The organism is Bacillus sp. z14 (2026) (genome assembly GCF_058313575.1).
The window spans coordinates 173,014-230,684 of record NZ_JBZFQK010000001.1 but is presented as its reverse complement, the minus strand read 5'-3'; the positions used below and the strand labels follow the sequence as shown (position 1 = coordinate 230,684).

The 57,671-nt window shown below is 36.1% G+C and carries 44 protein-coding genes and 1 pseudogene (2 of these 45 only partly in view); 39 read left to right on the top strand and 6 right to left on the bottom strand.

Translation table 11 applies throughout. From position 1 onward, the window contains the following. The 8 genes from uxaC to AC4G3O_RS00995 form a co-directional block, all read left to right on the top strand. Positions 1 to 90: the end of a glucuronate isomerase gene (uxaC, locus tag AC4G3O_RS01030; protein ID WP_491135697.1), read on the top strand. It extends 1,329 nt beyond the left edge of the window; 90 of the gene's 1,419 nt are visible here — the last part of the coding sequence; its start codon lies off the left edge, out of view; it ends in the stop codon at positions 88 to 90. A gap of 20 nt (positions 91 to 110) precedes the next feature. After that, positions 111 to 1,157, top strand: coding sequence for a mannonate dehydratase (uxuA, locus tag AC4G3O_RS01025; protein ID WP_066103670.1), 1,047 nt, complete (start codon positions 111 to 113; stop codon positions 1,155 to 1,157). A gap of 76 nt (positions 1,158 to 1,233) precedes the next feature. Next, positions 1,234 to 2,076, top strand: coding sequence for an HAD family hydrolase (locus AC4G3O_RS01020; protein ID WP_066103672.1), 843 nt, complete (start codon positions 1,234 to 1,236; stop codon positions 2,074 to 2,076). A gap of 18 nt (positions 2,077 to 2,094) precedes the next feature. Beyond that, positions 2,095 to 3,843 carry a glycoside hydrolase family 3 protein gene (locus tag AC4G3O_RS01015; protein WP_225983567.1) on the top strand — a complete coding sequence of 583 codons (1,749 nt, stop codon included), beginning with the start codon at positions 2,095 to 2,097 and terminating at the stop codon, positions 3,841 to 3,843. A 350-nt stretch (positions 3,844 to 4,193) separates the two neighbouring features. Then, entirely contained in the window at positions 4,194 to 4,574 is a 381-nt protein-coding gene (locus tag AC4G3O_RS01010) for a helix-turn-helix domain-containing protein (RefSeq protein ID WP_066103674.1), read from the top strand. Between the two features lie 376 nt (positions 4,575 to 4,950). Further along, on the top strand, positions 4,951 to 5,406 hold the full coding sequence (locus AC4G3O_RS01005; RefSeq protein ID WP_066103676.1) for a HutP family protein: 456 nt from the start codon (positions 4,951 to 4,953) through the stop codon (positions 5,404 to 5,406). Positions 5,407 to 5,943: 537 nt separating this feature from the next. After that, complete coding sequence (locus tag AC4G3O_RS01000; protein WP_491135696.1) at positions 5,944 to 6,921, top strand: NAD(P)H-dependent flavin oxidoreductase; 978 nt, start codon at positions 5,944 to 5,946, stop codon at positions 6,919 to 6,921. A gap of 54 nt (positions 6,922 to 6,975) precedes the next feature. Beyond that, a complete protein-coding gene (locus tag AC4G3O_RS00995; protein WP_066103680.1) occupies positions 6,976 to 8,130 on the top strand; it encodes a thiolase family protein in 1,155 nt (384 codons plus the stop codon). Positions 8,131 to 8,204: 74 nt separating this feature from the next. On the opposite strand, the gene AC4G3O_RS00990 is transcribed toward AC4G3O_RS00995, so the two are convergent. The 3 genes from AC4G3O_RS00990 to AC4G3O_RS00980 all read right to left on the bottom strand — a co-directional run bounded on the left by AC4G3O_RS00990 (position 8,205) and on the right by AC4G3O_RS00980 (position 11,354). Then, positions 8,205 to 9,254, bottom strand: coding sequence for an aldo/keto reductase (locus AC4G3O_RS00990; RefSeq protein WP_066103682.1), 1,050 nt, complete (start codon positions 9,252 to 9,254; stop codon positions 8,205 to 8,207). A 215-nt stretch (positions 9,255 to 9,469) separates the two neighbouring features. Further along, entirely contained in the window at positions 9,470 to 10,375 is a 906-nt protein-coding gene (locus tag AC4G3O_RS00985; protein WP_066103684.1) for a sulfurtransferase, read from the bottom strand. Positions 10,376 to 10,931: 556 nt separating this feature from the next. Then, positions 10,932 to 11,354: a hypothetical protein gene (locus AC4G3O_RS00980; RefSeq protein WP_066103686.1), complete on the bottom strand. Its 423-nt coding sequence runs from the start codon at positions 11,352 to 11,354 to the stop codon at positions 10,932 to 10,934. Between the two features lie 384 nt (positions 11,355 to 11,738). Here AC4G3O_RS00980 and AC4G3O_RS00975 point away from each other — a divergent pair, with 384 nt between their 5' ends. From AC4G3O_RS00975 to AC4G3O_RS00960, 4 genes and pseudogenes are all read left to right on the top strand, one after another. Continuing rightward, positions 11,739 to 12,185, top strand: coding sequence for a DUF6376 family protein (locus AC4G3O_RS00975; protein WP_066103687.1), 447 nt, complete (start codon positions 11,739 to 11,741; stop codon positions 12,183 to 12,185). 207 nt (positions 12,186 to 12,392) lie between these two features. Further along, complete coding sequence (locus AC4G3O_RS00970; RefSeq protein ID WP_066103690.1) at positions 12,393 to 12,812, top strand: hypothetical protein; 420 nt, start codon at positions 12,393 to 12,395, stop codon at positions 12,810 to 12,812. A gap of 311 nt (positions 12,813 to 13,123) precedes the next feature. Beyond that, on the top strand, positions 13,124 to 13,612 hold the full coding sequence (locus AC4G3O_RS00965; protein ID WP_066103692.1) for a prolyl-tRNA synthetase associated domain-containing protein: 489 nt from the start codon (positions 13,124 to 13,126) through the stop codon (positions 13,610 to 13,612). Between the two features lie 401 nt (positions 13,613 to 14,013). Beyond that, positions 14,014 to 14,117 (top strand): annotated as a pseudogene (locus AC4G3O_RS00960) (Arm DNA-binding domain-containing protein); the annotation flags it as partial. A gap of 234 nt (positions 14,118 to 14,351) precedes the next feature. Here the strand turns inward: AC4G3O_RS00960 and AC4G3O_RS00955 are convergent. Both AC4G3O_RS00955 and AC4G3O_RS00950 read right to left on the bottom strand, forming a co-directional pair. Further along, positions 14,352 to 14,600 carry a spore coat protein gene (locus tag AC4G3O_RS00955; protein ID WP_066103694.1) on the bottom strand — a complete coding sequence of 83 codons (249 nt, stop codon included), beginning with the start codon at positions 14,598 to 14,600 and terminating at the stop codon, positions 14,352 to 14,354. A gap of 14 nt (positions 14,601 to 14,614) precedes the next feature. Beyond that, positions 14,615 to 14,797 carry a hypothetical protein gene (locus AC4G3O_RS00950; RefSeq protein ID WP_066103696.1) on the bottom strand — a complete coding sequence of 61 codons (183 nt, stop codon included), beginning with the start codon at positions 14,795 to 14,797 and terminating at the stop codon, positions 14,615 to 14,617. A gap of 255 nt (positions 14,798 to 15,052) precedes the next feature. Here AC4G3O_RS00950 and htpG point away from each other — a divergent pair, with 255 nt between their 5' ends. The 17 genes from htpG (at position 15,053) to AC4G3O_RS00865 (ending at position 48,627) form a co-directional block, all read left to right on the top strand. Beyond that, entirely contained in the window at positions 15,053 to 16,933 is a 1,881-nt protein-coding gene (gene htpG, locus AC4G3O_RS00945; RefSeq protein WP_491135695.1) for a molecular chaperone HtpG, read from the top strand. 526 nt (positions 16,934 to 17,459) lie between these two features. Continuing rightward, a complete protein-coding gene (locus AC4G3O_RS00940; protein ID WP_491135694.1) occupies positions 17,460 to 20,159 on the top strand; it encodes an alpha-mannosidase in 2,700 nt (899 codons plus the stop codon). Between the two features lie 11 nt (positions 20,160 to 20,170). Then, positions 20,171 to 21,487: a glycoside hydrolase family 125 protein gene (locus tag AC4G3O_RS00935; protein ID WP_491135693.1), complete on the top strand. Its 1,317-nt coding sequence runs from the start codon at positions 20,171 to 20,173 to the stop codon at positions 21,485 to 21,487. Positions 21,488 to 21,526: 39 nt separating this feature from the next. Next, on the top strand, positions 21,527 to 22,156 hold the full coding sequence (locus AC4G3O_RS00930) for a YesL family protein (protein WP_139891901.1): 630 nt from the start codon (positions 21,527 to 21,529) through the stop codon (positions 22,154 to 22,156). A 25-nt stretch (positions 22,157 to 22,181) separates the two neighbouring features. Then, entirely contained in the window at positions 22,182 to 24,062 is a 1,881-nt protein-coding gene (locus tag AC4G3O_RS00925; RefSeq protein WP_491089548.1) for a beta-N-acetylhexosaminidase, read from the top strand. A 17-nt stretch (positions 24,063 to 24,079) separates the two neighbouring features. Beyond that, positions 24,080 to 27,187, top strand: a complete 3,108-nt coding sequence (locus AC4G3O_RS00920; protein ID WP_491135692.1) for an alpha-mannosidase — start codon at positions 24,080 to 24,082, stop codon at positions 27,185 to 27,187. Positions 27,188 to 27,633: 446 nt separating this feature from the next. Next, the gene (locus AC4G3O_RS00915; RefSeq protein ID WP_491135691.1) at positions 27,634 to 28,563 is read left to right on the top strand and encodes an ABC transporter permease; all 930 of its coding nucleotides are present in this window, start codon (positions 27,634 to 27,636) and stop codon (positions 28,561 to 28,563) included. Between the two features lie 96 nt (positions 28,564 to 28,659). After that, positions 28,660 to 29,592 (top strand): carbohydrate ABC transporter permease, encoded by a 933-nt coding sequence (locus tag AC4G3O_RS00910; RefSeq protein ID WP_491135931.1) that lies wholly within the window; start codon positions 28,660 to 28,662, stop codon positions 29,590 to 29,592. A gap of 20 nt (positions 29,593 to 29,612) precedes the next feature. Next, positions 29,613 to 31,064, top strand: a complete 1,452-nt coding sequence (locus AC4G3O_RS00905; protein WP_066103711.1) for an ABC transporter substrate-binding protein — start codon at positions 29,613 to 29,615, stop codon at positions 31,062 to 31,064. Between the two features lie 134 nt (positions 31,065 to 31,198). Next, on the top strand, positions 31,199 to 32,989 hold the full coding sequence (locus AC4G3O_RS00900) for a sensor histidine kinase (protein ID WP_140461483.1): 1,791 nt from the start codon (positions 31,199 to 31,201) through the stop codon (positions 32,987 to 32,989). Then, complete coding sequence (locus tag AC4G3O_RS00895) at positions 32,982 to 34,487, top strand: response regulator transcription factor (RefSeq protein WP_139891905.1); 1,506 nt, start codon at positions 32,982 to 32,984, stop codon at positions 34,485 to 34,487. The genes AC4G3O_RS00900 and AC4G3O_RS00895 overlap by 8 nt, the downstream gene beginning before the upstream one ends. Before the next feature lie 488 nt (positions 34,488 to 34,975). After that, positions 34,976 to 38,095, top strand: a complete 3,120-nt coding sequence (locus AC4G3O_RS00890) for an alpha-mannosidase (protein WP_139891906.1) — start codon at positions 34,976 to 34,978, stop codon at positions 38,093 to 38,095. Positions 38,096 to 38,189: 94 nt separating this feature from the next. Next, the gene (locus AC4G3O_RS00885; RefSeq protein ID WP_491135690.1) at positions 38,190 to 40,481 is read left to right on the top strand and encodes a glycoside hydrolase family 3 N-terminal domain-containing protein; all 2,292 of its coding nucleotides are present in this window, start codon (positions 38,190 to 38,192) and stop codon (positions 40,479 to 40,481) included. Positions 40,482 to 40,865: 384 nt separating this feature from the next. After that, positions 40,866 to 41,939 carry a Wadjet anti-phage system protein JetD domain-containing protein gene (locus AC4G3O_RS00880; RefSeq protein ID WP_140461481.1) on the top strand — a complete coding sequence of 358 codons (1,074 nt, stop codon included), beginning with the start codon at positions 40,866 to 40,868 and terminating at the stop codon, positions 41,937 to 41,939. Next, the gene (locus AC4G3O_RS00875) at positions 41,930 to 43,450 is read left to right on the top strand and encodes a hypothetical protein (RefSeq protein ID WP_225983723.1); all 1,521 of its coding nucleotides are present in this window, start codon (positions 41,930 to 41,932) and stop codon (positions 43,448 to 43,450) included. The genes AC4G3O_RS00880 and AC4G3O_RS00875 overlap by 10 nt, the downstream gene beginning before the upstream one ends. After that, positions 43,443 to 44,189 (top strand): DUF6063 family protein, encoded by a 747-nt coding sequence (locus AC4G3O_RS00870; RefSeq protein WP_139891910.1) that lies wholly within the window; start codon positions 43,443 to 43,445, stop codon positions 44,187 to 44,189. The genes AC4G3O_RS00875 and AC4G3O_RS00870 overlap by 8 nt, the downstream gene beginning before the upstream one ends. Then, complete coding sequence (locus tag AC4G3O_RS00865; protein ID WP_491135689.1) at positions 44,167 to 48,627, top strand: coiled-coil domain-containing protein; 4,461 nt, start codon at positions 44,167 to 44,169, stop codon at positions 48,625 to 48,627. The genes AC4G3O_RS00870 and AC4G3O_RS00865 overlap by 23 nt, the downstream gene beginning before the upstream one ends. 56 nt (positions 48,628 to 48,683) lie before the next feature. Here the strand turns inward: AC4G3O_RS00865 and AC4G3O_RS00860 are convergent, their stop codons facing one another. After that, entirely contained in the window at positions 48,684 to 48,983 is a 300-nt protein-coding gene (locus AC4G3O_RS00860; RefSeq protein ID WP_491135688.1) for a TIGR04104 family putative zinc finger protein, read from the bottom strand. Positions 48,984 to 49,229: 246 nt separating this feature from the next. Here AC4G3O_RS00860 and AC4G3O_RS00855 point away from each other — a divergent pair, with 246 nt between their 5' ends. The 10 genes from AC4G3O_RS00855 to nagB form a co-directional block, all read left to right on the top strand. Next, positions 49,230 to 49,607 carry a PH domain-containing protein gene (locus AC4G3O_RS00855; protein WP_139891913.1) on the top strand — a complete coding sequence of 126 codons (378 nt, stop codon included), beginning with the start codon at positions 49,230 to 49,232 and terminating at the stop codon, positions 49,605 to 49,607. A gap of 483 nt (positions 49,608 to 50,090) precedes the next feature. Continuing rightward, complete coding sequence (locus tag AC4G3O_RS00850; RefSeq protein WP_491135687.1) at positions 50,091 to 51,002, top strand: dihydrodipicolinate synthase family protein; 912 nt, start codon at positions 50,091 to 50,093, stop codon at positions 51,000 to 51,002. Positions 51,003 to 51,006: 4 nt separating this feature from the next. Beyond that, positions 51,007 to 51,651, top strand: coding sequence for a GDSL-type esterase/lipase family protein (locus tag AC4G3O_RS00845; protein ID WP_491135686.1), 645 nt, complete (start codon positions 51,007 to 51,009; stop codon positions 51,649 to 51,651). A gap of 24 nt (positions 51,652 to 51,675) precedes the next feature. After that, complete coding sequence (locus AC4G3O_RS00840) at positions 51,676 to 53,070, top strand: ABC transporter substrate-binding protein (RefSeq protein WP_491135685.1); 1,395 nt, start codon at positions 51,676 to 51,678, stop codon at positions 53,068 to 53,070. A 190-nt stretch (positions 53,071 to 53,260) separates the two neighbouring features. Further along, positions 53,261 to 54,022, top strand: coding sequence for a carbohydrate ABC transporter permease (locus tag AC4G3O_RS00835; protein ID WP_491135684.1), 762 nt, complete (start codon positions 53,261 to 53,263; stop codon positions 54,020 to 54,022). A gap of 11 nt (positions 54,023 to 54,033) precedes the next feature. Beyond that, positions 54,034 to 54,879: a carbohydrate ABC transporter permease gene (locus AC4G3O_RS00830; RefSeq protein ID WP_491135683.1), complete on the top strand. Its 846-nt coding sequence runs from the start codon at positions 54,034 to 54,036 to the stop codon at positions 54,877 to 54,879. A 27-nt stretch (positions 54,880 to 54,906) separates the two neighbouring features. Continuing rightward, positions 54,907 to 55,596, top strand: a complete 690-nt coding sequence (locus AC4G3O_RS00825; protein ID WP_491135682.1) for an N-acetylmannosamine-6-phosphate 2-epimerase — start codon at positions 54,907 to 54,909, stop codon at positions 55,594 to 55,596. An 83-nt stretch (positions 55,597 to 55,679) separates the two neighbouring features. Next, the gene (locus tag AC4G3O_RS00820; protein ID WP_491135681.1) at positions 55,680 to 56,567 is read left to right on the top strand and encodes an ROK family protein; all 888 of its coding nucleotides are present in this window, start codon (positions 55,680 to 55,682) and stop codon (positions 56,565 to 56,567) included. Between the two features lie 19 nt (positions 56,568 to 56,586). After that, positions 56,587 to 57,441 (top strand): MurR/RpiR family transcriptional regulator, encoded by an 855-nt coding sequence (locus tag AC4G3O_RS00815; protein WP_491135680.1) that lies wholly within the window; start codon positions 56,587 to 56,589, stop codon positions 57,439 to 57,441. 123 nt (positions 57,442 to 57,564) lie between these two features. Beyond that, on the top strand, positions 57,565 to 57,671 hold the beginning of the coding sequence (gene nagB, locus AC4G3O_RS00810) for a glucosamine-6-phosphate deaminase (protein WP_491135679.1). Its footprint extends 616 nt past the window's final position; the window shows 107 of its 723 coding nt (coding positions 1-107); its start codon is at positions 57,565 to 57,567; the stop codon falls past the right edge of the window.

Sequence of the window (57,671 nt, the reverse complement as noted above, 5' to 3'; positions counted from 1 at the left end):
ATTCCAAATGATCCGGCATTGCTGCAAAACTTAATTGAAAACATCTGCTTTAATAACGCTAAGAACTATTTTAATATAGATCTTCAATAATTTTTAGGAGGAAACTTACTATGGAAATGTCATTCCGTTGGTATGGAAAAACTGATAGTATTCCTTTGGAATACATCCGTCAAATTCCAGGTATGAAAGGAATTGTAACAGCTATTTATGATATCCCGGTTGGTGAAGCTTGGCCGATGGATAAAATCGAAGAATTGAAAAAGACTGTAGAAGATGCTGGTATGCACATCTCTGTTATCGAGAGCGTACCGGTTCATGAAGATATCAAAATTGGTTTGCCAACTCGTGACAAATATATCGAGAACTACAAAACGACTTTACGTAACCTTGGTAAAGCTGGTATCCCAGTTGTGTGCTACAACTTCATGCCAATCTTTGACTGGACACGTACAGATTTAGAATACCGTCTTCCAGATGGTTCTACAGCTCTTATCTTCGAAGAAGAAGTAGCTAAGAAAATGGATCCACTAACAGGTGAACTTTCTTTACCAGGTTGGGATTCCAGCTATAAAAAAGAAGACCTGCAACAATTATTTGATCACTACAAAAATGTTGATCATGAAAAACTTTGGGAAAACCTTGAGTATTTCATTAAAGAAATTATTCCAGTTGCAGAAGAAGCTGGCGTAAAAATGGCAATCCACCCAGATGATCCGCCATTTGATATCTTTGGATTACCACGTATCATCACAAACAAAGAAAACCTAGAAAGATTCGTTAACCTATATGACAGCCCATATAACGGTTTAACAATGTGCAGCGGTTCACTTGGTTCTCACCCAAATAACGATTTCCCAGAAATGCTTCGTTACTTTGGTAAGAAAGACCGCGTAAACTTTGTACATGCCCGCAACGTTAAATTAACAGGCGGAATGTCATTCGAAGAAAGTGCTCACCCATCTGAGTATGGTTCTGTTGATATGTATGAAGTGATTAAAGCAATGAAAGACTTCAACTATGAAGGACCAATCCGTCCTGACCACGGTCGTATGATCTGGGGCGAAACTGGTAAGCCTGGTTACGGTTTATATGATCGTGCATTAGGTGCTACTTACCTAATTGGATTATGGGAAGCAGTAAATAAAAATAATCGCTAATGATTAAAATAAGTCGATGCGAATCTTCCAAGTAAGAATTCGTATCGGCTTATTCATATAGAAGGAGAGTATAGAAATGAAGGACAACATCAAAGAATTTGTTAAAACAAAAGACTTTTTAGTATGCGTTGATTCCGATGGTTGCGCAATGGATACGATGGGTGTAAAACACGAAGAAGCATTTGGACCGCGTGCAGTAGATGTATGGGAGCTTCATCACATTAAAGATCGTTTCCTAAAAGTATGGAATGATATCAACCTTTACACAAGAACAAGAGGAATCAACCGCTTTAAAGGGGTTGTCGCTACTTTCGAAGCTTTAGAAAAAGAAGGCATTGAAATGCCTGATATCACTTCTTTCAAAAAATGGGCTGAAACAACGAATGAACTTTCCAATCCATCACTTGAAAGAGCGATTGCTGAAACAAATGATGAGCAATTAAAGAAAGCTTTAGAGTGGAGCCATGCGGTTAATCGTACGATTGAGGAAGAACTGGCTGGAAATGATAAACCTGTTGAAGGTGCTAAAGAAGGCTTAGCAGCTGCTAATAATGTAGCAGATGTAGCGATTGTATCATCAGCAAATGGTGCAGCTGTACTTGATGAATGGACAAGACATGAACTAAACGTACATGTTGATGTCATGCTTGGACAAGAAGCTGGTACTAAAGCTTACTGCATAGAGCAATTGAAAAAATTCGGTTATGAAAACACTCGTGTATTGATGATCGGTGATGCTCCTGGAGATTTATCTGCTGCTGAGGTAAATGACGTTCTTTATTACCCAATTCTTGTTGGTAAAGAGAAATTCTCTTGGGATCGTTTTCAAAACGAAGCTTTGGCTAAATTCTTAGACGGCAGCTTTGCAGGAGAATACCAAGAACAATTGATTAAGGAATTCAACGATAACTTAAAATAAGGTTTGGAGGAAGTCCAGATGATTCAAAAAATTGCTAAAAACATCCCAATGCCAAAGGTTGATCTAAAAGCAAAGCCATATAATCTATCTGATGAAGATATTAAATGGGTTAAAGATACAATCGCTGGAATGACTACAGAAGAGAAGATCGGTCAGTTATTTATTAACCTATTCTTCTTTGGTGATGATAAATTCAGCGGTAATACATTCACAAACAAAGAACTGCTTGAAAAATACCATATCGGCGGGGCTCGTTATATGGGGGCTACATCCGATAAAGTACAAGCACTTATCAACGAACTTCAAAAGGATTCCAAAATTCCATTACTAGTAGCAGCGAACTGTGATGCAGGCGGTAATGGTGCGGTAAACGATGGTACATATGTGGCCTCAGCTGCTATGTGTGAAGCTTCTGGTGATGAACAATTATCCTTTGATGCCGGTTATGTAAGTGGTCGTGAAGCGCATGCGGTTGGTGTTAACTGGAACTTCGACCCATGTGTGGATATCCTAAAAAACTGGAGAAATACAATCGTAAATACTCGTGCTTACGGTACAACTGCTGAACCGGTTATCAAGCACACAAATTCATACATTAAAGGGTTAACAGAAAGTAATGTTGGTGTTTGCATTAAGCACTGGCCTGGTGATGGAACAGAAGAACGCGACCAGCATTTAGTCATGGGCGTAAATGAATTATCTGTAGACGAATGGGAAAAATCCTTCGGTGAAGTATACCGTAATCATATTGAGAACGGTGTACACTCTATTATGGCCGGTCATATTGCTTTGCCAGAATATCAAAAAGCATTAGTACCTGAATTAGAAGACCGTGATATCTTGCCAGCTACGTTAGCGCCAGAATTAATTAATGGTCTCCTAAAAGGCAAATTAGGCTTCAACGGTCTAGTCTTGACTGATGCATCTCATATGCTTGGTATGACAGCAGCGATGAGACGTGAAGAATATGTACCGCAATCCATTGCAGCAGGCTGTGATATGTTCTTGTTCTTCAACGATATTGATGAAGACTACAACTTCATGTTAAATGGTTACAAAAATGGAATCATTACAGAAGAACGACTTCAAGATGCATTAGAAAGAATCCTGGGCTTTAAAGCGACACTAGGCTTGCACAAAGCGCAAAAAGACGGTTCCATCTTCCGCAATGAAGAAGACTTAAAAGTAATTGGCTGTGAAGATCATATCGAGCGTGCTAAACAAGCTGCAGATAAAGGAATTACGCTTGTTAAAAACACATTGGATCAATTGCCAATTCGCCCAGAAACACATAAACGTATTCGTCTGTATTTCTTAGAAGGAGAAAAAGGCGGCATTTATGAAGGCGATGACAAAACTCTTAACTATATTGTGAAAGAGCTTGAAAGCAGAGGCTTTGAAGTAACCGTTAACGAAGGTGACACTCGTGTTAAAGGCCCAACATTAAAATATCGTGAAGAAGTAGATGCAGCTCTTGTATTTGCCAATGTCATCGGTTATGGTGCAGAAAACAACTACCGTATCAGATGGAAAACGGCTATGGCAAACGAGATCCCTTGGTATGTACATGAAGTTCCAACCGTATTCGTATCATTGAACTTCACAACACACTTAACTGATGTGCCAATGGTAAAATGCTATATTAATGCATACAAAGATACTGAAATCACAATTAAAGCGGTTATTGACAAGATCATGGGTGAATCAGAATTCCATGGTACACCAAATGAAAACGTTTGGTGTAATAAGTGGGATACAAGACTATAATATACGGTCATTGATATATTGAAATTATATTCAGTCCACGAAAAACATGCGGATCTACATGCTTTAAGCATGCGGGTCCGCTTTTTTAATGGTTCATTCTAACTTTAAGATAATAAACTTCAATGAATTAACACTAAAAGTATAATAACTCCGGTAACATTTAAAATTACTTTTTATGAGAGAAAATAACATATGTTTTTATTAATAAGAACTAAACAAACTATGTTCCAAATCTTCATAGTTTTTTTCTAAAAACCCAGCCACCAAGAAAAAATCACAAAACCCACCAAGAAAGAAAAAATTTGATAATATAAGATTAAAAGTGATGTCTAATGTAAGAGGTGAGGGGAATGAACAGAGGATTCTTATTAAAACAAAAAGCATTTTTAAAGCTTTATCTACTGGAGATTGCTTCTCATCCAAGGGACTATGGTTCCATGGTGTTAAATGATTTAAGAGAAAAATTTAAACCATTTGGCTATTCGCCAACCCATACGGAAATTTATAAAACCTATAAAGAATTGTATAAAGCCGGATTCGTAAAAAAAAGAACCGAAATACTCGGCGATCCGCAAGAAAATGTTCAAGAAGTTTTTATTTATTATTTAACGGATAAAGGGAAAGAAGAATTAGAAATTTACCGAAAGTTAATGAAAAAAGAGCTGGAACGTTCAATCGGCATACTGCAGGTTGCTTTAGAGGATCATTTTGGTCCAGTTAAGAAAATATAAGGGTCAGGATTCTAAATAAATAGCAAAATAAAATTAGGTTTCAACAGGCAGACTGATTTGCATAGCAAGTCGGTCTGTTTTGCATGTATAGAATGAATTACACCTTAAGTTTACGTATTTATGATTTAAAGGGATGCAAATGAAAATTTGAAAAAAGATCCCTCCTATTAAAAAAACATAAATAAATCGATTCGAATTAAAATACATATATAGTAATGGGATAAAGATGTTCAATTTAGTTAGCTCCCAAGAATTCGTTTGTTTATAAGTATAAAAAGCACTAATAAACGAAATATTAAGTTGTGATTATTAAAATGGTTTAAGGACAATTTATTCTCACTTGGCAATTGCTTTATTTACTGAGGGGGTGCTAAAGATGATCATACAGGATCACGATTTCACGATGGGCAAGTTAACTTCTTTATTGGTACTCTTACATAACAATGAAGCGGGAGAAATGATAAAGAAGCAGTTAAACATGGAAAATTGCCGGTATACTGTGGGAAGTATAGGATCTATCGACTTGAATAAAGTCATCTCTGTCATTGAAGCAAGTGCAAAAACAAAGGGAATTATAAATTCGGAATCCTACAATGAACGAAATACGTTATATCATACCATTTTAGAGGCAGTACAAGGAGTCGGCAGAGGGACCATTCAAGTAGGTGACTTACTTAAAAAAGTTGATTTAACCTATGGCATAGTAAGAGGTAAAAATAAAAAAATAAGCACGGGCAATGAATGGATTGGTGTTTGCATTTATGGACGGTCTGATTCAGAGGAAAAAGGGATTGAACAGGAAACATTAGGCCTTGGTTTTAATCATTTATAGTCAGCGCTATCTGTCACCCTATTCAGAAGACTTCACCAGGAATAATTTTTCCTAGTGAAGTCTTCTTTTTATATTTTTTATGAATAACATGTTTGATCAAGGCAGGACCATGTGTATGGATGGTTAAAAAAACAGAAACACAATCATTTTATCGGTAATTTAAAGGGAATATCTAACTGTTGTTGAAAAAGTATTATATGCAGTGATTTTAAGTAGCTAATGAATAAAGCTTCTAATTGAAAAAATTACACATTAAGTTAAATGGATGGAGGGGATTTTTACTTATCTAATTTGAAATAGAGTGTATCTTGTTTAGGGAATTGAATCTGGGCTTTTTATGTAATTGATCATAAATTAAGGTGTACTTTCACCATCCTATACACCATCCAAACTAGACCGCCAATATAAAGATTTTAGTAAAACTCTACATAATCTTTTCTCAAAAATCAAATAGACAACAGGATTCTATTTATTCCAAAACAGAAATTTGTAGTTGTAAAATCAAAAAATGATAAAAAAATTGGAGGTGGAGAACAAATGAGAAAAGAAAGTGTCAAAGAATTAGCGGAGCAATCCGTTTTGCCGATTATTGTTTCACCAATGTTTATTATTTCTACTCCTGAAATGGTACTTGCAAGCTGTAATGCCGGGGTTATTGGTACTTTTCCAACTTTAAATGCACGAACTGAGGAACAATTGGAGGCATGGTTTCAAGAAATAAAGGATGGACATGTAAGATTACAGAAAGAACATAGAAACAAAAAAATAGCACCCTGGGGAGTAAACTTAATTGTTCATTCTACTAATCATCGTTATGAAAGTGATTTAGCGTTAATAAAGAAATACCAACCACCTATCGTAATTACGTCACTTGGAAAACCGGTAAATGAAATTAAAATCGTCCATGAATATGGCGGGCTGGTTTTTTCTGATGTTATAAGCATTAAGCATGCAAAAAAAGCAGCTGAGGCCGGAGTAGATGGATTAATTCTTGTTTGCAATGGCGCGGGTGGTCATGGAGGGACGTTGAATCCGTTTGCCTTTATAGCTGAAGTTAAACAATTTTGGAATGGAATTATTATTTTGGCAGGTTGTATATCAAACGGACAAGAAATTCTTGCAGCAAAAGTGCTTGGTGCTGATTTTGTTTATATGGGAACTCGGTTTATCGCTTCTTTGGAAGCGGTTACTAAAGAAGGGTATAAAGAAATGTTAATTGAATCGAATGCCAGCGATATTATTTATACGAATACCTTTAGTGGTGTGAATGCAAATTACCTCACACCAAGTATCAAAAAAGCTGGTTTGGATCCAGCTAACCTACCGGGGAAAAGCGAAATGAATGTGGTTCGTCAACAAAATGAAGCAAAAGCCTGGAAGGATATTTGGTCTGCAGGCCAAGGAGTAGGGTCGATTAAAGATATTCAACCAATAGAGTCTATTATTAAAACTTTGCAGCAGGAATATGAGAAAGCATTAGACATATTACCTTCAACAGCAGCTACTAAGTTATGAATCTAAAAAAAAGTTATTTGATTTTCAAGGTGAATTTTAAAGGAGGAACCTCTAATGAGAGAAGCGGTTATTGTGGAAGCAGTCAGGACTCCAGTCGGGAAAAGAAAGGGAGTATTTAGTTCAGTTCGTCCGGATGATTTACTTGCAGGAGTTTTACGTAAACTTACCGAGAAAGCTGGTATTTCAAGTGGTCTGGTTGAAGATGTTATTATTGGTTGTGTTTCTCAGGTTGAAGAACAAGCCATAAACATTGCAAGATCAGCTGTACTGATGGCCGATTTCCCAATCCATGTACCTGCCACAACGATTGATCGTCAATGCGGCTCAAGTCAACAGGCGGTTCATTTTGCTGCACAGGCTATTTTAAGCGGTGATATGGATATTGTAATTGCAGGTGGAGTTGAAAGTATGACTCGAGTGCCAATGGGGTCAAATAGGTTACATGCAAAACCAAGTGAAGAACTTTCTTCGCGTTATGAATTAATTAACCAGGGGTTATCTGCAGAGAGAATTGCTGAAAAATGGGGATTTAGCCGAAATCAGCTAGATGAATTTTCAATTAGAAGTCATCAAAAGGCTATCCGGGCACAGGAGGAAGGACGTTTTGAACGAGAAATCATGCCAATAGAAGTAGTTAATGATGACGGGACTAAAACTATAGTCACTCAGGATGAGGGACCGCGTCGTGAATCCTCAATGGAGAAACTGGCCAAACTACCAACCGTCTTCAAAGAAAACGGAGTCATTCATGCGGGTAACGCGAGTCAAATGAGTGATGGTGCTGCAGCGCTTCTTATTATGTCAAAAGAGAAAGCGACCCAATTGGGATTAAAGCCGCGCTTTAAAATTATCTCCAGAACAGTAATAGGCTCTGACCCAACCTTAATGCTTACAGGTCCGATTGAGGCTACTAAAATGGTATTAAAAAAGAGCGGTTTAACCATTAATGATATGGATTTATATGAGGTAAATGAAGCATTCGCACCTGTTCCTTTATGCTGGATGGAGGAGTTTGGAGCTGACCCAGAAAAATTAAATGTTAATGGAGGAGCTATTGCACTTGGTCATCCATTAGGAGCTAGTGGCGCTCGCGTCATGATTACATTAATGCATGAATTAGAACGGATAGAGGGTAGGTATGGTTTACAGGCCATTTGTGAGGGAGCAGGAATGGCGAATGCTACTATTATTGAAAGAATAATAGAATAAAACATTGATTATTTGGAACAAAAGAAGGCATAAATCAGATTTATGCCTTCTACTCAATTCACTAATTTTTATTTTTAATGTTTTATCTGTATTAATCTAAGATTGTTAACCACATGGTTCGGATGTTTCATTCCCACCATTACTGAGCTAATGTTTTGCTCTCCCAAAATGGAGAGTAAATAATCGTCTGGAGTACATTCTCTATCAATTAATTTACCTAAGTTAAATGGAGCGCTGGTCACCGTAGTTAACCCAAATTCCTTCGCGGCATCTAAAACAGTATGAAATTTTTGATTTACTTGTTGATTTCGTCTTGTTTTGGCATAGTGAGTGATTTTGTTATAGGGGAATTGTAGAAATTTGAAATGATGATTTACTCCAACAACTTTTACTAAAGTTTGCATAACTTTCTCCAATGATACATACCCTTTCTCTTTAGGATTACATAATAATCCAACCCAGGATGCAAACCCGTAATAACGAATATTTCCCCTGGATACTTGTTCCTCATAAAATAAAAAAAGTGATTCAAGCTGATGATAAAAAGCTTCTTCTCCTAAAACCACCATTGAGAGTTCGGGATTATGTATATAATGGATGTCAATGGTATTTATTCTGAGATGCTTCTTACTTTGTTCGATTGCGAACTGATAATAGGAAGGAGCCAAAACGTGTCGCTGATTTCCTACGATATGTAAATCGGCTTCTTCAACTATTGCTGCATCTAGGAGTATTTTCTGTAAATAATCTTTAGGTACAAGCCCTGCATCATTATCTCCTGGGATAATTCCGGCTTTTGTAGAAATCACTATTTCCTCGCGATTTATTGTTCCATTATCAATTAAACGAGATAAAACTAAGCCGATGTCACGTTCTGATCTCATTCCTCGATAGTTAATTGCTGTATCTACAAAATTGATACCATTTTTCAATCCATATTCAATCGAAGTTCGATAAAGTCTAGAGTCTGTTTCATCCATACTGCCTAAATGTGTGCCAATGGCGATTGGAGAGACTGAAAAACAAGAAAGTTCTCTTTTTATAACTCCATGCCTATCTAAATATGCAGAAGTAGCTTTTGAAGTTGCAGAACCATTATTCATTAGAATCTCATCTTTATTCAACTTCCCAACCCCATCCTCAGAATATCTTTCTGCGTACTTATTTCTTTATCTTTGAGTAAGAATCCTTCCTAACATTTCAATTTAACCGATAATCCAGCTGAATTCTTATATAATTCAGCTGATTCACTCAATAATTCACCGATACTCCCCAACCTTGTAATAAATAATAGAAGACCCCCAAACCGAATGATTTGAGGATCTTCTCTAATTATCAATTAATCTATCATTTTACTTCCAGTGACTAATGGTAGGTCAGGCTTGGAGGCCCATTCATTCATGGAGCCATCATACACCGCGACATTTTGCACACCTAATTTTTCTAGTATTAAAGCATTCCAGGTAGCAGCGATTCCGCCACCGCAATAGGTGATTACTTTTTTATTGGAATCAAATACACCGATATCCGCAAAGTTATCCTTCAATTCTTCATCAGAAAGAACATTTTTTGTTGTTGAATCAGTATGGCATCCGAAGAATACATTGGCACTGCCGGGTATATGGCCTTTTCTCAGATAACTGTTAGTTTCACCGCGAAAATCCTCTGGAGAGAGACTGTTGATTAGAATAACCGAATCATCATCTATAGATTTTAAAACCTCATCCATTGTAACTAATAAATGATCTCTTCTATAGCTTGTAAACGAAGCTTTTGGATAGGATGTCTGATCAGTAGTAACAGGACGACCTTCTTCAATCCATTTTGGCAAACCTCCATCCAAAATAGCAATATTGTCTAAGCCCTCATATTTAAGCTGCCATCTTAAACGAGATGCCCAATATGGAGCAAAAAATGGAGCCCCAACAACCGCTCCTCGGTCATAGATTACAGTGTAAGTATCCTGATCGCCGATTCCTAATTCTGAAACCTTTTCTATGAAATAATCTCTATCAGGAACAGTGAATGGTAAATCAGAAGCGGAATCAGATAGTTCATTTATTAAATCTGCATACACCGCCCCAGGTATATGTTCATGTTCATATGATTCCTTACCTGATGAGAGTGTGATACTGCCATTTTCTAAGGGTTTCATAAGAGTAGTTACGTCTATTAATCTTAATTTAGGGTCATCAAGTCGGCTTGATAACCATTCTGTAGAAACAATAATAGGAATTGTTTGCATGTATATTTCCTCCTATATAAGTTATTCTGTTAAATATATAATAATTTCTATGTAAATACTATGAATTAGCTTTTTATCTAACATCAGTGACAATTTAATTTAGATCCCAATAACTATCAGGAAAGTCTATAATTATTTGACACTGTTTATGAAAAATTGATATTTGATGCCTTTCTAAAACATTGATACGTAACATACTTATCTCAACGGGAGATTGTCTCATAAGCTGTCAAACAGGGAGTCTTTCCTTCATTTATCTTTCGTAAAAGTATCATTAAAGAAATACATATAAAATGCATTACGTTACAAATACTAGTCCGATAAATAGAATTCTGTACCTGAAAGTTTTTAGGTTTGATTAAGTAGTTTGATAATAAGCGATTCTAGGGTTCATTCGTTGTTTGGATAATCTTATATTGCGATGGTATGTATACTTCGAGAGAAAATATCCATCCACCGCAAGTGATTTACTTATAGTATCGGTGGACAGATAGTTGACTTTTTACCGTCATATTAAGAGATTCGTGGTATTTACATATGTCTAGATAATTAATAATTAGCAACTATAAGCTAATATACTAGATGTAGGGAAAGAGGCAAAAGTAAAAGTAGGAAAAATGATTCCTGTAGTATTACCAAACGGACTTGCTGATAGGACCCACATTAATACATAACGACCATTATTTAAAAGCATAATTGTCCAGCGTCTATCACAGCCCACCCCAAAAGTTGTTCCAGTTCCTGAACCAACCCATGTACCTGATGTTAGAACCTCTTGGCCTTTTGACGGGTTTTGTAGAAGATATTGATACATATTAATCGTATTCTGTGAAGGTGGGGGTGTGCCCCCAGTTGGTGAACCACCTGTGCCGGGCATTCCAGTATTGGTATTCGGCCATCCTGTTGATGTTCCAGGCCATCCTGGAATAGGAAACGGAAGATTGGGAAGCCCGGGGATTTGTCGATCATAATATTCCATTAATATACACTCCTAATTCAATTTTTTATAGGCTAACGACAGTATATTATTTGGTTTGATTAAGGGTGTGGGCAATAATTCTTTAACATTAAATATACAATCATGGAATAGATTGTTTTGTTATAGTTGAATGTTTGCTTTTGATTGGATCGAGAATAAATGGAGTAATCGGTTAGTGTGTTAAACTAGAAGATATCAGTAGGTTTGTTATTATTCTTAAAAGAGCTTTTGTTAAAGATAAATGTTGTTTTTACATTGAGTAGAGTGATTCTTCCATAAATTAATAAATTGGATGACTGATAATGGTATGAAATATACTTGGCCAGTATGAGTCGATTAGGATATATATTTTGTTTATACTGAGGAATGGATGGAGGAAAAAGAATGAAAAAATTATTATCAATGCTTATTTTACCAATGACTATTTTTCTGACGAGTTGTTCGACAATAGAGGAAGTGTCAAATTCTTTAAATTATGTTACGGAGGCTACGGATTACATCGATGAAGTAAATCAATTTGCAAATGAATTACCAACTGTAGCAGAAGCAGCAATAAACGATTTAAATTCAAAAATTCAATTAGAAGAGTTATTAACAGAAATGCAAAATGAATTAGAAGAATTCAATATACTTGAAGCACCGGCTATGTTAGAGGATATCCATAATCAAGTGGTAGAGCATAATATGGAACTAGCAAGTGGTATTGAGTTGTATTTAGAAAATATAGAGGCAGGCACATTAAGTTCAGAATTACTTTCGGAAATTGGTTTATTGGAGGAAATCGCTGTTTATAATGATCTGTTAAGCCAAATTAAGAAATTAAGCGAATAAAATAATATTCTACTGAGGCGCTACAGGATTTAAAATCCTGTAGCCAGTTTTTTATTGTACTACTATCAGTCCGTTGATCCAGGAAGGATTTATGTTTTTTTGTTAAACCTCTTATGGAGATAAAGGGGCACGTTAATGAAAAAGGGTATAGATGATGGATTATCGAATATTTATATTAAATACTAATCTTTCTTAGGGGTGCTATGTTTGAGCAAACAAGATAAAATAGGGGAAATATCGATTATTTTAAAGAGGAAAATAGTAACGGCCGTTGTTAGTAGTTTAATATTTTCCCTTATCTTTTCAATACCAGCGGGTTTTGAAGGGGATTTATTTTATAATTTATATTATATGAATTTTATGATTGTTATTACCTACGGGGTTATGACATCCATATTTAGTGACTGGTTTAGCAGGAAGCTTTCAAAAAAAGGGGTAATTCGTGAAATTGCTTCCTTTTTATTTCATGTTGTTTTCGGATCAATGTTACAAGTTTTTGGTCTTATTTCTGCCATCTCATTCTTTATTGTTGACCGTTTATTAATAAGGGTGAAGATCGGGTGGATGTCAGTTTTTATTGCATTATTAATTGTAGTACTAGCTTTTCTATTTCTGATTAATCGGTAGCTAAAATAAGCGAAGCAAACTTAATGGTTATAGATTCTAATTATTTACTAGTAGCGTAGCTTTGATAAAATTAAAGGAACTGCGATCTGTACTGAAACCCTAGTTAGAGTCCAATCTAACTTCTTGGGTTCACATCAGATCGCAGTTTCTTTTGTTATGGTCTATTGGTTAGCTTAGTGATCATTATTTAAAATGATTAATAAGATTTTTCAAGATTGATTTATCGAAGGCAAATACTTCGGGATTTTTATGATAAAATATTTTAATATAATAACAATATTCAGAACTGTAATGATGGAGGCCTATTCTTTATGGAACAATATCAAATTGTATATAATACCTTAACTAAAATGAATATTCCATTTGAAGTAGTTGAACACCCTCCTGCTTGGACAACAGCTGAAGCAGACAAATATATTGATGGGAAAGAAGGGGTGCGCACTAAAACGCTCTTTCTTACCAACAAAAAAAAGAATGCGTTTTATTTAGTTATAATGGATGGAGCAAAGCGTCTTGATATGGATCATCTTGCTACTATTCTCAATGAAAAACGGATAAGCTTTGGTTCTTCCGAACGGTTAATGGAAAAAATGGGGTTATCTCCTGGTTTTGTTTCTATTTTTGGATTGCTAAACAATGATGAACACGACATAAAAGTCTATTTAGATAAAGAGATGCTCTCAGAAAGATTAATAACGTTCCACCCTAATGACAACACTAAAACTCTATTTATGTCTACAGAGGATATGTATAAATTTATAACTACAATCGGGTATGAGTACACGATAGTTGAACTTTAATAAAACCAACCAAATTTAGTGAATGATTAAACTTAAATAATCGAGTGTGTTTTAAATGCAAAAGCACTAAATAAAAAATTAACATAAATTTGGACTAGTAGGTTGAAGTCAAAAATGTAATCATGCGGTTTAGACGGTAGTGATAGTGAAGTTGGATCAATTAGAAGATATCGATTTAGTTTGAACTTGGACAGTACAGTCCATACGCCGATACAATAATATTTAGGCGGAGGAATATATGGAAGCGGTTAGGAAGGGAATGGACAACCCTCAATCCTGCATATGAAGCTATAGAGAAAGATAACTTTCACAGTACAAACTATGCTTCTATTTCATAAATCCATACTAATATCAACCCTACCTCCATCAACAAAAATGGAGGTTTTTTTATTGACAGTTAAAAAGTTGGTAAAGTATGGTCGTTTGGATAGATGCCGGTGCTGATACACTTACTGGCAAGAGGAAACAGATTTATCGAAGTGGTTTTAAAACAAAACGTGAAGCGCTTAATTAAAAAGGCGAAGGTTCCATGCCACTTCATAATCTTAGGCATATTCATGCAAAGATTCTTATTAGGAGGCGAATCGGTTTATGGAATATTAATTTTACTAAAAATAGAAAAAAGGCTCAAACCCTTGATACCATTAGGTTTAAGCCTTCTTGTAAAGTGTGATCCCGACTGGGTTCGAACCAGCGACCCCCACCCTGTCAAGAAGAGGGTTAAATAAAGACCTGTCTGTTATCCCTGCGATAATTCATTCTTGACGGTCATGATTTCATCTTCGGTTGCAGGCTGTGCTGGTTTATAATAGCCTCTTTGCTTAGCCAGTAAATAGACTTGATATTGTCTTTGTTCATCTTGATTTCTCATATCTTGAACCTTTTGTCTTAATTCCTGATTTTCTGTCTGTGCAATAATAGACGCATAACCTGTAAGACTACTGTTTAATCCTGATAAATAATCATTAATCATTTCTTTTTCCTGCATGACAAATCCTCCTTTTATAAAAATTTCATTAGGTCTTCTTTATGATTTCTTGCGTCTTGAGCATCTTTTTGTAGCTGTTGTATGATTTCTGGGTCTGTACATTGCTGTGCATAATAATCAAGCTTAGTGGCTAGGGTGCCATGCGAGCCGATCATATGACGCAGGTTCTGAAGTTCTAATTCATTTAAGTTTGGCATATTATCACTCCTCAATAAAAATACACTCCTACTATCTGCTAAAACCACATAAAATATGCATTTCTAAAAGGTTGTTGATCTTATCAGTGAATCACTTCACTTTACTTTTACACGAACAAGTTATCCTACAAATATTGACACCATATTAAAATTGTGAATAATTAAAAATAGATAGCAATTAGCACTCGATATTCATGAGTGCTAATTGCCGGATATTCTTTCTTTACAGAACACGATGGAGGGGAAAAGACGAAAATGGAAAAACAGCAATTTAAAGCAGAATCCAAACGATTATTGGAAATGATGATTAACTCAATTTATTCTCAGCGCGAGGTGTTTTTGCGTGAACTTATTTCAAATGCCAGTGATGCGATTGATAAACTTTACTACAAGGCATTAACAGATGAGTCCTTAACATTTAATAAAGAAAGTTATTACATAAAAGTAAGTGCAGACAAAGAAAATAGAACCTTATCCATCTTGGATACTGGTATTGGGATGACCAAAGAAGAACTTGAAAATAACCTTGGTACGATAGCTAGAAGTGGATCTTTAGCTTTTAAAAGTGAAAATGAATCAAAAGATGGCCATGATATTATCGGACAATTCGGCGTTGGTTTTTATGCAGCGTTTATGGTAGCTGATAAAGTGACAGTAATCAGTAAAGCGCTTGATTCTGATACCGCGTATAAATGGGAATCAGAAGGTACGGAAGGATATACGATTGTTCCATGCGAAAAGGAAACAATCGGTACTGAAATCATTCTTACGATTAAAGAAAATTCAGAGGAAGAAGATTTCGATCAATATTTAGATGAATATAAATTAAAATCCATTATCAAGAAATATTCCGATTTCATTCGCTATCCAATCAAAATGGATACCGTAGAGAAGCACCTAATTGAGGGCAGCGAAGATGAATATGAAAATATTATTGAGGAACAAATCATCAATAGTATGGTTCCGATTTGGAAAAAGAATAAAAGTGAATTAACGGATGAAGATTATGAAAGCTTCTATCATGAAAAGCATTACGGCTTTGATAAGCCGCTTAAACACTTGCATATCAATGTAGACGGAACAATCCGTTATAATGCAATTCTTTACATCCCTGAGAATATTCCTTTCGATTATTACTCCAAGGAGTTTGAAAAAGGGCTGGAGCTGTATTCAAACGGTGTTCTGATCATGGAGAAATGTGCTGATTTACTTCCTGACCATTTCAGCTTTGTGAAAGGGATGGTCGATTCAGAGGATCTATCACTGAATATTTCAAGGGAAATGCTGCAGCATGACCGACAATTAAAGCTTATTGCAAAAAATATTTCGAAAAAAATTAAGAGTGAGCTTCAATCATTATTAAAAAATAACCGTGAGAAATACGATTCATTCTACAAATCCTTCGGCCGTCAAATTAAATTTGGCGTGTATAGTGATTTTGGAGCAAATAAAGAAGCTTTACAGGATCTGCTAATGTTCTACTCTTCCAAAGAGAAGAAATTGGTGACTCTTGATGAGTATGTGTCGAGAATGCCAGAGGATCAAAAATACATTTATTATGCAACCGGTGATTCCTATGAAAGAATAGAAAAGCTTCCTCAAACAGAGCTTGTTCTAGATGAAGGGTATGAAATCCTGTACTTCACTGAAGATATTGATGAGTTCGCCGTTAAAATGATCATGAACTATAAAGAGAAAGAATTTAAATCTGTCTCCAGCGGAGATCTTGGTATTGATCGCAATTCTTCAGACAAGCAAACAGATGAACAAGAAGAAGAAAATACTGAGATATTCAATTATATGAAGGAATTACTTACAAACAAAGTGAAGGATGTCCGGGCTTCCAAACGTTTAAAAACACACCCTGTTTGTTTATCCGCTGATGGAGAAATCACGATTGAAATGGAAAAAATCTTGAATGCTATGCCTGATAATCAAAATGTGAAGGCAGATAAAGTATTGGAAATCAACACAAATCATGAAGTCTTCCAATCTTTAAAAGCAGCTTATGAACAGGATAAATCGAAGCTGGATTTATATACTGAGCTATTGTATAACCAGGCCTTATTAATAGAAGGACTGCCAATCAATGACCCAGTTGAGTTTACAAATAATATTTGTAAAGTAATGGTTTAATCATAACCTTAAAGCATCAGTCTACCCTAGGAGATGGGTAGACTGATGCTTTTATATATATAGCATCTTTTCCAGCTCTATTATATATAGGATATTAGAATAAATTTTTGTTCGTATAAGCACATTGTAGATGTGATGATACAGAAGGACAAGTAGAGGAAGGAGCGTATACAGCAGTTAAGATAACCATCGTATAAATATTCTCTGTACCATTCATTATAGAAGATTAGGCCTTTGCATTTTGGGTGATTTCCATCATTTTCATAATTGTAATTTTCTTTATACAGGAAGGTATGAATAATGCATTTTAATAATCCAAAGAAATTGTATCTAAAAGATAAAGTTAAACTACATAACAAATTCACTGGACTAATTTAATATCTACTGTAATAACTTTATGACTTTCCTCTATTCTATTGCTAGAAGAACTTGGTTTTTTTTATTGTAGATATTGAAGGAATCTATTTGCAAAAAAATGACAGCGCTTTCTTGTTGAGTGTAAATCACCAAAGGAGGAAAAGTCTTTATGAATAAGACTGCCCATATAATTTCTCATTCTCACTGGGACAGAGAGTGGTATTTACCTTTTGAAAAACATCGTTTTTACTTTATCAAACTCATGAATAGTATCATTGAGCAATTTAAGAAGGATGGTAATACATTTAAATCGTTTCATCTTGACGGCCAGACAATCCTTTTAGAGGACTATTTTGTAGTCCACCCTGAAAATTTTGAAATCGTAAAACAATTGATTGAAGATAAAAAACTTTATATTGGTCCTTGGTACGTGTTGCAGGATGCTTTCTTAACCAGTTCTGAAGCTAATATCAGGAACTTACAGATTGGTTTGTATGATACGGAAGTCTATGGCCATGCTTCAAAAATTGGCTATTTTCCGGATACATTTGGGATTTATGGACAGGCACCTCAAATTCTGAAACAGGCGGGCATTGATACAGCAGCATTTGGGCGTGGTGTTAAGCCTACTGGCTTTAATAATACAGTATCGGATACACCAAACTTTGAATCCCCTTATTCCGAGATTGTTTGGAAATCGCCAGACGGTTCTAGTGTTTTAGGTATTCTTTTTGCGAATTGGTATTCGAATGGGAATGAAATTCCAGTTGATGAGGAAGAAGCAAAGGTATTTTGGGATAAAAAAATCCAGGATGCAGAGAAATATGCCTCGACTAATCAATTATTATTCATGAACGGCTGCGACCATCAGCCATTGCAAAAAACAATACCGCAAGCAATTGAAACAGCCGGTGCTCTATATCCAGATTATACATTTAAACACTCCAGCTTTGCTGAATATATACAAGCATTAAAAGTCTCACTTCCCAATAACCTGCAAATCATTGAAGGTGAGCTTCGCAACCAGCGAACAGATGGCTGGTCTACCCTTGTCAACACGGCATCAAGCCGTATTTATTTAAAGCAATGGAATACGAGGTGTCAAATATTGCTGGAAAAAGTCGTGGAACCACTTGCAGCTATTAACCTTTTGGCCGGAGGGGATTACCCGAGAGAATATATCCGTTTTATGTGGAAAACACTGATGAAGAATCACCCACATGATAGCATTTGTGGCTGCAGTGTAGATGAAGTCCATCGTGAAATGGTCACACGTTTTGAAACAGTTTCGCAGATGGGAGATGTATTTGTTAAGGAACTTGCTGCTGAGCTTGCCAAAAAAATTGATACATCTGAAACACCGGATGGCGGGATCCCACTCCTTGTAATTAATACAACTGGCTGTGAGAAAAATGAAGTCATAATAAAAGAAATCGATCTGGATAGTGTATTTTTTTCTCAAATGGATTTCAAAGAAATACCAAATTATCTTAAGGAAAGAGAATTACCTTATTATAAACTCGTAGATAATCAAGGAAAGGCAATAGATTATTACCTTGAAAAACCTGTTATTGAATTTGGATATGATTTACCAGACGATCAATTTCGACAGCCGTTTTTTGCTAAACGGGCTAAGCTATCATTCTTCGCTGAAGGAATTCCTTCATTTGGCTATAAAACGTTCTACCTTTTACCAGAAAAGGTTCCAGCACATCTAGCTGAAACAAGAGAAACTGAGAATGATAGATTTGAAATGGAAAATGAGTATGTTCATTTACATTTTCATGGAGATGGAAGCTTTGATTTAATGAATAAACTAACGGAAGAAGTATTTCATCATCTTGGTATATATGAAGACACTGGTGATATTGGAAACGAATATATGTTTAAGGAAACAGAGGGGCATGCCTCCATCAATACAAAGGGGATAGCAGCCGAATTTTCATGGTTGGAACAAAGTAAACTCAAAACTGTACTCCAGTATACTCATACGTTATCAATTCCAGCATGTGCGGATGAGCGATTAGCCTTAGAAAGGAACCAATTAGTTTGGCATAAAGAACGGGAGGCAGGTAGATCTGATGAAATGACAACAATTACTTTACGAACTGTTGTCACACTGGCAAAAGGAATGAAAGGTCCGGTTTTTACGCTGACCATTGATAATCAAGCAACAGACCATCGTCTCCGTGTGCTTTTCCCAACTGGTTTAAAGACAGAAACTCACAAAGCAGATAGTATATTTGAAATTGTTACTCGTCCCAATAAACCAGAAAAAGAATGGGATAATCCTAGCTTTTGTCACCATCAGCAGCGATTTAGCAGTATAGCAGATGAGCAAATGGGCTTAACCGTGGCAACCCATGGTCTTCAAGAATATGAAATCCTGCCAGAAGACGGTACGATCGCAATTACTGTTCTCCGTTCGGTAGCTGAGCTCGGAGACTGGGGATATTTTTCGACACCTGAAGCACAATGCTTAGGAATCCAGACAGCAGAGTGGCAAGTACTGTCACATGAAAAAGATGTGATTAAATCACAAGCTTTTGTTGATGCTTACCAATTTAAAGTACCTCTCGTTATTGTTCAACCAACTATACATAAAGGTACAAGGCCACCAATACATCAATTTGTACAATCTGAAGACAAGGGACTAGCATGGTCCTCTATGAAAGTAGCGGAAGATCGTGATGATATCATGATTCGCTGGTTTAATCCTGGTGAAAAGAATGCGATTTTAAAAGCATCTATCAAAGATTATCAATCGTACAAGAGTAATATCTTGGAAGATTCAACAACTTTGACAGAAAATCAATATGAAGCAGGAAATGCAGAAATCATTACACTTGGATTTAAAAGAAAAGGATAGGGTGTGAATTGATGATAACTATTCCTAAATCAATGCAGAGACTTATCAAACATGTAAATGACTTTTTTCCGGAAGACGCAAAATTACAAAGAATGTTTGAGCAATGTTTTGTTAATACGTTTACAACGACTTTAAAAAAACAGGAAGATGGCAAAACCTTCGTAATTACCGGTGATATTCCGGCAATGTGGCTCCGCGATTCAGCTGCACAAGTAAGGCCCTATTTACTGGCAGCAGAAGAAGATGAAGAATTAGCGGATTTAATCGAAGGAGTAATTCGCCAACAGTTTTCTTTTATACTTCATGATCCGTATGCTAATGCTTTTAATGAAAGTGCCAACGGCAAAGGTTATCAAACCGACATAACAACGATGACCCCACATATTTGGGAACGAAAATATGAAATTGATTCTTTGTGCTATCCAATCCAACTGGCTTACCTATTTTGGAAGTCAACAGGACGTACTGCGTTTTTACAAGAATCGTTCCAGGATGTTATGAAAACAATTCTTCATGTATGGAGAACGGAGCAGGATCATGAAAATCATTCACCATACCGGTTTGAACGTGCAGAAGTTCGTCAGTCCGACACATTAATACGTCATGGAAAAGGAGGACATGTTGTACCGACCGGAATGACATGGAGTGCCTTCCGTCCAAGTGATGACGCTTGTACTTACGGGTATTTAGTGCCCTCTAATATGTTTGCAGTGGTAGTACTTGAATATGCAGCTGAAATCAGCAATCAAGTATTGAACCTACCAATATTAAGCAAAGAATGTCTGAAGCTTCGCAATGAAATAAAACAAGGAATCGAAACTTTTGCCAAGTTCTCTCACCCAATTAACGGTGACATGTATGTATATGAAACGGATGGTGAGGGCAGGGTCAATTTAATGGATGATGCGAATGTTCCAAGCCTGCTGGCTGCTCCTTATTTAGGATACATGCCATATGAAGATCAAGTATATGCGAATACACGCCAATTTATATTAAGTAGGGATAATCCATATTATTATGAAGGGAAATTTGCAAATGGAATCGGAAGTCCACATACACCTGATCATTATATCTGGCATATTGCACTTGCAATTCAAGGAATGACGACAACGGTTGAAGGCGAAAAACAAATGATACTAGACTATTTTAAAACAACTGATGGCGGAACGGCGTATATGCATGAGGGCTTTAACGCCGATTGCCCAGAAGAATTTACAAGAGATTGGTTTGCTTGGGCTAACACAATGTTTAGTGAATTTGTATTAAGTTTAACGGGGAAAGCGGTAAAAGGAAGCCCGCTTTATCACCAATTGATTAAAAATCAATAAGTATCTTGAAGGAGAATTTTCATTTGAGGGGATGAAGCAATGAAAAAAGTGCCATGGATCATTGGTGTTTGTGAGTGGATTTGGAGAGTGATTTTAGTCAATTGGTGTTGGTTTGCGTTTACTATCCTTGGATTAGGCATATTCGGATTTTTCCCTGCGTCGGTGGCTTTATTTACGATATTAAGAAAATGGATTAGAAACGAAACGGATGTACCTGTTTTAAAAACATTTAAGCAGATTTATTTTCAAGAATGGAGAAGAAGTAATGTAAATGGCTTGATTTTCTATGGCATCGGACTTTTCCTGTTTATTGATATTCGAATAGTTGACCAAGTGATGACAGGCTTTTTGGCTAGTTTTCTTTCTATCTTCTTATACATTCTTGTATGCGTGTTATTTTTAGCGATTGGGTACTTTTTTGCAATCTATGCTCATTATGAACTACCAAATAGGGATTACATTAAACAGTCATTTCTGTTTGCAGCGACCAGCTTGCCTTCTACTATACTCATTTTGATTGGCCTTATCCTGATTGGCTATATGATTAATGAGTATCCAGGTCTTATTCTATTTGTGTCTGCAGTTGCGCCTGCCTTTTGGATGATGAGAATCTGTCTTAGCCGATTTACAGCTTTAGATAGTCAAGTAAGTAGCAATAAAGGTTACTAAAACAATCTTTAAGGAGGAGTTTATTTTGAAATTGCATATTAAGGGAGAGGTAAATTCAGTACAAAATGGTATAGAGATTCTGTCTAAGCATCTAAATATAGAGCTTTCCACGGAAGGGCATCCCATTCAGGTGAAAAATGAAAGTGGACAGCTTAGGATTGCTAATCAAAACGGTAGCGGAGAAATCAGCTATGACCAGCCAGTACATTTTTTTCGTGCTTTAGGTTTGTGGATTGAGAATTATCAGAAAAACCATGAATTTGATATATCAGAAGACCCGAATTTTGAAATGAGTGGTGTAATGCTTGATGCCTCAAGGAATGCTGTCCCAACTGTTACTGAATTGGAAAAGCTGCTGCAAAAAATGGCAATTATGGGACTTAACACATTGATGCTTTACACAGAGGACACTTATGAAGTTAAGGAGCATCCTTATTTTGGTTATATGCGAGGACGATACACAATTGAAGAGCTAAAATCATGTGATAATTATGCCAATAAACTTGGAATTGAAATGATTCCATGTATCCAAACATTAGGGCATTTACGGGAAGCGCTGAAGTGGAACTATGCATCTGAATTTAGAGATACCGATGATATCCTATTGGTGGATGAGCCGAAGACTTATGAATTTTTGGAGAACTGTATCAAAGCTGTTTCAGAAGCTTTCAATACGAAACGTATTCATATTGGAATGGATGAAACTTTCCAGTTAGGGCTTGGGAGGTATTTAGAAAACCATGGTTATGTGAATCATATCGAAATTATGAACCGCCACATACAAAAGGTTGTGGCAATTACCGAAAAATATGGCTATAAACCAATGATATGGAGTGATATGTATTTCCCTCTATTCTCCAAGGATAGTAAATACCATGATGAAAAAGGTCATATTAGCGAAGAAATTTTAGCTGGAATTCCGGATGTAGACCTTGTCTATTGGAATTATTATCGTAAAGAGCAGGAGGTATATGAAGAATATATCCAACATCATAAAGATCTAGGTCGCCTACCAATTTTCGCTGGCGGTGCATGGACATGGAATGGAATTGCTCCGAATTATGGAAAAGCAATTGCTACTACTGAAGCAGCTATGGCAGCTTGTAAAAAAGAAGGAGTTAAAGAAGTCTTTGTTACACTCTGGGGTGATAACGGGGCAGAGACACCTTTCTCAACAGCATATCCGATTCTTCAATTATTTGCTGAACATACCTATCACCAAGTAGTAACGAATGAACAAGTCGGCGACCGCTTTGCATTTTGCTGTCAAGGACACTTTGAGGATTTTATGATTTTGAAACACTTGGATGAAACGCCAGGAGTCATGGAGAATAATATGAACACATCCATGACTTCGAAGATATTATTATATCAAGATATTTTAATCGGTCTCTATGATGAAAATGTTCGAGATTTAGGGCTTGGCGAACATTATAATAAACTAGCTTCTGAGATTGAAAAGGCTAAACTTCATAATCCTGATTGGGAGCATTTATTCGACTTTTATGGGCAGCTGGCTAGAGTGTTGAGTGTGAAGGCAGAAATAGGCCTTCAGTTAAAGGAGCTTTATGACAAAAAGGATGTTGAACAGATCCGTTCATTCTTGCCTAAACTCGATTGGATTCAAACTAACGTGGACCTGCTCCGTCAAAAACATCGTGATATTTGGTTTACAGCCTATAAACCATTCGGTTGGGAAGTTATTGATATCCGCTATGGGGGTGTTATTACAAGAATTGACACCATAAAATATCGTCTCAATGAGTGGCTTGATGGAAGAATTGATCAAATTAATGAATTAGATGAAAAACGACTGCTTCACGATGGACCTTGGGAGATTGTAGATGGATTAGTAGGTGGGAATATATATCATCGAATTGTCACTGCTGGTAATTTTTCAATCTAAAACATAGGAGTGAAAACATGTTTTTGACCGAAAGAAAGTTTGAAGCACGTATTCATGAACTAGGGGAGTATCGTTACCGTGACTGCTATGATATTCCTCAATTTAACACCTGTAGTGACAATGGTAGGATTGGTGCCTTTCCACCATTGAAATACGATGAACATCATCAAATGAAGTTAGGCGACTATTGGAAGGGACGAGATAATTACATGTGGATACATGCTAATATCGATAGCCACCTCCCATATAATGATAAACAAATTGTCGGACTATTTTCTTTTGGTAAGACAGGCGGAGGAAATAACTCTGGTTTTGAGTCCTTATTATTTATTAATGGAAAGCCCGTACAAGGAGTAGATTCCAATCATGAAGAAGTTCTATTCGACCAAGAAACGTCGCAAGGATCCATACGATTAGATTTTCGATTATGGTCCGGCTTTGAAGGCGGAGGCCCTCCTGTTGAAATTGAATTTAAACTCCAAATCGCGAAGATTGGCTGGCTGGATACTCGTATTGATGATTTATACTATACCCTTTTAGCTGCTTATGAGGTATTAAAAGAAAGCATGGAAGCAGATTCTCATTATTCGTTTTTAAAGAAAATGATTCAGGACGCTTTATTCCGAATTAATTGGACTGAACCAGGAAGCCTTGAATTCTATGAATCATGTTATAAAGCGGAGACCAATATAAAAGAAACTCTTAGATCAGTTGATAAAAATTCAGATATTACGATACATGCAGTCGGCCATACACATATCGACGTTGCCTGGCTTTGGCGGTTACGGAATACGAGGGAGAAAGCAGCCCGATCCTTTTCAACGGTACTAAATCTAATGAATCGGTTTCCAGAATATCACTTCTTGCAAACACAACCGCAGCTCTATGATTATATTAAAGCTGACTATCCTGAAATATACGAGCAAATAAAAGAGAGAATTGCAGAAGGTCATTGGGAAGCAGGAGGAGCGATGTGGCTGGAAGCTGACTGTAATATCCCCAGTGGTGAGTCGCTTGTCCGTCAAATTCTTTATGGGAAGAATTTTTTTAAGGAAGAGTTCGGCATCGATTGTGACTATCTCTGGTTACCGGATGTGTTTGGCTATAGCTGGGCGTTGCCGCAGATATTAAAAAAATCTGGGATCAAAACGATGATGACCACTAAGATTAGTTGGAATCAGTATAACCGTATGCCGCATGATACATTTTTTTGGAAGGGGATTGATGGGTCAGAGATATTAACTCATTTTATCACTACACCTGAACCTTGGAACGAGCCGGACTCGTGGTTCTATACATATAACGGCTACATTACAGCGAAAACAGTAAAAGGGATTTGGGAAGCTTATCGCGATAAGGATTTATCCAAGGATCTTCTACTATCATACGGGTACGGTGACGGTGGGGGTGGCGTTAATCGCCATATGCTTGAAATGCGCCGCAGATTCGATCAGCTGCCGGGAATGCCGAATGTGAAAACATCCGGGGCAGGAGAATTTTTTAGAAAACTGCACGAAAATGTAGAAAAGTCCGATGGTTATATTCATAAATGGGACGGCGAACTATATCTTGAATATCACCGTGGAACCTATACTAGCCAAGCATTTATGAAAAAGATGAATCGTCAACTGGAGCTCTTATACCGAAGGGCAGAATTCCTATCCTCTTGGTTATCTGACAAGGGAGAATGGCTAGGATTTGACCGACTTAAGGATGGTTGGAAGATTATATTAAGAAATCAATTTCATGATATCATCCCTGGTTCCTCGATACATGAAGTATATGAAGATGCGATGGAAGAATACGCTGAAGCACTACAGATTGTTCAACAAGTGGAAGCAAACATTATTAGTAAGAACGTTGAAGAGAAGGGACAGTCTGCGATTTTATTTAATGCTACTCATTGTAAGGATAAAAGGAATGTATTCGTGTCTCAATTCGCACAATTTAACGCTGGGGTTTGGACAGATAGAGAAGGACATGAGTTAAACCATCAAAAGAGTGAGAATGGGTGGTTAATTGAAGTGAAAAACCTACCTTCTTTTGGTGTAGCTGTCTTAAATTTTGAGCCGGATGAAATAATTCCAGCAGCTTCTAATTTTATTTATCATAATAGAAAATTAGAAACGGCATTCTACCAAGTTGAATGGAATGAGTATGGTCAGATGATCAAAATTTACGATAAAGAAACAAATCGTAATATTTTAGCAGATGGTCAAAATGGAAATGTGTTGCAAATCTTTGAAGATAAGCCTCTTGCACACGATGCTTGGGATATTGATCTATTCTATCAAGAAAAAATGGAAGAAATTCGTGATATTAGTACATTTAAAGTGGAGGAAAATGGTGAGCTTTTCTTTAGCCTTCTTGTTACTTGGAAGTATCATCATTCGTCCATTACTCAACGAATCAGATTTTATCATAATGATCGACGGATTGATTTTATAACTGATGTTGATTGGCATGAAAAAAGGAAGTTGCTCAAAGCATCGTTCTCTGTTGATATTCGGGCTACAGAAGCTACTTATGATATTCAATATGGTAATGTAAAGCGTCCTACGCATTGGAATACCAGTTGGGATATGGCAAGGTTTGAAACTGTCGGTCATCAGTGGGCCGACCTATCAGAACCAGATTTTGGAGTCAGTTTGCTAAATGATTCAAAATACGGGTATGACATCAAGGAGAACGTGATGCGCTTAACTTTATTAAAATCGGCAATTCATCCAGATCCTCAAGCTGATCAGGGCCAACATTCCTTTACTTATTCTCTTTATCCGCATATAGGAGATTGGAGAATAGCGAAAACAGTGGAAAAAGCTTGGGATTTAAATGCACCGGTTTTATCTACAGAAGGAAAATGGACGAGAGAGGAGTCTTTCTTAGAAACTGATTCGGACCATATTTGGATAGATGCTATTAAGCCTGCTCACGATGGAAAAGGGATTATCGTTCGGATTCATGAATATGAGGGGCGCAGGGGTACGGTATCATTGAATTTCCACACAGATACCTCATCATGGATTGAGACGAATTTAATGGAAGAACCTATCGGTACAGAATCATCTGCACCGATTAAGATGAAAATTAGACCTTATGAAATAAAAACAATCAGAATAACCTAATCAGAAAAATGAACGGTTTGATCATTCTTTCCGTTCATTTTTTGTATTTATATAGGCAATTCGCTTTTACTATTTCGCTTTAGCATCAGCTTACATAACTTCAAGTTTTAGGTAAACTTACATTGTTTAAAAATTTATTAAATTACGTAAAAGTGTTTAGTAAATACAACAAAGTAAAATAGCATGAAGATTACTATCTTAAAATTATGCCATGTTAACCTAGTTGTAGGTTAAGCTTTAAAAATTGCTGAAAGATGTCGTTTAATGCCGTTTAGTAATTTATCTTTTAATCGATTTTGTTATTCTTTATGAAAAGTCCTAAAAAACATCTTGTTTCTAAGTTTTTTCCAGTTAATCCTAAATTAGTCAACTATAAATTAAGCTCTATTCCCTATAAAATATAGTTATGTAAGTGCTTACATTTTTTTGGAGGGAGGTAAAAACACTTGAAAAGATTTGCACGTGATCTATATAAAAATCGAGTCTGGCTTCTAATGGTCCTGCCTGGAACCATTTGGTTATTGGTATTCTCCTATTTACCTATGTTTGGACAAGTATTAGCTTTTAAGAAATTTCGAATCCATCCAGACGGTTTTTTTGCAAGCGTTATCAATAGTGAATGGGTAGGTTGGGATAACTTTAAATATTTGTTCAGTACAAATGATGCATGGATTATAACAAGAAATACTCTCTTATATAATATTATCTTTATTGTTGTTGGGCTTATTGCTGCTGTGGGAATAGCCATTTTGCTTAATGAGCTAGTGAATAAAAAGCAATCAAAAATTTATCAAACTTCTATCCTTTTCCCACATTTTATTTCCTGGGTTATTGGCAGCTATTTTGTTTTTACTTTCTTAAGTACTGATTATGGCCTAATGAATCATGTACTCAGTTGGTTCAATATTGATCCCATTTCATGGTATAGCGAGTCAAAATATTGGCCATTTATTCTAGTATTTATGAGCTTGTGGAAAGGTATAGGTTACGGCAGTATCGTATATTTAGCATCTATAGTTGGAATTGACCGAACATATTACGAGGCAGCAATGATTGATGGTGCTTCAAAATGGAAGCAAATAAAACATGTTACTTTACCAATGCTTAAGCCATTAATGATTATTTTAACCATTATGAATATCGGAAAGATCTTTAACTCGGACTTCGGATTGTTCTATCAGGTACCAAGAGATTCCGGAGCATTGTATTCGGTTACAAATGTTATTGATACATTCGTATACCGAGGTCTTATGAATCTTGGGGATATCGGTATGAGTACAGCAGCCGGTCTTTATCAGTCCGTTGTAGGTTTTACCCTTGTCATGATTACGAATTACATAGTCAGAAAAATCGATGAGGAAAGTGCATTGTTTTAAAGTTTTTTTCTTCGGAAAGGAGGGAGAGTCGCTCAAGCGGCTAACTTTATGGCTAAACTAGAGCAAGATCCAGCACCGGTTGTCGTTTCACAATCGATGGGAGAGCTAAGAGGGAATAAGACAAGGAAAAAGTATCGAGACCCCCAGCAAATCTCCCCTGTCGTAAACATAATTATCAGTGTGTTTCTGGCAATATTAGCATTCATGTGTGTATTTCCATTTATCTATGTCATCATAATTTCTTTTACAAGCGAAGAAAGTATTGTAAGAAATGGATTTCAACTATTTCCAAAAGAGTGGAGTACTGATGCATATCTTTATTTATGGAGTATGAAGGAACGATTATTCCGTTCTTATGGCGTTACCATTCTTGTTACTATCCTCGGGACCATTATAAGTGTGTTAATGATTACCTTTTATGCTTACGCTATTTCAAGACCGCAATTTAAATATCGGAAATTCTTTACTTTCCTAGCCTTTTTCACAATGCTTTTCAGCGGCGGTCTAGTACCGACTTATATAATTGTTACTCAATTTTTAGGATTGAAAAATACAATTTGGGCATTAATTTTACCGCTTGCATTGAATGCTTTCTATATCATCATAATGAGGACATTTTTCCTGAAATCAGTTTCCGAATCAATATTAGAATCAGCGCGAATTGATGGAGCTAGTGAATGGAGGATTTTTTTCCAAATCATCTTTCCACTGTCATTACCGGGTATTGCCACAATTGCATTGTTTAGCACATTAGGTTATTGGAATGACTGGTTTACGGCTTTGTTGTATATAGATAATCCGAATTTAGTGCCGTTACAAGCATTACTAATGAAAATAGAAGCAAACCTTGAATTTATGAGGCAAAATTTAGATGTTGGCTCAATACAACAAAGTTTATTTGATACGATTCCACAAGAGTCAGCTAAAATGGCAATGGTTGTTATCGCCACGTTACCAATAGCAGTTTCATACCCGTTCTTTCAAAAGTACTTCATCAGCGGACTAACTATTGGCGGCGTTAAAGAATAATATAGAAAGAGGAGAGAGGTATGAAGAAAAAATTTGTGATTCTATTAGCACTAGTTCTATCGATTGGAACAATCCTATCTGCATGCACCAGCAAAGAAAGCTCAAATGAGGAAAACGGCGGAAAAGATGGAGACCCATACGAAATTAAATGGTACACCATCGGAACACCTCAAAAGGATACGGATAAAGTATTCGATGAGGTAAATAAGTACCTAAAGGAGAAAATAAATGCCACTGTGAAAATGACTCAAATTGATTGGGGTGATTGGGCTCAAAAATCGCAAGTTATGATCAATTCAGGTGAACAATTTGACATCATTTTTACAAACGGAACCGATTATGTTCAAAATTCCCAAAAGGGTGCATTTATGGCTCTTGATGATATGTTGAATAATGAAGGAAAAGAGATGAAAGAGGTTATTGATCCTCAGTTTTTAGAAGGTATCAAGATTGATGGTAAAATTTACGGTATTCCTGCTAATAAAGAGGTAGCAAGACAAACGGTTTATACGTTTAATAAACGACTTGTAGACCAATACAACTTCGATATTTCTAAAGTGGGTTCTTTAGAAGATTTAGAGCCAATGCTGAAAACTATTAAGGAAAAAGAATCTGGTGTTACACCAATGGCTACATTTAAAGCATTTTTACGCTATGACTATGTCTTTAATGGTGAAATGCCCTTTGCATTCCCATTTGAAGGGGAAACAGATCAAGTGATTAATCCATTTGATACAGATGAAGCTATGAATATGTTTAAAACGATGCATAAATATTATAAAGCTGGCTATCTAAAAGAAGATGCTGCTACAAGTAAAGACACATGGCCAATGGATGTGGAAAATTGGTTTGTACGTATGGGTGGATCACAGCCATATGCTGATTTACTTTGGTCCCGTTCAGCTAAATACGAGGTTGTGTCTGCACCTGCTGAACCGCCAACCATTGTAAATGACTCTGTTTCTGGTTCAATTCAGGCCATTTCGGCTACATCTAAAAATCCTAAAAAAGCAATGGAATTCCTAAATTTGCTTAATACAGATTCCTATCTTCGTAACCTCGTAGATAAAGGAATTGAGGGCACCCACTATAAGAAAAACGAAGATGGAACAATAGAAGATCTTCCTGCACGTATCGACAGCTATAATATGCCATCCTATTCTTTAGGAAACCATTTCATCCTAGACCTATACAAAGAAGATCCTAAGGATAAATGGGAGAAATTCGAAGAATTTAATGCTTCTGCCGTTAAATCACCAACCCTTGGTTTCAATTTTAATAGTGATCCAGTTCGCTCAGAGCTTGCTTCGATAACGAATATTTCGAAGGAGTTTTATCCGGCGCTTGGAACAGGTTCAGTGGATCCGGAAGAATATCTGCCTAAATTCAATAAAAAATTGAAAGAGGCTGGAATCGATAAAGTATTAAAAGAAATTCAAAAGCAATATGATGAATGGAAAAGCAAACAATAATAAACATAAAAATCAAGCTGGTGCATTCCAGCTTGATTTTATTTACCATACTCTTTTTTAACCTAATAACCTAAATATTGCTATTCGATGTTATAATTAACATATATACAATTTGTATACTAAAGGATTCTAATATGAAATTTAAAGAACGCTTTACGCAAAATGTATTTAATAGACTGTTTTTGATATCCTCTATCACTATTGTTGTAACCGTTATCATTTTATTTGTTACGGTTTCAAATTATTATTCCGATATTATTATTCAAAAGGAAGTTAATATTAATACACGGACATTAGAAAGAGTAGAAGATTATTTTTCATCCAAGGATGCAGATATTAATAGAGCTATAAGAGATCTTTATATAAATGGAGAAATGATCAATGATATAACTTTCGCTCTCAACAATGGTTATGGAAAATACTTGGAGTACCATTTAGATAGATTTTCGAAAAGTAAATCTTTTACTCCTAATAATATTGATATCTATTTTAATGGTTATTTTAGTCAGGATAGTGATTTAAATGCCATTAGTTTACGTTCATATGAGAATCAATCTATTGAATATTTATTAATCAATAATAATGTCCGCTGGAATAAAAGCGTAATTGACCTTGGTACAAATGCAGATCCTTCTCTTTCTCAGGGAATACCTAACTTAAACAGGGATGGTTTGCTAAAAGAACGAAAGTTAAGAAACACAATAACAAAAAGAATCATACTGAATAACCCAGTAACACTGAAAAAAATTGGTGAAATATCATTTTACTACTCAACAGAATGGTTAGACAAAATGTTAAGAAAGCAAGAAGGAGCACCAGTATCTTTCTTTCTTATTGATAGAAATGGAGAAATTGCTTATTCGGTTAATAAAGGTATCCCGATTGATATGATTAGGGAAGTGAAACGAGAAACAAATGAGACGAAAATAGAGTGGAAGCAAGAAAACTATCACATAAACACGATTGCTAATATGGGGGAATTTACTTACATAAGTGTTATTCCCGATAAAGGATGGCAAAAGCTGACGATCATTAGAGGGACTATGTGGGTTGTTATTTGCTTTCTTATTTTAGCTGCTATTTTAATAACTTTTTCTTTTACCAGGAATTATTCCCGTCGAATTCAAAACATCGTAAAGATAGTTCGTAAGGTAGAAAATGGTGATTTGAATGCACGAATTCCGATATCAAAGCAAGAAGATGAATTATCGAAGATATCTATCAATATCAATTCGATGTTAACAGAGCTAAATAAGTATATTGAACAATCCTACCTGTTGAATATGAAGCAGCAGCAAGCCGAATTAAAAGCCCTTCAGGCACAAATAGATCCGCATTTTCTATTTAACACACTTGAGGCCATCCGAATGGTTGCAGTTGTAGAGGGTTCTAAAACATCCAGTAAAATGATTTTTCATTTATCTAAGCTTTTTCGTTATACTTTGGAATCTAAAGATACCGTACCGCTTTACACTGAAATCAGATATGTTAATCAATACTTGAAATTGATGCAATTTAAATATCCAGATAAATTAAGTGTGGATATCAATATTCCAAATGAAGTGGAACAAACAATGGTACAAAAATTAATATTACAGCCAATAATTGAAAATTATTTTGCTCATGGTTTCAAAAAAAATCAATTTAATAATGAATTATTAATCCTTGCCCACCAAGTAGGTGAAAAAATAGATATCATCGTGAAAGATAATGGCAAAGGAATGTCTGAAGATAAACTAGACATCATTGTTCAACATATTAATCATGAAGAAGGTGATGGTGTGAAATCAATCGGATTAAGAAATATTCATCAACGTCTAAAGCTTAAATATGGGGACCAGTTTGGAATTTCCTTGACCAGCATCAAAGATCAAGGTACAACGGTTAAGTTGTCTATTCCTGTGCAGGAGATCAAACATGTATAAGATACTATTAGCAGATGATGAACCGATTATCACAAAAGGACTAAAGGCCATAATAGATTGGGAGGATTATGGATTTGAAATTGCCTATACTGCCGAAAGCGGGGAGGATGCTCTTGCTTATCTAATTAATCATCCAATTGACATTCTTATCACGGACATTTTAATGGGCGAAATGTCTGGCTTGGATTTAGTTGAGGAAGTGAATAAAATAAAGCCTGAGATTAAGAGTATTGTTTTAACAGGTTATCAAGAGTTTGAGTATATAAAACAAGGATTATTGTTAGGCATTGAGAATTATTTGCTAAAACCAGTAGATGAAGAAGAATTATTAACAACTATCCAAAATACAGGCCGAAAGTTAAATTCGATTGTAAACACCAGGCAGCAGCATGATGAGACAACTCTGTTGGATAATACGTTATGGAACTATTTAACTGGTGAAATAGATCAGCACGATTTTCATGAAAGGTTGTTATTATACAGTATTGAGTTTAATGAAAAGCTTTATAATGTTTCTATATTAAATATTGAGAATTACCAAGATGGAGAGATACTAAACAAAGTTCGTAGCTTTATTGAGGAAAATTATTCAGCACTTTGTCTCTTTAGCCCTTTCCAGGAAATCGTAATCATCTATGGAGGTTATGATGAAGAGGATATATTGAGACAAAATCAAAATCTAGTCGAACATTTACATAAAGAACAGTTAGGGACCGGACTATTTTATTTATCTATGGGAAAGGTAGTCAATACGCTTGATGGATTTGAGGACAGTTTTGCGAATGCAAGGGAAAATAGTTTGCTGCAGTTAAATTTCGAACCCAATGTTCTTATTTCCAATAAAAATGCAATGGATCGGCAGGAAGAAATAAAGAGACAAAAAGAAATTAAAGAAAATATCGTGAAAAAACTAATGAATGGGGAAGACGTATTCTTATTGGAGATTGATCATTTCTTTGAAAATTTGACACAGCAGTCAAATTTAATCTCTCCTCAAGTAGTGAAAAAATATACATTTGATTTAATCTGCTATATCCACTATTCCATACAGCACGATGATTTTTCTCAATATACTGCAGCTGTTGAAAGGATTGTCTATAGTACTGAAATCAGTCATATGACAACCATCCTAAAAGAGTACTGTCATGATTTACTCCAAGCCATTCATCAACATACTCATAGTCGAAGTCCGATTGTGCAAAATGTGCTTCAGTATATTCATTCACATTATCATGAAGGTCTGTCATTAAAAACACTTGGACAGCAGTTTCATATAAACGCCATTTATTTAGGCCAATTATTCCAAAAAGAAGTTGGCTTGGTGTTTTCTGAATACCTGAATCGATATCGATTAGAAAAAGCTAAGGAATTATTAAAAACAACTCATTATCGCGCTGGGGAAATCGGCAAAAAAGTAGGATATTCTGATACAACCTACTTTTATAAACAATTTAAGAAAAATATAGGGACAACACCTAGTGAATGGAGAAAGATTTGAATAATCTGGTGGAAGGGAATTGAAGATAAATCGCTAGGCCACTTTCATATCACATGAATTTACCAGTAAAAACGTATCAAATTGATACGTTTTTTTATTGCATCTTCTATTTGAGTATTCTTTATTTTATCCAATGAATCTATATTTTCCCCAATAGGAAGGGGCATTTATTATTGCTAAAATTATGAAAATGATTACATATTTATACCAGTACATCCTATTTAGAAAGATGAAGATTAAGATAATTGTTTGAATAAATGTCCATGAACTCTCATAGCCTGATTCATCGACAGGATAAATCTGGATACACGGTAAGGAGAATTTATTTAGAAGAGTTTCTGATAAAAGATAAAGCACTAGGTTTTTTAGAATGCCTGATTTTTGTAATTTGAGTTGTTGGTGCCTGATGGAAAAGTATGATACTGACCTATCATCTGCCATACAATTTGTCTATTAATTTGTTCAATAGGTACCTGGAGGGATATGTAATGGAAAGAATAGAACGATTCATTCGTTATCTAGCAGATCACCAACTTCTAGAAGCTATACCCATTTCCGATTGGCGTACGAAACGTGCGATATATGAGGAACCTATTAAGTATGTATTAGAATCTGAAAGTTCTCCTTTAGTTAATAATGGTGATTGGTTAATCAATTCAGGTACAACTATGTTTCTTGAAAAAGATGTATACATACCAGAAAAATGGAGAAAGCAACAATTTGGATTAAATTTTCTAGTTGGGGCAAAGGGACGACCAACTCATCATGAGGGTTTGGTTTCGATCGATGGCTTGCCCTATCAAGGGATTGATCGAAACAGAAATTATGTGCCATTTAATGATAAAGCAAGGGGAAAAGAAAAAATTAATATCAAAATAGAATTATTTAATCCTGTTCCTCAGGCAGTAGATGAATTAAATCATCAAAATGAACCTGCGGAATATGACCCGCCTTCTCTTTATCTGATAAATGGGTGCTTGGAATTGCCGAATCCAGCAATAAAAAGTCTTTTAACAACTGTTACATGTTACTTTGAGACTGCAAAATTGCTCCCTGAAGATGATTTAATAAGAGGAAAAATCTTCGAAGCTCTAAATGAAGTTCAGTATCAAGTTCTTTTTGAAAAACCTGAATCTTTACGTGAAAGTTTACGGATAAAAGAAATAGAAGAAAAGCTAATTAAACATCTGGCACATTTACCTGGTAGCATACCGGGACAGATGTTAATGGTCGGTCAATCCCATATTGATTTAGCTTGGTTATGGCCGATGAAGGAGGCTGTCCGAAAGTGCAGTCGTACTTTTTCGACGATGAGTACTTTACTAGATGAGAATCCGAACTTTACCTATGCTCAAAGTCAACCTCAAGCATACGCATTTGTAAAAGAATATTATCCTGACATCTATCAGAGGGTTAAAAAGCATATCTCCGATGGCCGCTGGGAAATTGTCGGTGGTATGTGGGTAGAGCCTGATTTAAATATACCTTCTGGCGAATCATTGGTGCGTCAACTCTTATATGGAATGAAGTTCTATAAAGATGAATTCGGTCAACAGCCAAGAATTGAGTGGCTTCCAGATACATTTGGATATTGCGCCTCTCTACCTCAATTGTTAAAGAAAGCAGGATTAGAGTACTTTATGACAACCAAAATGAACTGGAATGATACTAATCCATTCCCATATGATTTATTTCATTGGGAGGGAATTGATGGAACAAGAATTCTTTCCTATTTAAATCATGGTTTGAATGAATATACCCATCCAAAAGAAATTGATAATCACTGGAGGAGCTATAAACAAAAGCAACTATATCCAAAACAAATGCTTCTCTATGGTCACGGGGATGGAGGTGGAGGTGTTACACAAGAAATGATTGATTATATAAACCGCTCTACCTCCCTTCCCGGACTTCCAGCAGTGGTGAATAGTACAGCACACGAATTCTTTGATGGTATTCAACAAGAAGATCCCAATTTGCCGACATGGGTTGGAGATATGTATTTAGAGCTTCACCGAGGGACATACACAACACATGCCCGGAATAAGAAATGGAATCGTAAGGCTGAGGTTCTTTTTCGAGAAGCAGAATTTTGGAGTACTATGGCAGCTTACTTTGCAAACGTTGGTACTGCTCCGTCATTGGAAAAAGGGTGGAAATCACTTCTTCTTAACCAATTTCACGATATTATTCCGGGTTCATCAATTCCTGAGGTGTATGAAAAGTCAGAAGCTGATTACAAGGAAATTTTTACTGCCGGTGAGCATGTTAAAAATAATGCTCTTGTAGTATTAGAAAAGCAAATAAATACGCTGGGTGAAGGAACCCCATTCCTTCTATTTAACAGTTTGTCATGGGCGAGGTCAGAAACGGTAAGAATTATCGGGGGATTTGAATTGGCAGGTAAGAAAGCGCTTAATAAGGATGGTGACTTTTTGCCGTCAGACATCCGCCAGCTGAAAAATGGCCAACTGGAATTATCTATTTATGTATCTGACATTCCTCAACTTGGCTACAAGACTATCTGGTTAAAGGATTATGATAATCCAAGTATAAAAGTGAATGAGGAAGTAGGTAGCCGATGGGAAACTGAATATTATTTAGTGGAATGGAATGAAAAAGGGGAAATGCTCCGCTTGTATGACAAAAAGGCACAACGTGAGGTTTTAGCACCTTGTGCACTAGCCAACCAATTTCAGTTGTTTCATGACCGGCCAATCGTGTGGGATGCCTGGGATATTGATCCAAAATTTAATGACCAGCCTGCTGATTCAATAGTTTTGCTAGGTAAAGATATTCAAAAAGGCGAGACACAGGATTCCATTCGTTTTAAATGGCAGTTGTCAAATTCCATTATTGAACAAGAAATGATTCTTTACCATCATAGTAGTCGAATTGATTTTCATACAAAAGTGAACTGGCAGGAGCAACACAAATTATTAAAAGTAGCCTTTCCTGTTGATATCCTTTGTCAAAAAGCCACATATGAAATTCCATTTGGATCAGTGGAGAGAGCAAATCACACGAATACAAGTTGGGAGAGAGCACAGTTTGAAGTGTGCGGTCATCGTTTTGCGGATCTTTCTGAAGCGGGGTATGGTGTCAGCCTGCTCAATGACTGCAAGTATGGATATGACGTAAAACATAATACCCTTCGTCTATCTTTACTTCGAGCTTCTAAATGGCCAGATCCAACAGCTGACTTAGGTAATCACGAATTTACCTACTCGCTGCTTCCACATGAAGGGGATTGGAGAGAAGCGGAAGTAGTTAAGAGAGGTTATGAATTGAATCACCCTATCGTTTGTGTAAACGCCTCCTCTCATAGTGGAAATCTTCCAAACTCACATTCTTTTATCGATTTGAAGAGCAAACACGCTATTCTAGATACATTGAAACCCTCTGAAGATGGTAAGGGGATCATTTTAAGAATGTACGAATCAAGCGGCGGCAGGGAAGAAGTACAAGTAACATTTGTAAAGTCGGTTTTTTCTGCTGATGAAACGAACTTATTGGAGGAAAAACAAGACGCTGTTCCGGTTCAAAAAAATAAATTATCCTCCTATCTTAAGCCGTTTGAAGTAAAAACGATTTTAGTCACATTCTAATCACTTAGATTTTCATCTTGTATCGCCTGCAAAATATCTTAAGCAGTATAGCATATATAAATCCAAGCAATGAGGGTAGAGGAGGTGGTGAAAGATGGATAATGCGATGGATTCAGTAAACGAAACAGAAATGATATCAATATGGGTAGAATCATTACTTTCAAAAATGACACTAAAGGAAAAGGTAGGTCAGGTAAACCAAAAGATGTATGGTTGGGAAGCCTACCGAAAAACAGAATCAGGGTACGAATTAACAGAAAAGTTTATAAACCACGTGCGATTTGGGGATGGAATCGGAGTTATTTACGGTTTGTTTCGATCCGATCCATGGTCAGGCATTCATTATGAAAATGGAATTCCCAAAAGTGAAAGTGCTGAAGTTGCGAATATGATACAGCAATATATTAAAGAAAACACACGGCTAGGTATTCCAGTTCTGCTATCAGAGGAGTGCTCACATGGTCATCAAGGGCTCGACAGTATGATTACTCCTGTTAATTTAGGTGTAGGAGCGACATGGAATCCGGATCTACACGAAGATTTGATGGCGGCTGTAGCAGAGGAAGTTCGGGCAAAAGGGGCTCATATGGCGCTTGTATCAACACTCGATATTTTGCGGGATCCCAGATGGGGACGTTCAGAAGAATGCTTCAGTGAAGATCCGTACTTAGCTTCAAGGTTAACAGAAGCAGTGGTAAAAGGAATGCAGGGAGATAATGGTGAAACTATTCAAGCTGGAAAACTTGTGGCGGTATTAAAACACTTTGCAGCTCAGGGCAATGGAACAGGTGGCCATAATGCTGCACCTGCATCTATAGGTGAACGAGAATTAAGGGAGATCCATCTGCCTCCAATGATTGCGGCTATACACTCCGGGGCACTTGCTTGTATGGCCGCATATAATGAAATCGATGGGATTCCATGCCATGCAAATGGCTATCTACTCAATGAAATCTTACGAGAGGAATTTGGCTTTAACGGTGCTGTTATGGCAGATGGCTGCGCTCTAGACAATTTGGTCAACTTGACCCAAAGCAGAGAAAAGGCGGCTGCGCTGGCTCTTGAAAGCGGAATAGATATAAGCCTTTGGGATAATGTATATACCACCTTAGAAAAGGTTATTGAAGATGGTCTTGTTAGTGAAGAACAACTTAATAAAGCCGTTAGAAGAGTTCTTACATTGAAATTTAAAATGGGATTATTCGAAAATCCTTATGTTGTAACCAAGTGGGCTGGAATTACTGCACAAAAAGAGGAAATTAATTTAGAATCAGCAAGGCAGTCGATTGTTTTATTAAAAAATGAGGGAATTCTCCCGCTAAAGAATAACTTAAAAAAAATAGCGGTAATTGGGCCCAATGCCAATTCAATCTACAATCAATTGGGTGATTACACGCCGTTCCAACAAGAAGATCATGTTATTACGGTTCTTAAGGGAATCGAAAAGCTTGCAGGGGGGACAGAAGTTGTATATGAAAAAGGATGTGGCATTCGCTCACGGTCTACGGAAGGAATCGAGAAAGCCGTCAGTCTTGCTGAAAGCTCGGATGTAGCTATTGTGGTACTAGGTGGGTCGAGCGCAAGGGATTTTAAGGCACAGTTCGATTTAAATGGCGCAGTCGTTAATATAACAGGAGAAGAGGAAATGGATTGCGGCGAAAATGTAGACGTAGCTAGTTTAGAGTTAGGCGGTCATCAATTGCAATTATTGCAGCGAATCATGAAGACAGGTACGCCAACCATTACGATTTTGATACAGGGCCGCCCACATGCGATCCCTTGGATTGCTGCAAACGCCCCAGCGATTTTAAGCGCATGGTACCCAGGGCAAATGGGTGGACAGGCAATTGCAGAAATATTGTTTGGACACGTCAATCCAAGCGGTAGATTGCCTGTTTCCATCCCGAGGTCTTCTATGCAGATTCCTGTATTTTATAATCACAAGGATGGGAATTACAAAAAAGATTATTTTGATATGATAGGCAGCAGTCTCTTCCCATTTGGATTTGGGCTATCTTATACGACCTTTACTTATGAAAATCTACAATGCTCGGAACAGGCTATTTCAGTAGATAAACTTTCAGCTGGACAAATATTTAATCTTTCAGTAGATGTTACCAATAGTGGTGGCAGTGATGGATATGATGTTATTCAGTTATATTTAAAGGGAAAAGAATCCAGCATTACAAGAAGAGTACGGGAATTAAAAGGATTTAAAAAGGTTTGGATAAAAGCTGGGGAAACAAAAGAAGTAAATTTTGATATTGGAAAAGAAGAATTGCAAATTTACGGAAATCAAAGGCAGTATACCATAGAGCCGGGAAATTTTGATTTAGAAGTTGGCAATCCTGTTGAATCCCTAAAAGTATCACTTAAAATCGGCTGATGATTTTTAAATTTTTTGGGCAGTTTATTTAGAGATTAAGAGGAAGCCTTTTCTATTAAAACGATTTTAAAGAGGTTAGCACCTATTTTGGTAATGTGTTTATTAGTTCTTCTTTTTGAATAAAGAAATACCTATTTTTATTACAAGTAGATAGAAATGATCGTAAACAAAACAGGAGGTATGCAGCCTTCTGTTTTGTTTTTTGAAATGTAACAGCAATGACTAAAAATACTTTATTACTATCATATTAGCCATCTTTTTTTCCTATTTATAAGCCGAAAAGCAGAAAATCTTGTGTATAATAATACGTATCGACAAAATTCTCCAAGAGAAAATAGGTTATTTTTTGATATAATCCTATAAGTAAGTTGAAGCAAGAAGAAGGTGGCAGTTATTAATAAGGTTGAAGTTAGAGTTAGACAATTTATAGAGGATATACAGCATCCTCAGCAAAAGAAAAAATTAAATGTAAATGTCTTGGAAAGCCAATTAAGAATACATATAGAAGACTATTTTGATATGGATGGGTATACATTGTTTCACGATGTTATCGAAAGACTCGTTGAAGAAAATATTCTTATACCGATACTAAATAAACAAACAAATGGCCGGCATCCAGCCTTGCCATTATTTTATTGGGTTAATATCAAAAAAGAAATCACTAAATGGGATCGTCTTGAGATGCTTAAGCTGAATGATCGATTTGATTTTTCTTATTATGAAAACCATCCGGAATGGCAAACGGAAGATGAATGGTTCAGGGTGAAAAATCTTTATTCGTTTCTAAAATCAAGTCAGGATAGACAAATTGTTTCGCTGGAAGAGCGGAGCCTTGAGCTTTTCGGGCATGAAAAATTTCTGACTGACTCTGATCTATTCCCTGAGGGAAAGGGATTTCTACAAAGAATTGGCGTTTCGATGGAAGAATTAAAAAGTATGAAGTTTGGAGAACCGTTTGTATTTTGGTTAAAGCCGGGTGTTCAGATAGCGGATATTAAACGAGTATTAATAGTAGAAAATCTATCATTCTTCCATACTTGCGTTCAATTGCTGGAAGAAGAAATATTAGATTACGAACCGGAACTGATTATTTATGGTGAAGGTAAAAAGATAGAAAGGAGCTTCTCCTTCTTCTTTAAACTTTTCCCGAAGGATTCCTCCTATTTATTTTATTATGTAGGTGACTTAGATGCAGAGGGCTACAGCATTTGTATGAGATTGATAGATAAATATCAAGAATGCACCATTCAGCCTGCTTTAAAAATCTACCGCAAAATGCTTGACTGCATGGATCAGGCAAATTCGGAGACAGGACAGGTACGTAATGAAATACACAGGGAACGATTCTTTTCCTGGTTCACGGAAGAGGAGCAAAACAGCTTAAATGAATTATGGGCTACCAAAAACCGAATTCCGCAAGAGGTTTTAACGATTGAAACGTGGAGGAGATGGATGTGAACGAATCGTGGGAAGGCTTTTCTCAAAGGATGAAACGATTGAATCCTTTGTTCGAATTGGGAAAAGGAATGGAAATCGGTGAACTCAAGCCCTATATACAGACTATATTAATGCAAGTTCTACTGACCATGTTCTATCGTGAATTAAATGATGATGATGGCCGTAGAAAAACCGACATTTTACATATGGTTGAGGACAGCATTAAACAAATGAAGCTGACGGCTGATGAAAAGCAAATAGAAAGAATTACGAATGGTCTCTTATTTCAGGGGAAGGAAGAATACAGCAAGCCATTTGAATCCTTATATTTTGATGAAACGAGACAGGTATGGGATACTCAAACCTTTCGTTATGTGATGATGGATGAACTGTATACAAACCTGGAGATGGGTGGATCCATCGTTTATAAATTAACTGATGTTGCACAAGAAATGATTTTTATGAGTCGGGAAATGGCGGAAGAGTTCTCCATTACGATTGAACAGCTATACAGTATGCAGCTGATTAAAAATGGTAACTTCAAAAAAGCGACACGGAATTTAGATCACCTCATTTCGAGAGTGAATCGTTTAATGACAAAGGAATATTCCTTTCAGAAAGAGATGATGAACAACCCGAAAATTCTTCTCCTGGAGCAAGAACACCAGAGAGAGGAAAACAGGTGGGAGATTGAAGAACAATTTGAGGAGGAGAAAAATCATTTCCGTACCATCTCGTCTATGATTGAAAAAGCGAAACGTACGGAAGAAAATGGATTGGTTCAAAAAGAATTAATTCTTCTCCATGAAAAAATTGAACATACCAGACAGCTTCATGACCGGTTTGCAAAGCTGGTTATTCAAAATATTTCATATGAGATGAAATTAAAAGCAGAAAATCCTTCTCTATTTTGGGAAAACAGCCTTGTTTCATTCCGGGAGCATATTTATGAAAACTGGTTAATGAAAGAGGGAATTAAGGATTTCGATTTGATTGATCAAATTATTGGACCGTTGTTTTCACCCAAAAATGAATTTATTCTCCCATTGGACTGGATTTGGATGGAACAGGAATCGGCGCATACTCTCCAAATAGAAGATACGAATCAAGATGAGGATGAAGAAGAAGAATTAATCAAGCGAGTAACAGATTGGTCCTCTGTTATTAAAGCATGGAAATATGTATTTGAGTATTTACAGCAATATGGAGAATTTTCATTAGCGGATTTAGCAGATATGCCTATGGAAGTACAGGATCAATGGTTTGAAGAAAGTGAAACGATTGATTTATGGATGTTGTTTGATAAAAAACCTCTCCAAATCATGTCTCCGACAAGGAAATTGGAAACATTGACGGATGAACGTGAAATCCTCCTTCATCGATTAATGAATGAATATCCACAATTTTTATCATTGGAAGGCCGTCATATTTATACGGAGTTTGATCATCGATCAGATCCAATCTATTGGTATGGGACCAAAATGACACCATTTAAAATTTGTTTCCGGGAGGAACTAAGAATAAATGAATAATGAGATTATAAAAAAAGCTTCGCATGTGTACTTTACTTTATTAAAAGAAAAAGTAATTGATGAAACGAGCGAGCATTTTCAAACCTACTATGAGCCGGAAGTCAGACAAACTGTCCTATTACTAGCAGATGAATCCGGAACCTATATTATAGAATCGCCTAAACGTATCCATTTAGTTGTACAGCCGGCAGGGTCAGTCTTTGCGACTAATTTTACCCATATGAAGGATAAGCATAAACAAATAGAAAATAAGAAGTATTTTAATTTAATGAGTGTCATCCTAATGGCTTTTTTGGCTATGGTGGATAAGAATCAGGCAGCCAGAATTCGGACAAAGCGTGAAGGGATAACCTATTATGCATTGGAACGCCAGGTTAATGAACTGATTACAAACTGGAATCGAATGTTAAAGGAGGACCCATCCTTTGGCGAGGAACAAGCCATTGATATGCCGGATATCGTGACTACATGGGTCCATATGGTCATAGAAACGGATGATTTCGGTACAAAGAAAGGGAACAGGCGCACGCGTATCGGACTGATTACGAGCGCTATGAGACTGCTCGAAACTGAAGGGCTGATTGTGATTTTGGACAAAGATGATATACCAAAAGCTGTTCCTAAAATGGAGTTATTTGAACGGATTGAATTCCTTTACCATGATTATGACCGTTATGAACAAATGAAGGAACTTATGAGAACGGAGGAACAGGAGCATGCCGAAAATCCATCGCATTAGAATCGTCGGACTGAAATATGACGGGATGCAAAAGCAATATAAGGACACAACCTTTGATTTTCACAATGAACAAACCTCAACAAACGGATTAATCGCGATGATGAATGGTGGTGGAAAAGGGGTTTTCCTGCAATCCATCTTTCAGGTACTCAAACCGGGTACAGCATGGGGCAAACAAAATAATCGTTTTTACCAACAATTTTTCTTTAATAAAAAGGAACAATTTGCACCGTATACTTTCCACATATTAATCGAATGGGAACTGGATGGTTCTGACGGGCGCCATTTAGTGACTGGTGGTATGTTCTCTGCTGAGCAAAAGAAACTGCTGGATGAGGATCTCAATGAGGAAACGGGTTCAGATGAGCGAGAAGCCAAGATTGTTCCTAATATCACTTTTTATGCCAGAGAATTTGATCGTAAAGAGGATGTAGCATTAGAGCATATTCCTCTATACGAGAATGGGCAAGTTGCTGATCCGGAAGAACTGAAGGATTATTTTAAATGGAATGGATTCGATGTTTATCGAGACATAAAAAAACATTACCGCATTCTTGATACATATGGCATTAATCGAAAAGATTGGGACATTATGAAAGAGATTAATAGGGATGAAGGCGGAGTTGGTAAATATTTCGAAGGGGCGGAGGATGATCATTCCCTTTTTCAAAAGAGAATTATCCCGACGGTCAGCCAGGTATTAAATAAAGCTGAAGCTCAAAAGAATGACCTAATCGAAATCTTTAAAAGCCAGGCCAGTATCGCAAAGGATTTGCCGGTTTTACTTAAAAGAGAACAAGCCCACAAGGAATTTTTAGAGGATATAGTTCCTTTTGAAGATCATGTCAGAATTGGTGTAGAGCATGAAGAAATTGTACAAGCAAGTACGAAGGAAGGCCAGCAGCTCCTCGGTGCTTTGGAGCATGTCATTAAACAAGAAAAAGAAGAATTGATCTCACTAGAAACAGAGATTGAACAATTAACAAAGCAACTGTCTGTCCTACGCTTTGAAAAAGATAATTTGGAGTATGCCAAGGCCCATCAGGATGTACGTAAATGGGAAGAGCAGCTTCAGAAAAACAAAGAGAAACACGAACAGTTGAAGGAAGTTGTCGCTGAAAAACAAGCAATAAGGGACGAATTCACTTTCTCCTTGTTATTAAAGGAATGGAGTGAATTTGAAAATACGATTCTTAATCTGACTGATCAAATGAGTAAACTTGAACAAAACAGTGGATTAGAACAAGTGAATCAACGAATGGAAGAAATTAAAGCCGAGGTTACAGCGGAATGGGAAAAGGCCAATCTAGATATTGCCCAATCCAATAACCAGTACCATGCTTATAAAAAGTATCTGACTAAACATATTAAAGAATCAAGTAGTCATGATAAACAAAAGACGATTGAAATTGCTAAATTAAGTGCGGAAATTCTTTCCATTCAGGATGAGCTTCAATCTTTTGAAGTGAAATCAAAGGATATGTCCACCCAATTTGGTGACCGCATCACATATGATTTATCTGGATTAATCAGTCATTTTAAACAAAATCTAATTCAGCTTCAGGAAGAGTTAAAACAACTGCAGGATAAGGATCAACAAACACAGGAGTTTCAAAATGAACTGTCTGGTTCCTTAGGAACATTACGTGAGTCACTGAAACATCTGAACTCCAAACGAGATAATTGGAAAGAGGCATACCAAAAGCAGGATTTAAAAGAATCCTCTATTTTAGAACGGATGAAATTAGTTTTGGATGATGTCTCACCATCCTTGACCCATGCTCTATTATCCAAATACGCTGCCGGAATTGAAGGTCAATTAACGCAGAATCAGGAAGAGAGTGAACAGGTTAAAAAAGAACTGTGGGAGAGTCAGCTAGACCATTATTTAAACGATGAGAATTTTTGGATTGCTAATCAGGATCTAAAAGAGTTTAAAGAGTGGATTGATGAAAAAACAGGAATAGATGTATTCTATGGGACACAGTACCTGCAATCATTGGATGAAGATGAACGTCTTCATCATCTGGAGTCCTATCCTCTTTTACCGTTTGGGTTAGTCGTAAGCCGGAATCAATGGGAAAAGATCAATCATCATCTTTTACAGGGAAGGCTATTTAAAAGCCCGGTACCTGTATATTTGAGAGAAGAGATGAATGGTACTCCGGTATCTTCTTTTGTTGTTTTGCACGGTGAGGAACATGAACTAATCACAAACCGTAATGAATTTATGAAATGGAAGATAGCAATTTCCAAGAAAATCGAAGAGAAAAAAGATGTTTTAGACGAGCTTGGAAAATCAGAGCGATCTCTTCGCCGTTTATATAACGAATTAAACAGAATGACGGATACAGATCTATGTGTAGATATTGCCAAATTCATTGAACAGGAAGAAAAGGAAATATCCAAGGCTGATACGGAATTAAAACGAACTGTTCAAATCCTCGATAAAGAAAAAGAATTACATGCTCAATTACGTGAACAACTCAATCAAAAGGTAGTGAGAATCGAGGAATGTGGAAAACATGTAGATGCATTGGAAGCATTTATTCTGGAAAAAGAAAAATATGAAGAACATAAACAATTACTTGAAGCTAAAGAAGTGCATAAAGCTACTCTTATTGCACAACAGGCTGAGATTGCCAAGGATTTAGATGAGCTGAACGATAGAAGTGCTCAATGGAATCAAACCTATTTGGAATGGAAATTGGCAATCGACCAGAGTATTAAGGAAATCGTGCAATTTGTTCATTCCGCTTCATTTCCACCTGCGGAAAAAATGGAGGGTAACGATGAAGTACCAAGCTTATCCCTGCATATATTAGATAAGATCATGGGGCAATTGAATGAATTAAAACTCTTGCAGCGCTCCAAGGAAGAACAGGCACAGGAATTACTTACATTAAAAGCTCAGAAAGAAGCCGAAATGTCTCAGAAGTCTAAATTGGAGAAGAAGCTAGCAAAGCAACATGAAGATTGGAGAGAAAGACCTGTACCTGATGAACCTATCAGTATATTAGAGGGTTTGCAGCAAACTGCTCAAAAAGAAGCGAAAGAAGCAGATAAAGAGGAGCGTAAGCAGGATAAGGAAGTAACCGTTGCGGAAACCTCTCTTAATCTGGCAAATGAACAAGCGAAAAAAGCACAGAAAAAGCTAAGCAAGCATGAACAAGAGCCGGAAAAATGGGAAGATCAGGATCTGGATGTTAAAGAGGTAGAAATTAAAGACCGAACTAAATTAACCAAAAAACAATTGGATCAGACTGAGAAGAAGTTGAAAGAGACAAACGAACGTATTAATGGATATGAGGGAGACCAATTAACATTATCCGTAATCCTCAAGGAAAATCCAGTACCTTATACAGATGAGGTCGTGGAGAGAATCAAAAATCAAGGAAAATCGTGTATATTAGCCTGGTGTGAAGCTCACCAAAACTTCCTTGAAGAAAAACAGGTTAAACATGCCAAGCTTGAACAATCGCTTCGTAAGCTAAAGCTGACGATTGAGGATAAAGATTGGGAGATTCGTTTTAAAAATGAAGTTTTGACCTCATTAGATCACATGGATACGCGCCATTACGCTCATATTGAAACCATTATTTCGAATATGAAACGATTTTCAAGAAGCGGTTTGGAGCAATTGGACCGTGATAAAGAACGAGCTGAAAAGGCGCAGGATTTCTGGGCAAGTCGTGCGAGTATGAAGGTTATGAGTATGTCCGATGCTATACGTTCCATGATTGCGAAAATGAAAATCAAAAATGAGCGTGGGACATTCCCGCTGGTCCAATTGAAGGAAGATCTATTGCCTAAAAATGCGGAAGAGGTGGAGCCACTTTTAAAGCAGCATTTCGTTATGGCAATTGATAAAATCACGAAGCAATTCGAGACAATTGATGACCATAATAAAGCGCTAGAGGTTGAAATCAAACAATTAATCAGTGATGAACAAATACTATTTGTTTCTCTTCGCAATCGTTTCCCTGAGTTGCTTGTTTATAATATGCGTACAGATAACGCGTTCATGTATGGACGACCTCAGAAGGAACATTACTCAACCTGGAAAACCATTAACCAAGGTTCTAAGACGAAGTCAGACGGAAGCGGCGGCCAAAAATTATCTGCGCGGATGGTCATGATGATGATGCTCCTATCGGTTAAGAGTGAAGCAGATAACAGCTGGGTATCATTAGTATGTGATAATCCGTTTGGCCAGGCGGCATCAGCGCACGTCCTTGATCCAATTTTTGCGGTGGCAGAAAAACTGAAATTCCAATTAATCGTCGTAACACCGCCTGAATTGGTGAAAACAGAGATTAGCCAGCGCTTTGACTCTTATTATAAACTTGATTTTGTCCGTGAAAATGGTAAAGAGATTGTGACAGATACAGTGGTACCTGCCTATCGAATTTATCAGGAAGAGGAAGTTTTACAATAGAATTGAAAGTTAAATAGAAGAAAAGGAGACTGCTGAAATTCTAGCAGTCTCCTTTTTTACCATAACGGCTCTTCTTTATCAGTCAATTGTAAAAAAAGAGGCAATGATAATAAAACGACAAGCATCAACACTAATTCGATGATTATGACAAAAGTTAAAGATAAATTAAACAGTACCGTAATAGGAATTGTTATCAGCGGAAATAATACTACAATAGATGTGATTTTCCTTGAATACATGCTTTGGTATTGATTAGCTCCACAATCATTACATTTCATATTTTTGCGGAATGATGCTAATTTTTTAAATGAATCATTCCATGACCATTTGCTGCCGCAGTTTTGACAAGTTGGCACTGTAATTCCTCCTTTAATGAATATCCTTAAATCTCTAATAAAAAAATGGAGTGGGGTATGGAAATAAAGATGGAACTATCCACCAAGCCTCCAATTTGTAAATTCATATCTTTCATATAAATACAGAACCTGTATCTTTTTTGTCGAACACTTGTACAAATATATTATAGTATTTAATTCCATTTTATATAAAATCATTAGTAAGGTATAATTTAAGTATTCAGAAATATAAAGGAGGATACATAGATGGGAATTTTGGATGGGTTAATGGGTAATTCTTCAACAGTAAGTAAGGATGAAGTATCCAAATCTTTAAAAGAAGTATTGTTTCCAGGTGAAGAAGTTCAACAAGCTTACAAGTTAATCAGGGATATGATTGTTTTTACGGGCAACAGACTTATTCTTGTAGACATACAAGGAATGACGGGAAAAAAAATCGAGTATCATTCCATTCCTTACAAAAGTATCACTCATTTCAGTACAGAAACAGCGGGAACATTTGATTTGGATGCTGAGCTTAAAATTTGGTTATCTGGAGCAGACATGCCGATAACTAAGACATTCAAAAAAGGCAATAGCATTGAAGATGTTCAAAAATTACTTGCGTATTATGTTTGTGGATAAATTGAACAAATGGATAGTGGGAAGGGGGAGTGTATTACAACACTCCTCTTTTTTATTCTTATCCGTATTTCATGGCTTAATTATGATTTTATTTTCCATATTTCGGGAGATCAGTGGAGTACAGGCTGGTCTCTTATTTATTCTCTGATTTCATTATTCAATAATTCATTTAGTTCCAATGATGATTCACTGTTAAAGATTTAAAAGACTTTATTTTTTGTTCCAAAGATATACTTCTTGATGATAAAAAAATAAAACTAGAATAACAAATTTTTTACAAAAAAAAATTTTCAGATGGATTCGTAATTATAAAGAAAATTTTCTCCAAAAAAATAGTAAATTAAGAAAAATATTTACATATTTTTATAACGATGTTATATTTATCCTTGTAAACGTTACCAAAATAAAAGTAAAGGCGAATAGAATTACCTGGAAAATATAAAAACAAGTTTTATTTAAAGTCTATATAGGTGGTGGTCAGAATTGAAATTAGAAAAGTATAAAGGAATATTTCCAGCTTTCTATGCTTGTTATGATGATTTAGGAGAAATATCTGAGAGCAGAACAAAAGATCTATGTAATTATCTATACAATAAAGGCGTTAAAGGGCTTTACGTTGGTGGAAGTTCAGGAGAATGCATCTACCAGAACCTTGAAGAAAGAAAAGCGACATTAAAATATGTTTCAGACAATGTAAAAGGGAAACTCACTTTAATCGCACATGTCGGTGCACCATCGACTAGGGAAAGTGTGATTTTAGCAAAATATGCGGAGGAATTAGGTTATGATGCCTTATCATCCATTCCCCCAATTTACTTTAACTTTTCCGAAAGTTCAGTATATAAATATTGGACAGAGATTATCGATTCAACCGATCTGCCATTTATTATTTATAACATCCCTCAAACAACTGGATATAATCTTTCAATAAATCTATTTAAGAAATTATTGGAGAATAAGAAGGTTATAGGGGTTAAAAATTCTTCAATGCCAGTTATGGATATTGAAAGATTCAAGACAGCAGCTGGTGAAGATTTTATTGTTTTTAATGGACCTGATGAACAATATGTTTCTGGGAGATTAATTGGAGCAGATAGTGGAATAGGCGGAACGTATGGAGCTATGCCTGAACTTTTTTTATTGGCAGAAGAATTTGTATCAACAGGGAATTTTACTAATGCAAGAAAAATTCAAAGTGATATAAATGACATTGTTATCCAGTTGTGCTCCTTAAATGGCTCTATGTATTCGACTATTAAAGAAGTCTTAAAATTAAGAGGAGTTAACATAGGAAATGTAAGAGGCCCGTTAGAGCCAGTAACAGGTGAGGATTTAAATAAAATCGAAGATATTAAAGTGTTAATCGACAAATCGATATTAAAGTATAGAGGATAATCATATGAAAAGAAGAGTCGTATGCTTTGGGGACTCTAATACTTGGGGATTTAATGCTAAAACTTCGGAAAGGTATCCGGAAGATATTAGATGGACTAGCCTATTAGCGGAACTACTAGGTAGTGAGTTTCAAGTAATTGAAGAAGGATTATCAGGAAGAACGAGTGTCATAGACGATCCATTGTTTGAAGGATTGAATGGGTATACCTATATCCATCCTTGCTTGATGAGTCATATGCCTCTAGAACTTGCCATTATAATGCTTGGAACAAATGATACGAAGGAAAGATTTCATCTAACTTCTTATAATATCGCACAAGGGATTGTAAGACTTTCTCTTAAGGCAAAAAATACTCCCGCAGGTTTAGACGGAACATGTCCAAAAGTACTAGTCATTGTACCTCCTCCTATTGATAAAAAGTATATAAATACTGAAGTCAATAAATCAATGGGAAGAGAATGTGACATGAAATCAGAGGATCTATCAAAGCATTTAATAGAATTATTAGAGCTTCAAGGTACAGAATTTCTAGATACAAAGGGATTAGTGGAAATGAATAAGGTAGATTTTATGCATCTTGATGAGGAAGGTCACAAGCAACTATCACAGCTTGTCTTTCGTAAAATCAAAAGCATTTTACTATTTTAATAAGATGATAAGGAGGGTTTGTTTATGTTAAGAAAGCGTTTTTTGAAAGCCGGAATGGCAATCATGCTCGTAGGTTCAGTACTTGCAGGGTGTATGGGAAAAGAAACTAGTAAATCTAATGGTGATTCTGGTTCAAATGGTGAGGTAGAAATAACAGTTTGGTTAACTCCACAGTGGAAGGGTGTATTAGACGCATCTGAAGAGGGAGCCGACTATGATAGCTTTTTCAAACATGCAGGAGAGAAGTTCGCTGCTGAGTACAAGGAACACAAGGTCAAAGTAAATGTAGAGGTCATTGCCGGGGACCAACGCGATGAGCTTTTAAACGTAAATCTTAATGGTGGGACTCCTCCAGATGTTTTCTTCGAGAGTGTCTTCGCTATGGGTGACTATGCTCATAGAGGTGCTTTAGTACCTTTAAATGATATCGTTGACGATGAATCTAAAAAAGATATACCAGAAAGCCATTGGGAGAATGTGACTTTTGGTGAAGATGTATACTTCTATCCATTTTCACATAACCCAGGTACTTTAGCTTATAATGCTGATATGTTTAAAGCTGCAGGGCTTGAAGAATACATTGGTGGAGAGCATGAAATCAAGACTTGGAATCTGGCTGACTATGAGAAAATTCTTAAAAATCTAAAGGGAAATTTACCTAAAGATAAATATTCAAATGCGTTTCCAATGGGATTATTTGCTCTGAATAACCAGGCAGATACTTGGAATCTTGCGTATTTAAGAATGTTTGGCAATGAATTTTTTGATAAAGATGGTAATTTAATCATTGATGATGCAAAGGGTGCTAAAGCTGCAAATTGGTTAAAGAAAATCTATGATGATGGTTTTACTAATCCTGGTGTAGAATCTGTTTCTTCAAACGATGTTAATGCGATGTTCCAGAATCAACAGCTTGCGATTAGCTTTACTAACTCAATACTATTCAACAATGCAAAGGCTGATATGGAAAGTGGTAAAGCTCCTAAATTTGATATGAGACTGGCTAATATTCCGTCTGAAAGTGGAGATCCTTTAACTTTCACTTATGTGACAGGTGCTGCTGTTTTTGACACGAAAGACGAAACTAGAATTAAAGTTAGTAAGGATTTCGTGAAATTTGTCTCTACTGATTCTGAACTTGTGAAGGCTTCTAAGAATGGAGTGCCTGTTAGAACATCTGTTACTGAGGAGTTTAAGGCAGAAAAGCCTTACTTTGATGCCTATTCTGCTAACGATCAATATATGTTTAATTTCACTGGAAACGTACCAGGTTACAGCCAGCTAAGACAAGTTCTTTATCCAGAATTACAGGCTTTATATACTGGTGAAAAAACCGCAAAAGAAGTTGTAAAGAGCTACCAATCAAGCGGAAATAAAATAATTGAAGATTCAAAAGCAAATTCAGTTATAAATAATTAGCTCTAGAATATACGACTTAACAACATTTAAGCCCCTTCTTTTTGGGGCTTAAATTGTAGAAAGGTAAATGATATTAATGAAAATCAAAAAAGATTTTTTCAAGGAAAATATTACAGGCTACTTGTTTATCGCACCTCAAATGTTACTTTTTTTGATATTTTTAGTTTATCCGATCATTGAAGGAATAAGATTGAGTCTATTTAAAATAACCTATCAAGATGAAGTATTTATTGGGCTTGAAAACTATAAAAGATTATTCAGTGATTCTGTATTTATTCAATCTACTATTAACACGGTTATTTTTGTCCTATTCATTGTGGCATTAACCGTTATTTTTGCAATGTTCGTTTCCGCTGCTATTTTTGATAAAAATGCTAAATATGTGTCTTTCATAAGAGGTGCATACTATATTCCTGTAATGGTTTCCATGGTCGTCATGAGCATGATTTGGAGTTTCTTATTAAACCCTGCCAATGGTTTAATCCCTTTTGTGGCAAGAAAAATGGAACTGTCAACAGTTAATTTCTTAGGTGATACGGACTGGGTACTACCAGTGATTATTTTCGTAACATTTGCTACGAATGTTGGGCAAGCAATCATTCTATATATTGCTTCTATGATTGGGGTGCCAAAGGAACTTTTTGAAGCGGCTGAAGTAGATGGGGCAAGTAGAATGAAAATTATCTTTAAAATTATCATTCCAATGGTTAAACCAACAACTATATACATTATTATTATGAATATTATTGCTGTCCTAAAGATATTTGTTGTAATTCAGCTATTAACTGGTGGAGGACCAAACAATGCATCTACAACTCTTATGTACTACTTATATAATAATGCATTCAAGTATAATCAGCTTGGTCTGGCTTCTGCTGTAGGTGTAATTATGTTCTTAATTACATTAGCTCTATCGATTCCACAGCTAAGAGCTATGTTTAAGAAGAATTAGAGGTGAGAGAAATGTTAAAGAATGAGAATAAGAATAAGAAAAAGAAAGAAAAAATTGATATTGTAACAAACATAATTGTACTATTTTTTGCTATTCTAAGTCTTTTCCCTCTTTACTGGCTTGTGACCAGCTCTTTTAAGAACAGTACCGATGTTGTTAAAATGCCGCCAGATTGGTTTCCAAAGTCCTTTACGTTGAGCAACTATATGGATGTTTTTAATAATCAACCTGCTTTTAAATGGACGTATAATAGTCTATTTGTAGCTTTGGTTTCTACGATAGCCTTAATCATTGTCAGTGCGCTTGCAGCCTATGCGTTTTCAAAGCTTAAATTTAAAGGGAAGAATATTATTTTCATTATTTTCATTTCAAGTCTTATGATTCCAAAAGAAGTCATGATCGTCCCGTTGTTTAGAATTATTCAAGACTTTAATATGGTTAATACCTTAAGTGGTATGATTTTGCCTAACGTTGCAACAGCTTTTGGAGTATTTTTACTAAAGGGATTCTTTGATACAATCCCGGATTCTTTAAGAGAAGCTGCCAAAATGGATGGAGCCAGTGAATTTAAAATCTTTTATAAAATCATGCTACCATTAGTTAAACCAGGTATTGGAGCATTATTTATTCTTAACTTTGTTCAAGTTTGGAATGATTATTTATGGCAGCTCGTAGTCGGTCAAGATGAAGGTTCGAAAACGTTAATGGTAGGTATCGCAACTTTGATGCAAGACTTAAATCCAAACTTTGCATATAAGATGGCTGGTGCTACTGTAGCAGCAATTCCTATGCTACTTATATTTATTTTCTTCCAGAAGTATTTTACAAAAGGAATTACAATTGGAGCAGATAAGTAATATTTTTATACTTGGAGATGTTTGCAAATGAATAAAAAACAGAAGATATTTGATCTTATTAATAGACAACTGATTGTTTCATGCCAGGCACTTCCAGAAGAACCCCTTCATAGCTCTTTTATTATGAGTAAAATGGCTTATGCTGCTATGGTTGGTGGCGCAAAGGGAATCAGAGCGAATAGTGTTGAAGATATTAGAAAAATAAAAGAAACGGTTCAATTACCTATCATTGGAATTATTAAAAAAGTTTATGAAGGATCTGAAGTATTTATCACCCCCACTTCTAAAGAAATTGAGCTTCTTTATCAGGAGGGGGTAGATATTATTGCATTGGATGCAACGAAAAGAATTAGACCTGATGGAAAGACGATAAGTGAAGTATTTCCTAAAATCAGAGAGACATATAAAGAACAAATTTTCATGGCCGACTGTTCTACCTATGAAGAGGCAAAAGAGGCTTATGAATTAGGATTTGATTGCTTAGGTACAACTTTAAGTGGTTATACGGAATATACAAAAGGCAATTCCTTACCCGATATAGAATTGATTGAACGACTGGTTCGGGATTTTCGTATTCCTGTCATTGCTGAAGGTGGAATTTGGACACCGGAGGAATTGAAGCGTGTTTTTGATTTAGGAGTTCATACAGCAGTAGTTGGTACAGCTATTACGAGGCCGATGGAAATTACCAAGAAATTTCTAGAAGCGATTAAATAATTTGTCCAATTAAGAGATAACTTTTTAACTTATCAGTCCATTTTTCAAGGTATTTATAGCACAAAAGATAGATTTAAAGGATGATGGAAGTGAAAATATTAGCAGCCGATATTGGTGGAACATCTATAAAAGTTGGCATCTCTGATAAAGATGGGAAAATAGAAGAATTTAAAGAATATGATACCGAAAGTAAAAGAGGCGGAAAATATCTAGTAGAAAAAATAATTAAAATAATAAGTGAATTCAAAGGCTTTGACGCGATAGGCATAAGCACTGCAGGTCAGGTTGATAGTACAGAGGGTTCCATCATTTATGCCAATGAAAATATCCCGAACTATACAGGTACTAAATTGAAGGATATTCTTGAGGATCAATTTAGGGTTCCTGTTAAAGTTGAAAATGATGTAAATGCAGCTGCTTTAGGGGAAAAGTACTTTGGAGCTGCAAAGGAATTTAGTGATTTTCTTTGTTTAACATATGGTACAGGTATTGGCGGAGCTATTGTAATAGATTCAAAAGTTTATAAGGGACATAATGGATTGGCAGGTGAATTTGGTCACATTATTACCCATCCTTTTGGAAATAGCTGTAACTGTGGCAAAGTAGGCTGTTATGAAATATATGCTTCTACAACGGCTTTAATAAAAAGAACACAGGAAATAAATTCTGACTTTATAAATGGTAGAGTCATTTTTGAAAGAATGAACCTAGGGGATAAAAGTTTAGATATGCTCCTTCAGGAGTGGGTTTCGGAGGTGGCTTTGGGGCTTACTTCCCTTATCCACATTTTTAATCCGCCAGCTATTATAATAGGAGGTGGAGTGATGGAGCAAGACAATCTCGTAAATAAGATATCAGATAAGGTCAAAGAGTTAACGATGGAGAGCTTTTCAGATGTTAAAATTATGAAAGCCTCTCTTGGAAATAAAGCCGGAGTTCTAGGTGCAGTATCACTTCATTTAAAAGGCTAACACTAAAAGGAGTGCCGCAATGACAAATCAAGATATATTTTCTCTCATTCACTCGAGATACAATTCATTTACTAACACGGAAAAAAAAGTTGCTGATTATATTCTTGAAAATATGAAAGATGTCATTTACATGTCGATAACTGATTTGGCTGATGAATGTAACGTAGGTGAATCAAGTGTTTTTCGATTTTGTAAAACGATGGATCTTAAAGGATATCAAGAGTTTAAAATTGTTTTAGCTCATAGCATATCCCTTGATAATGAAACCCCACAGCTTTCCAGCGTGATTACAATGCAAGATACAGTTGAGGAACTGGCGTCAAAGGTATTATCTTCAAACGTACATGCACTTACAGAAACCTATAACTTACTTTCGGAAAGTGATATTTCTCATGCTGTTGATTGTATGATAACCGCGCAAAGAATTCATTTTTTTGGAGTAGGTTCTTCCTTAATGACAGCAATGGAAGCAAAGAATAAGTTTATGAGAATTACCAATAAAACAGAGTGTTCTATAGATTCACATCTCCAAGTTATGTCTGCAGCTTTGATGACAGAGAAAGACGTAGCCATTCTTATATCTTATTCAGGTTCAACGAAAGATACGATTGAAGTAGCAAAAGTAGCAAAAGAAAGAGGAGCAAAGATTATTTCGATAACGAGATTTGCAAAATCTCCTTTGACTAGTTTCTCTGATCTTACCTTGCTTTGCGGTGCAAATGAAGGTCCGCTTCAGGGGGGCAGTTTATCTGCAAAGATATCACAACTTTACCTCTTAGATATGCTCTATTTTGAATATTTTAAAAGGACTAACAAGGAAGCGGTTCACAATAAAGAGTTAACTGCAAACGCTGTTATTGAAAAGATGCTATGATGTGCGTTAGTTTACCATCTGTTAAATGAATTAAATACAGATTTTATTATTTAAATCATGATTATGATGTGGGGATTAACATATTGCAGAGGAGTACTATCTTATCGTAAAGTAGGTGCTTATATGGAAATAATTAAAGTGAATAACTACCATGAATTAAGTAAAATGGCTGCTGAAACTATCATAAAAAAAGTAAATCAATCTAGCAAATTAACACTGGGATTAGCAAC

Bases quoted from the DNA above. Each gene is read 5' to 3' on its own strand.
- uxuA (WP_066103670.1), top strand. From the start codon at position 111: ATGGAAATGTCATTCCGTTGGTATGGAAAAACTGATAGTATTCCTTTG.
- AC4G3O_RS01020 (WP_066103672.1), top strand. From the start codon at position 1,234: ATGAAGGACAACATCAAAGAATTTGTTAAAACAAAAGACTTTTTAGTA.
- AC4G3O_RS01015 (WP_225983567.1), top strand. From the start codon at position 2,095: ATGATTCAAAAAATTGCTAAAAACATCCCAATGCCAAAGGTTGATCTA.
- AC4G3O_RS01010 (WP_066103674.1), top strand. From the start codon at position 4,194: ATGAACAGAGGATTCTTATTAAAACAAAAAGCATTTTTAAAGCTTTAT.
- AC4G3O_RS01005 (WP_066103676.1), top strand. From the start codon at position 4,951: ATGATCATACAGGATCACGATTTCACGATGGGCAAGTTAACTTCTTTA.
- AC4G3O_RS01000 (WP_491135696.1), top strand. From the start codon at position 5,944: ATGAGAAAAGAAAGTGTCAAAGAATTAGCGGAGCAATCCGTTTTGCCG.
- AC4G3O_RS00995 (WP_066103680.1), top strand. From the start codon at position 6,976: ATGAGAGAAGCGGTTATTGTGGAAGCAGTCAGGACTCCAGTCGGGAAA.
- AC4G3O_RS00985 (WP_066103684.1), bottom strand. From the start codon at position 10,375: ATGCAAACAATTCCTATTATTGTTTCTACAGAATGGTTATCAAGCCGA.
- AC4G3O_RS00980 (WP_066103686.1), bottom strand. From the start codon at position 11,354: ATGGAATATTATGATCGACAAATCCCCGGGCTTCCCAATCTTCCGTTT.
- AC4G3O_RS00975 (WP_066103687.1), top strand. From the start codon at position 11,739: ATGAAAAAATTATTATCAATGCTTATTTTACCAATGACTATTTTTCTG.
- AC4G3O_RS00965 (WP_066103692.1), top strand. From the start codon at position 13,124: ATGGAACAATATCAAATTGTATATAATACCTTAACTAAAATGAATATT.
- AC4G3O_RS00955 (WP_066103694.1), bottom strand. From the start codon at position 14,600: ATGCAGGAAAAAGAAATGATTAATGATTATTTATCAGGATTAAACAGT.
- AC4G3O_RS00950 (WP_066103696.1), bottom strand. From the start codon at position 14,797: ATGCCAAACTTAAATGAATTAGAACTTCAGAACCTGCGTCATATGATC.
- htpG (WP_491135695.1), top strand. From the start codon at position 15,053: ATGGAAAAACAGCAATTTAAAGCAGAATCCAAACGATTATTGGAAATG.
- AC4G3O_RS00940 (WP_491135694.1), top strand. From the start codon at position 17,460: ATGAATAAGACTGCCCATATAATTTCTCATTCTCACTGGGACAGAGAG.
- AC4G3O_RS00935 (WP_491135693.1), top strand. From the start codon at position 20,171: ATGATAACTATTCCTAAATCAATGCAGAGACTTATCAAACATGTAAAT.
- AC4G3O_RS00930 (WP_139891901.1), top strand. From the start codon at position 21,527: ATGAAAAAAGTGCCATGGATCATTGGTGTTTGTGAGTGGATTTGGAGA.
- AC4G3O_RS00920 (WP_491135692.1), top strand. From the start codon at position 24,080: ATGTTTTTGACCGAAAGAAAGTTTGAAGCACGTATTCATGAACTAGGG.
- AC4G3O_RS00910 (WP_491135931.1), top strand. From the start codon at position 28,660: ATGGGAGAGCTAAGAGGGAATAAGACAAGGAAAAAGTATCGAGACCCC.
- AC4G3O_RS00905 (WP_066103711.1), top strand. From the start codon at position 29,613: ATGAAGAAAAAATTTGTGATTCTATTAGCACTAGTTCTATCGATTGGA.
- AC4G3O_RS00900 (WP_140461483.1), top strand. From the start codon at position 31,199: ATGAAATTTAAAGAACGCTTTACGCAAAATGTATTTAATAGACTGTTT.
- AC4G3O_RS00895 (WP_139891905.1), top strand. From the start codon at position 32,982: ATGTATAAGATACTATTAGCAGATGATGAACCGATTATCACAAAAGGA.
- AC4G3O_RS00890 (WP_139891906.1), top strand. From the start codon at position 34,976: ATGGAAAGAATAGAACGATTCATTCGTTATCTAGCAGATCACCAACTT.
- AC4G3O_RS00885 (WP_491135690.1), top strand. From the start codon at position 38,190: ATGGATAATGCGATGGATTCAGTAAACGAAACAGAAATGATATCAATA.
- AC4G3O_RS00875 (WP_225983723.1), top strand. From the start codon at position 41,930: ATGGATGTGAACGAATCGTGGGAAGGCTTTTCTCAAAGGATGAAACGA.
- AC4G3O_RS00870 (WP_139891910.1), top strand. From the start codon at position 43,443: ATGAATAATGAGATTATAAAAAAAGCTTCGCATGTGTACTTTACTTTA.
- AC4G3O_RS00865 (WP_491135689.1), top strand. From the start codon at position 44,167: ATGCCGAAAATCCATCGCATTAGAATCGTCGGACTGAAATATGACGGG.
- AC4G3O_RS00855 (WP_139891913.1), top strand. From the start codon at position 49,230: ATGGGAATTTTGGATGGGTTAATGGGTAATTCTTCAACAGTAAGTAAG.
- AC4G3O_RS00845 (WP_491135686.1), top strand. From the start codon at position 51,007: ATGAAAAGAAGAGTCGTATGCTTTGGGGACTCTAATACTTGGGGATTT.
- AC4G3O_RS00840 (WP_491135685.1), top strand. From the start codon at position 51,676: ATGTTAAGAAAGCGTTTTTTGAAAGCCGGAATGGCAATCATGCTCGTA.
- AC4G3O_RS00830 (WP_491135683.1), top strand. From the start codon at position 54,034: ATGTTAAAGAATGAGAATAAGAATAAGAAAAAGAAAGAAAAAATTGAT.
- AC4G3O_RS00825 (WP_491135682.1), top strand. From the start codon at position 54,907: ATGAATAAAAAACAGAAGATATTTGATCTTATTAATAGACAACTGATT.
- AC4G3O_RS00820 (WP_491135681.1), top strand. From the start codon at position 55,680: ATGGAAGTGAAAATATTAGCAGCCGATATTGGTGGAACATCTATAAAA.
- AC4G3O_RS00815 (WP_491135680.1), top strand. From the start codon at position 56,587: ATGACAAATCAAGATATATTTTCTCTCATTCACTCGAGATACAATTCA.